Source organism: Actinomadura sp. CNU-125, assembly GCF_001942465.1.
Taxonomy (GTDB): Bacteria; Actinomycetota; Actinomycetes; order Streptosporangiales; family Streptosporangiaceae; genus Spirillospora.
Genome location: NZ_MKJY01000592.1, coordinates 1 through 55,497, shown reverse-complemented (window position 1 = coordinate 55,497; position 55,497 = coordinate 1). Strand labels below are relative to the sequence as shown.

Here is a 55,497-nt window from a genome sequence, read left to right as displayed (position 1 = left end):
GTGGAGGCGACGCTCGCCGGGGACCGTCCCGTCATCATGATGCTCATCCTGCTGACCAGCGGCATGGTCATCCTGGTCAACCTGCTCACCGACCTGGCCCAGATGTGGCTCGTCCCCAAGGCGCGTACCACGTGAGCGCCGCACCGCCCCGGCGGGCGCCGGTCCTGCGCGCGGTCGTCCGCAATCCGCTCGCGCTGGCCGGTTCCGTCCTGTTCGCCCTGATGTTCGCCGCACTGACGGCCGCGTTCGTCATCGGCTGGGTGGACCCCGCCGCGCCGACGGAGGCGAACCTGCACGAGCTCAACGCTCCCCCGGGCACTCCCGGGCATCTCCTGGGCACCGACAGCGGCGGGCGGGACGTCCTGGTCCGGCTGGTGGCGGCGACGAAGCCGACCATGCTGAGCGCCGCGATAGCGCTCACCGTCGCGGTGGCGCTCGGGGTGCCGTCCGGGCTGGTCGCCGGCTACTACGCCGGACGGGTCGACATCGCGTTCGAGTGGGTGGCCGGGCTGGCGATGTCGCTGCCGTCGCTGATGGTGCTGATGGCCATCATCGCGGGCCCGGGCCCCTCGATGTGGATCAGCATGACCGCGCTGGGCTGCATGATGGCGCCGGCGATCTTCCGGCTCGTCCGGGCACAGGTGCACGCCGTCCGGCGCGAGCTGTACATCGACGCGGCCAAGGTTTCCGGGGTCGGCGACGCGCGCATCATCGCCCGGCACGTCCTGCGCGTGGTCCGGGCCCCGGTGGTCCTGATGATCGGCATCATGTCCGGCGTCGCCATCACCGTGCAGACCGGCCTCGACTTCATCGGCCTGGGCGACCCCGCCACGGTCACCTGGGGACGGATGATCGGCGAGGGGTTCGACGCACTGGACACCGACCGGCTGCTGTTCGTGTGGCCGGGGCTGGCGATGGCCTCAACCGCGATGTCGTTCTTCCTCCTCGGAAACGGAATCCGGGACGCCCTGCAAGGTGTGGACGCCGCGACGCGCACGACGAAGCGGCGCCGATCCCGGAACTCCGGCCGTGCCCGGCCTACCGGCGCCCACGCGGCGGAACGTCCCGCTCCGGACGGGCCGCTCACCGCGCGCGACCTCACCATCGGCTATCCGGACGGCTCCGGCGAGCCCGCGGAGGTGGTCAGCGGCGTGACGCTCGGGCTGCGCGCGGGAAGCACCCTCGGACTCGTGGGAGAGTCCGGCTGCGGCAAGACCCAGACGGCCTTCGCGCTTCTGAACCTGCTGCCGCGCCGGGCCGAGCTTCTGTCGGGCGAGATCTGGCTGGACGGCACGGACGTCCTGCGGCTACCGCCGGACGCGCGCGAACGGCTCGTCCGCGAAGCGATCGCCTACGTGCCGCAGGAGCCGATGAGCAACCTGGACCCCGCGTTCACGATCGGCTTCCAGCTCATCGAGCCGCTCCGGGCCCGCGGGCTCGGACGGGCCGCGGCGCGGGCCCGCGCCGCCGAGACGCTCGCCCGGATGGGAATCGAGGACCCGGACCGGGTGCTGCGGTCCTATCCGCACCAGATCTCGGGCGGGACGGCCCAGCGCGTGCTCATCGCCGGCGCCGTCACGACCGAGCCGAAGATCCTCATCGCCGACGAGCCCACCACCGCACTGGACGTGACGGTGCAGAGCGAGATCCTCGACCTGCTGCGCGGGCTCCAGGAGGAGTCGGGCATGTCGATCCTGCTGGTGACGCACGACCTCGGCGTCGTCGCCGAGATGTGCGACGACGTCGCCGTCATGCGCGCCGGGCGCGTGGTCGAGACGGCACCGGTGGACGTCTTCTTCCGGGCTCCGGTGCACGAGCACTCCCGCGCGCTGCTCGCCGCCGTGCCCGACGAGGACCGCGTGCGGGCCGACTACGACGCCGGGACGGTCCCGGCGGCACGGCCCGGCGCGCGGGGCGAACCGGCCCCGCGCACGTCGAACCGGAATGTCGGAGGTGTCGACCGTTGAGCCTGCTGGAGACCGACGAACTGGTGGTGCGCTATCCCGGACGCGGCCGCCGCGCCGCGCCGTTCACCGCCGTCGACCATGTGACGCTCGACGTCCGCGCGGGAGAGACCGTCGGGCTCGTCGGCGAGTCCGGCTCGGGCAAGACCACCGTGGGCCGCGCCGTCCTCGGCCTCGCGCCCGTCGCGTCCGGCCGCATCCGCTACGACGGCAGGGAGATCCAGCGGTGCACCCGGGCGCAGCGGCGCGCGCTGGCGGCACGGATACAGGTCGTCTTCCAGGACCCCTACACCTCCCTGAACCCGGCGATGAGCGTGGCGGACATCCTCACCGAGCCGCTGGTGGCGGCGGGCACCGGCAGGCGCGAAGCGCACCGCCGCGTCGCCGACCTGCTCGACCGGGTCGGCCTGCCCGGCGACGCGGCGAGCCGGTTCGCCCGCGAGTTCTCCGGCGGGCAGCGGCAGCGGGTGGCGATCGCGCGGGCCCTCGCCCCGGGCCCCGAGCTGGTGATCTGCGACGAGCCCGTCTCGGCGCTGGACCTGTCCACCCAGGACCGGATCCTGCGGCTGCTCCTCGACATCCAGCATCGGACCGGCATCGCCTATCTGTTCGTCTCCCACGACATCGCGGTGGTGCGCCACCTCAGTCACCGGGTGGCCGTCATGCGGCGGGGGAAGGTACTGGAGTTCGGGACCTGCCGGCAGGTGACGACCGAACCCGCCCACGCCTTCACCGAGGAGCTGCTGCTGGCCTCCCCGGTCGCGGACCCCGCCCGGCAGCGCGACCGGCGGGAACGGCGGCGGCGGGTTCGCCGCGCGATCGACGGTCACCGCGAATCCCCGTGAACGCCTTCGATGGCGAGAAACATCCCGCCGGGGTCCCCCGCCGGTTCCGTCCGGGTTCTGGGTCACCCCTGCGCGTTGGCTTCGTCGAGGTCGCGGACGGTCTGGGCGAAGGCTCGGAGGAGCAGGGTTTCGTTCGCGGTGCGCCAGACGAGAGCCCATCGGCAGGGCGGGGCGTCACGGACGGGGACGAAGACCAGGTTGGGCCACGGGTAGAAGCAGGCGGCCTCGGCCACGGTCGCGGCAATGCCTGCGGACCCATGGCACCCAAGGTCGCGTTGATCACCAGCCGTGCCCTGATGGAGGGCGTTCCCGTTCACCATGTTCGGCGGCCGGTGGGCCGAGCGGACCATGGACTTCGTCGAGATCGCCGCCGGGCAGATCGGGCGGATGACCACCGATGGACGGGCGACCGAGTTCGCGCTGCCCGACCGGGCCGCCCGTCCGCACGCCATCACGCCGGGCCCCGATGGCGAGCTGTGGTTCACCGAGTGGGGCGGGAACCGCGTCGGCTCCATCACCGCCGACGGCGTGATCCGGGTGCACTACCTGCCCACCCCCGGCTCGGAACCCCACGGCATCGCTCTCGGGCCCGGACGGCGCCCTGTGGGCGGCGCTGGAAACCGGCGCCCTCGCCCGCATCGCCCGCCGCTGAACCACCGGATCGCACGGAAGGCTCTCATGACACCACAGACGATCGTCGACGCGGGCACGGAATTCGACCGGCAGGTCCACAACCTGGTCGAACACGAATATCCGGCGATGGCCGACATGACCCCGGAGCGGTTCCACGCTCTCGTCGCACCCTTGCGGCCGGTCGCCGTGGACGCCGGGAACCTCGGTCACGAGCCCGGCGCCGGGCGGCTGTCCTTCCTGCTCGTGGTCCAACGCCAGGTCGTCCCGATCGAGCAGACGATGCCGCGCACCGCCCTGCACGGGAAGGACAAGCCCGGCTTCGTCGACCGTTCCTTCGAACCCGGATCCCTCGAACGTTTCGTCGCCACCGAGGAGACCGACCTCCCCGACGGGCCGGCTTACCTGCTGTTCGACATCGAACGCGGCGAGGAGTTCTGCGGCGCCGTCCCCAACGACGCCATGGACACCATCTCCGCCAGGGGACGGACCCTTCTCACCATCGAGGAGGGCGTTGCGATGATCACCCAGTTCCCGGAGGTCCTGGTCAAGAACAAATGCTTCTCCCTGGGCGGCTCACGCTGCGGTGACCGCCGCGTCCCGGCGATCTGGATCAGCCAGAAGGCCCCCAAACTCGGCTGGTGCTGGGAAGGCAACCCCCACACCTGGCTCGGCATGGCCTCCGCCGACCACCGCGGCGGCGTCCGAGCGGGGTAGGGGTCGGCACGCCGTGCTCGTCAGGGGCGGACGGGCGGGTTGAAGCGGGACGGGACGGGTTCGCTCCACCGCAGCGGGACGGCGTCGGGTGTCTCGACGACGTCGGTGACGGCGAACTCGACGAGCCGTTCGGCGCCCGGCACGGCGGCGGCGTGCGCGGGTTCCCAGTCGGTGCGCGCCGTCCCGGTGAGCTGCAGGACGGCGCCGGTGCGCCAGTCGGGGAACAGCAGTCCGGCACGGGGCTGGACCTCCAGGTTGCCCAGGGTGTTGAACATGGCGTTGCCGACGTAGTCGGGCCAGCGCAGCAGGGTCGGCGTCACCGCCTCCACGAAGCCCGGGGCGCCGCCGCGGTGGGAGGCGTCGGCGTCGCCTTCGCGATCGGAGGTGGCGATGAAGAAGGTGTCGGCGCCGGTGATCCACCGTTGCTGGTCGCCGGTCAGCGCGCGGGACCGGCGCGGTCGGCCGGGCGCGACCGGCTCCCGGTGCGGTCGGCGCTTCTGGATGTACTTGGGGCAGTTGGAGTACACCTGATCGAGCCGGACGCGCAGGCCGTGCGGGGTCGGGACGGCGCGTCCGTTCATCCGCATCCGCCGGTGGCGGGACGGCTCGATGGCGAGCAGGCCGACCGCGGCCGGTTCGGCGAGCGCCCGGTGCAGCGGGTCGTCCGGGCCCGTGCGGGCGTCGATCAGGACGGTGCGGGCGTCGTCGGCGCGCAGGAAGCCGGGCCGTCCGGTGAGCAGCGTGGCCCACATCCGTCCCCCGCCGTCGGCGGCGCCGAGTACGACCATCGGCTGCTGGAGCAGGAACTTCTGCGCCACTTCGGGGATCTCCGCCCGGATGGCGCGGCCGGAGAACCCGCCCTGCTCCCGCAGGCCGGCGCGCCGCTGGGCGGCCCGTTCGCCCTCGTGGTAGACGTCGACCGCCACAGCGGCCTCCTTTCGACGATCGGTTAGAAGAATCCGCAGGTCGGGGCGGTTCCGCTCGGCGCGGGCGCGGTGTCGGCCCCGGCGGGCGCGTAGATCTCCAGGCGGGTGCCGTCGGGGTCGGTGAAGAAGATCCCGCCGGAGGAGACGCCCTCACCGTGCGGGACGACTCCGTCGTGCGCGAACGCGGCGCCCAGGTCGCGCAGCACCCGTTCGGCGGCCTTCACCTCCTCGATCGTCTCGACCTGGAACGACAGGTGGTGCAGGCCCGCCGTCCGGGCGGAGAAGGCGGTGTCGCTCTGCTGCCACAGGGTGAGCACCACGCGCCCGTCCCGTCCGAGGAAGGCCCAGCGGCGGTCGTCCTCCTTGCCCTCGGCCTGCACCTCCAGCCCGAAGACGCGCTCGTAGAAGGGCAGCGACCGATCGACATCGGTCACGTTCAAGCCCACGTGCCCGGTCTGCAGGTTCTTGATGGCGATCGTCTCCATGGCACATACCTCGCTAATCCGGGCGATACCGCCCGGCTCGTCCTAACCGGCTATCGAAAGATAAGGGGTTAGGTCGCGATCGTCAACCGGCTAAGTTGCGATAGCCGGGTAGAATCGGGCCGTGGAGTCGGAGCACCGTCCTCAGCCGCGGGTCGCAGCGGACCCGCGCCCGCTCGTCGGCGAACCGCTGTGCCTCGATCTGCTCAATACGCGCTGGGTGGTCAACGGCGCCCGGCACGATCTGCTCGACACCACCGCCGGGCTGGACGTCTGGCTGCGCTCGACCGGGCTGGACGACCGCGCGACGGCCGGGCGGGCGATGCTCGACGCCGTCGTGGAGACCCGCGACATCCTTCGCGCGCTGGTGGAGCGGCGTTCGTCCCCCGAAGCGGCGGAGGCGCTCAACCGGGTCCTCGCGCACGGCGCGCTGCACCCGAGGCTCGGCCCCGGCGGCCCCGAGCACCGCCCCCGGACCGACGAGCCCGCCTGGCTGCCGTCCTGGCTCGCCGCCGCCGACTACCTGCGGCTCCTGAACGACGACCCCGGCCGCATCAAACCGTGCGCGCACCCCGACTGCGTCCTGTACTTCCACGACACCACGAAGAACGGCACCCGCCGCTGGTGCTCCATGGCCGTCTGCGGCAACCGCGCCAAGGCCGCACGCCACTACGAACGCAGCAAGACCACCCCGTAGACGCGCACCCTCCGCCCCTCATCACCGCGGCGAGCCACCGTCGGGGCACGTTTATCTCTCCCTGGTCATGGGAGACATCACCTATCCCGAGCCCGCGACGAGGTCCGCGACGACTTGTGGCGCCGGCGTGCGTCCACGGTCGGCCTCGGCCGGTGGTCCCGGGCGCCCGGCATCCTCTGGTCGAACGGAGCCGACATGGCAACGCCCACCGCCGAACGGTCCGGCGGGCTCGACCGCGACGTCATCGTCACCGGGCTCGTCATCGTGGCCGGGATGATCATGGTGGTGCTCGACACCACGATCGTCAACGTGGCACTGGAGTCGCTGGGCACCGAACTCGACGCGCCGCTGTCGACGATCCAGTGGGTGGTGACCGGCTACCTGCTCGCGGTCGCCCTGGTCATCCCGGTCACCGGCTGGGCCATGGACCGGTTCGGCCCCAAGGCGACCTGGATCACCGCCGTAAGCTTGTTCGCGATCGGCTCCGCGCTGTGCGCGGCCGCCTGGTCGATCGAGAGCCTGATCGCCTTCCGCGTGGTGCAGGGCCTCGGCGGCGGAATGCTGCTGCCCGGCGGGCAGGCGATCATCACCCGGGCCGCCGGGCCGGACCGGCTGGGACGCGCGATGAGCATCCTCGGCGTCCCCATGCTCCTCGGACCGGTGCTCGGTCCCGTGCTCGGCGGCCTGCTCGTCGAATACACCAGCTGGCACTGGATCTTCATCGTCAACGTCCCCGTCGGCATCCTCGCCGTCGCCCTCGCGGTGTGGAAACTGCCCGCCGGGGGCGCCCTCCCCCGATCCGGCCACCTCGACCTGCGCGGACTCATGCTGCTCTCCGGCAGTCTCGCCGCCCTGCTCTACGGGCTGTCCGAGGCGAGTTCGCACGGTGGGTTCGGCGAGTGGGGCGTGCTCGGATGGCTCCTCGGCGGCGCGGTCGGCCTCGCCCTGTACACCTGGCACAGCCTGGGCAAGGGAGCCGCGTCGATCATCGACGTCCGCCTGCTCACGAACCGGCGCTTCGCCTTCGGGACGGTGGCGGTCTTCCTCGTCGCGATCGGGCTGTTCGGCGGCATGCTGCTGCTCCCGCTCTACTACCAGACGGCGCGCGGCGAGGGCGCGCTGAGCGCCGGGCTGCTGCTCGCGCCGCAGGGCCTGGGCGCCATCGTCGCCATGGTGATCGGAGGCCGGCTCACCGACAAGATCGGCGCTGGCTACGTCGTGCCCGTCGGGATCGTGCTCGCGCTGCTCGGCACCTTCCCCCTCACCCAGGTGGGCATCGACACCTCCTACGCCTGGCTGAGCGGCGCCCTGTTCGTGCGCGGCATGGGCCTGGGGGCGGTGATGATGCCGACGATCGCCGCCTCCTACACCACGCTCGGCAAGGACGTGGTGTCGCGGGCGGCGCCCACGCTGTCGGCGATGCAGCAGGTCGGCGCGTCACTCGGCAGCGCCCTGCTGGTGACGGCGCTGACGCGGCGGTTCACCGACCGGCTCGCCGCCCGGGGCGTCCGCCCCCGGGGCGGCGGCGGTACCGACCAGATCGGCTCGATCCCGCCCGACGCCATGCCGGTGGTCGGCCCGCCGCTGGCCGACGCGTTCGGTTTCGCGTTCTGGATCGCCTTCGCGCTCACCGCGCTGATCATCGTGCCCGCGCTGTTCATGCCCCGGCACGCGGCCCGCGACCGCGACGGCCCGCCGGTGGCGGCCGGTGTCTAGCGCCGGTCTCCCGCCTCGCCGGACGTGAAGGCGTACGGCATTCGCTCCGCCTCGCGGGTCATGCGGGCGATGTCTTCTTCGGGCAGGGCCGAGTCGGACGTCGCGGTCATCGACCGCCGCTCGCCGGCGACCAGGTTCTCGGCCGTGACGTGGACGTTGCCGTTGGCGTCGACGTCGACGGTGACTTCGAGCCACGGCGCGTCCGGGGGGTCGGCGGGCGGGCCGGTGAGCCGGAGCGCGCCGAGCCGCCTGTTGGACGCGGCGGTCTCGACCTCGCCCTGGTAGACGCGCACCTCCACCGTCCCGGGCGGCCCGCCGGACGGCAGGGACGCGACGGTCTCCGATCGCCTGGTCGGGATGTGGGTGTTCCGCTCGACGATCTTCGTGAGGGTGCCGTCCGCGCCCTCGATGCCGAGACTCGACGGGGCGACGTCCAAGATGAGGCGGTCCTTGACCTGACCCGTGAGGATGCCCGCGTACAGGCTCGCGCCGACGGCCGCGCCCTCGTCGGGGTGGACGCTCCGGTCGGGTTCCCCGCCCCCGGTCAGGGTCTTGATCAGCTCGGCGACGGCCGGCATCCGCGTCGAGCCGCCCACGAGGACGACCTCGTCGACGTCGCTCACCGCCAGACCGGCGTCCGCCAGCACCTGGTGGAACGGCTTCGCCGCACGGTCCAGCAGGTCGGCGGTCATCCGCTGGAACTCGGCGCGGGTGAGCCGCTCTTCGAGGTGCAGCGGGCCCGCGGCGCGGGCGATGTGGGGCAGGCCGATCCAGGTCTCCGGCGCGGAGGACAACTCGATCTTCGCTTTCTCCGCGGCCTCGCGGAGCCGCGCGGACGCGGTGGGGTCTTTCGCCAGATCCACGCCGTGGGCCTTCTCGAACCCGTCCACCAGCCGGGCGACGATCCGGTCGTCCCAGTCGTCGCCGCCGAGGCGGCCGTCGCCGGAGGTCGCGAGGATCTCGGCCACGCCGTCGCCGACGTGCTGCAGCGACACGTCCAGCGTGCCGCCGCCCAGGTCGAAGACCATGACCGTGGCGTCGTCCGGGCGGAGCGCGAGCCCGAGGGCGACGGCGGACGGTGCGGAGACCACCCGCAGGACGTTCAGGCCCGCGATCCGCGCGGCCTCCGTGACGGCCCGGCGTTCGCGCTCGGAACGCGCGGCCGGGACGGTGAGGACCACGTCGGTGACCGGTTCCCCGAGGTGGGCCTCGGCGTCGTTCCTGAGCTTCCGCAGGATGAACGCGCCGATCTGCTGGGGGACGAAGTCTTCGCCGCCGATCCGTCTCGTCCGGGCGCTGCCCATCTCGCGGGCGACCGATCGGACGGTCCGTTCCGGATGCAGGATCGCCTGCTGTTCGGCGGCGCGGCCCACCAGCAGCGTGCCGTCCGGGGCGACGGCGACCACGGACGGTGTGCCGCGCAGCCCGTGCGCGTCCGCGATGACGGTCGGTTCGCCGCCCTCCAGCACGCAGACCGTCGACTTGCGGGTGCCCAGGTCGATCCCGATCGCCCGGCGCTTCGGCGTCCCGAAGGGGTGGGTGTACGCGCGAGTGTCGTGAGGGTCCGCACCCGTCCCAGCGGTCGCACCGGTTTCACCGGTCGCGCTCGCCTCGGTGAGCGCGGTCAGCAACCCGGTGGCCGTGGGCCGCAGCGCGGGATCGCGCCGCAGGCACTCGCGGACGATCTCCCGCAGTGGCCCGTCCAGCTCGCCCAGCCGCGGCTCCTCCTGCAGGATCCGGTGGACGAGCACGTGCGCGGCGCCCGCGCCGAACGGGCCCCGGCCGGTCGCCGCGTACACCAGCAGGCCGCCGAAGGAGAAGACGTCGCTGGGCCGCTCCACCCGGCCGCCCCGGCACTGCTCCGGCGACATGTACGCGGGCGTGCCGATCGGGTGCGTCCCCGTCAGCAGGGTCGCGTCGGGGGTCACGGCCAGCCCGAAGTCGATCACCTTGGGGCCGTCCGCGGCCAGGAGCACGTTGGACGGCTTGAGGTCCCGGTGGACCAGTCCCTCGGCGTGGATCGCCGCCAGCGCTTCGGCCAGCGAGGCGGCCACGTCGAGCAGGTCCGGTGCGGGCAGCGGGCCGTCCGCCCGCACCCGGTCCCGCAGCGACGCGCCTGCGACGTACGCGGTGGCGAGCCAGGGCGGGGAGCCGTCGGCGTCGGCGCTCATCACGGGGGCGGTGAAGATGCCCGGGACGCGCCGCATCGCCGCGATCTCGCGGGCGAAGCGGTGGCGGAAGGACGGGTCCGCGGCGTACTCCGAGCGGACGACCTTCACCGCGACCCGCCGTCCGCCGGGCGAACGGCCCAGGTAGACGCGGCCCATGCCGCCCTCGCCGAGCAGCCCCTCGATGCGGAAGTCCGCGATCGTCCGCGGATCCTCCGGCCGCAGCGGCTCCAACGGCCACCTCCCCCGCCTCGACTCGGCCAAAGCGTAACCGCGATCGTCTCGCGGGCCGCGTGTCCGCGGGGGAGGCCGGCGGCTCAGCCGATGAGGAGGCGGTAGGTGAGGAGGACGACCCCGCTCGGGAAGGTGACCGAGTCGACCAGGTCGAGGGTTCCGGCGCTCTCCGGGCGGAACAGCGGCTCGCCGGAGCCCTTGACGACCGGGCAGAGCCAGATCTTGTACTCGTCCAGGAGCCCGGCGGCGGCGAGGCCGTCGGTCAGGCGGCCGCTGCCCCAGACGAGGATGTCGCCGCCGTCCTGCTTCTTGAGGTCGCCCACCGCCCCGGCGAGGTCGTCGCCGTCGATGACCGTGGTGGGGTTCCAGGCGGACGTGTCCACCGGCTCGCTCGCGACGACGTACTTGGCCATCGAGTTGACGTGGTCCGCGTAGGGGTTGCCGCCCATGTTCGGCCACGCCTGCGCCATGCCCTCGTAGGTGACGCGGCCGAGCAGGAGCGCGTCTGCGGCGGTCGTCATGGTGAACGCCTGGGTCTGGGACTTCTCCTCGGAGTACTGCAGCGACCATTCGTGGGGGTTGTCGATGAAGCCGTCGAGGGTGGCGTACGTAGAAGCGACGATCTTGCGCATGATTTCCTCCGGTTCGGCCGGTGTCGCCGGGGTTGGCGTCATTAGACTCGCAATCCGAAGAATCCGCCGGTAGTGGCCGGGTTCAGCAGTTCCATGTGAAGGATTCACATGATCCGTGTGATGGTCGCCGAGGACGTCCGCATCCTGCGGGAGACGCTGACCACCGTCCTCGGGCTGGAGGACGACATCGAGGTGGTGGCCACGGTCGAGCGCGGCGACCGGATCGTCGCCGTGGCCGAGCGGGCCCGCCCGGACGTGGCGGTGCTCGACATCGACCTGCCCGGCATGGACGGCCTGGACGCCGCCGCCGAACTCCGCACGAGACTCCCGGACTGCCGGACGGTCGTCCTGACCGGGCTGGGCAAACCCGGACATCTGCGCCGCGGGCTCGCCGCGGGGATCTCCGGGTTCCTGCTCAAGCACGCGCCGGCCGACGACCTCATCGACGCGATCCGCAGGGCCGTCGCGGGGGAACGGGTGGTCGACCCGCAGCTGGCCCTCGCCGAGCTCGAACGGGCGGAGAATCCGCTCACCGCGCGCGAGACCGACGTGCTCCGGCTGTCGGCGACCGGCGCGGAGGCCGACGACATCGCCCGGTCCCTCTCACTGAGCCGGGGCACCGTCCGCAACTACCTGTCGTCGGCCGTCATGAAGCTGGACGCCAGGAACCGCATCGACGCCATCCGCATCGCGACCGACCAGGGCTGGCTGTAGCGGCACCGACACCGCCAGCCGGAAGCGGTCCCCCTCCTTCCCGGCGGTCAGCGTCCCGCCCTGGTCCCGCACCCTCCGCTCCAGGTTCTTCAACCCCACGCCCGGGGCGCCGCCCCGCCCCGACGCGCCGTCGTTGACGAGGTCCAGCCGGACGCTCCGCGCCGCCGCCTCGACGGCCAGCTCGCATCGTTCGGCCTCGCTGTGCCGCAGCACGTTGGTGGCCCCTTCGCGAAGGACGGTCGCGAGGAGCGTGTCGGTCTCCGCGGGCAGCCGCACCGGCGGAACCGTCCAGGACGCCTCGATCCCGGCGGCCGAGAGCGCCGCGCGGGTGGACTCGGCCTCCGCCGCCAGCGAGATCTCGCCGCGCCCGGCCACGACGGCGTCCATGTCCGCCAGGGCGCGGCGGGCGGCGGCCAGCCCTTCGGACAGTTCGACGCGGGCCCGATCGGGGTCGCGGTCCAGCAGCCGCAGCGCCAGCTCGCTCTTGAGCACCACCACCGACAGGCCGAGGCCGAGCAGATCGTGCAGGTCGGTCGCGAACCGCAGCCGCTCGCGCGCCACGGCCGCCCGGGCCAGCTCCGCCCGCGCCTCCCTGACCTGCAGGGCCAGCTCGCCCATGCGGACCAGCCCGTACACGACCAGGGCCCGCTCGCCGGACCACACGATCTCGTAGGTCATCCCGAGCACGGTCGGGTCACCGAGCTGCGCGTCCCAAATGACGAGCAGCGGATCCACGCAGATCAACGGGACCGCCGCGACCCACCGCGCCCACCCGCGCAGCACGACCAGCACGACGCCGGGCAGGAAGAGGACCACGTGCCACATCGCCAGGTCGAAGACGAGCAACGGGGCCAGCGCGGGCACGAAGATGACCAGCGTCCACAACGGACGGCCCGTGGGGGTGCAGGCACGGAGGTACAGCAGGACGAACGTCACGAGCGACGCGACGAACAGCATCGTCTCCGGCGCGCTCAGCTCGGCTTGCAGGAGACGCCGCGCCTCCACGGGCACGATCATGAGGCAGATCGTGGCGGCACCGAGCACGGCCACCACCGTGGACGTCAGGTCGTCGGCGACCGTCGCGCCCGCGAGGCGCTCGCGCCCGTATCCGTGCGCCACCGACCGCGTCTCGTTCAGCGCCGCCCGCGCCACGTCCAGCCGCCGCCTGATCGTCGCCGGGTCCCCGGTCCCGCCGTCCCGGACGACCCGCTCCAGGCTCACGCCCACCCGTTCGTTGAGCTGCTGCGCGAACACCAGCCGCTCGCGGGCCACCCCGGCCGCCGCGAGCCCGTCCCGGGTCCGCCGCATGTCGCTGACGAGGTCGGCCAGCCGGGCGACCCCGTACAGCGCGATCCCGACGAACGCCGCGTGCCCGACCGCCAGATAGGCCGCCTCCGCGACCGTCGGCCGGACCGGCAGCGCGGCGGCGAACTGGGCCGCGATCACCGCCGCGAACCCGCCCCACGCCGCCCACCGCCGTCGGAAGAGCAGGAGGAAGGCCGCCGCCAGGAACCCGGAGTTCCCGTACCAGGTGTCCGCGTACCAGACCATGCCCGCGGCCGTGAGGACCGCCTGGACGCCGAGCGTCCACGGCCAGCCCCGCACCCGCGCGTCCTCCGACCAGCGGATGCAGTTCCGCAGGTGGAGGAGCAGCAGCACGGTCAGCAGGACGAACGCCGCCGGTTTGCCTCCCGGCTCCGCGTTGACGATCCCGACGTATCCGCCGAACGCGAACCCGCAGCTCACCCCGACCGCGACCACGCGGGCCCAGCGAACGGCCGCCACCGGAGACGTGATGTCCATACGGGCCCTCCCAAGAAGGGGATCCCGCGCATCGTATAGACGAACGGTGAGGCCGAGGGGGCTTTGGCCGGGTACGGATCGGCCTTGGTGGCGCGGGCCGTCAGAAGCGGAACGCCTCGACGAACCGGTGGAGCGACTCGGGCTCGCCCTCCACCCGCACGCTGCCGTCGGCGAGTGCCTGCTCGGGGGTCTTGGCGCCGGTCATCATCGCGTGGATGCCCTGGTCGCTCCGCCTTTCGATGACGAGGTCCGGGGACGGGTGGGGGCCGATGCCGACCGTGAGGGCTCCGGCGGTGATCTGGATGCGGAGGGTGAACTCGCCCATGCGCACCTCGTAGCCGACGGTGGCGTCCCCGGCCGCCTCCGGGCGGTAGGTGGTGCGGAAGGCCATGGCGACCGATTCGGCGGTGACGGTCTCGCCGGGGCGGGGTTCGGTCATCGTGCGGGAGCCCCAGCGGCCGAGGGCGATCAGCGCCGGTTCCAGGTCGCGTCCGTAGTCGGTGAGCTCGTAGACGACCGCGCGCTCGGGGTGCGGGAGCGCGCGGCGGACGACCAGGCCCGCCTCCTCCAGTTGCTTGAGGCGGGTCGAGAGGATGTTGGTCGGGATGGCCGGCAGCCCCTTGCGCAGGTCGGTGTAGCGCTGGGGCCCCGACAGCAGGTTGCGGACGATCAGCAGCGTCCAGCGTTCGCCGATCATCTCCAACGCGCGGGCCAGGCCGCAGAACTGTCCGTACTCACGAGCCGCCATGCTGCACACCCTACATCGAACTTCACTTGACAAAGGGTGCTTGCAAAAGACAAGCTTCCTCCCGTTCAGCCATCCGGCCGGTTCGCCCGGTGAGGCGTGAGGGGGGATCGCATGACCGACGGCAGACGCACGACGGCCCTCGGCGGCGCGCCCTAGGCGCGGTAGTGGTCGAGGAACATCGCCACGCCGCCGGTGATGAGGCGGTCGGCGGTCTCCTCGTCGATGGGGGCGCCGTAGGTGGCGTGGACGAGGTGGGGATAGAGGGCCAGCGAGTAGAACTGGGTGATCGCCAGGTCGATGTCCGGGACGGCGAGGACGCCCTGGTCGATCTGGCGCCGCAGCGCCGCGGCGAAGATCGGGTGGAAGTGGCCGGGCCCGTTCTCCTGCCAGGCGCGGCCGAGCTCGGGGAAGCGGCGCTGTTCGTAGGTGACGAGCGCGCGGAGCCTGAGGACCTCAGGCCTGGTCATGTTCTGGAACCAGGCGCGGGCCGTGGCGACGAACATGTCGCGGACGTCGCCGTCGCACCGCAGGCACTCCTCGGCGTAGGCCAGCGACTCGCCGAGGGCGCACTTGAGGGCGTCGCCGATCACGGCCGTGAACAGCTCTTCCTTCCCGGCGAAGTGGTTGTAGACGGTCACCTTGGAGACGCCGGCCCGCACGGCGATGGCGTCCATGCCCGCCTCGTAGCCGTCCCGGAGGAAAACCTCCTGCGCGGCTTCGATGATCGCCGCCCGTTTCCGCTCCGCCCGCTCTCCCGTGGGAACCCGCCGTCCTTCGCTCACGGTCTCAGCATAACGGCCAACTGAACTGAACCGTTGCGTACACATGTACTGATCCGTATAGTGCAGTTCGCTCGCCGAAAGCGGGCTCACGCTGCGCTTTCGTATCGAACGTCGCCGGATACGACGAAGGGAACACACGATGATCTTTGTTGCGGGGGCCACCGGGAACGTGGGGTCGGAGGTCGTGCGCGCACTGGCCGCCGCGGGCGCGCCGGTCCGGGCACTGGTACGCGACCCGGCGAAGGCCCGGCTGCCGGAGGGCGTCGAGGCGGTGTCCGGGGACCTCGACCGGCCGGACACGCTGACGGACGCGTTGAAAGGTTCGCGTGCCGCGTTCCTGCTGCCCGGTTACGCCGACATGCCCGGATTGCTCGCCGAGGTCCGCCGGGCGGGCGTGGAACACGTCGTCCTGCTGTCGGGCGGTTCGGCCGGAAGCGGCGACATGACCAACGCGGTCACGCGCTACATGGCGCTGTCCGAGGCGGCCGTCCGGGAGTCGGGGGTGCCGTGGACGTTCCTGCGGCCGAGCGGCTTCATGTCCAACGCGCTGCGGTGGCTGCCGCAGATCCAGGAGGGGAACCGGATCCGGGTCACCTTCCCGGACGTGCCCGTGGCGTACGTGGATCCGTTCGACCTCGGCGCGGTCGCGGCGCGGGCGCTGCTCGGCGACGGGTACCGGGGCGAGATCCTCCGGCCGACCGGGCCGGAGGCGCTGCTGCCCGCCGACCAGGTCGCCGTCCTCGCCGGGGTGCTCGACCGGGACCTGCGCGCCGTCGGTCTATCGAACGCGGAGGCGCGCGCCGAGATGTCCGCCGCCATGCCGGCCGAGTACGTCGACGCGTTCTTCGACTTCTACGTCGACGGGGCGCTCGACGAGTCGATCGTCCGCCCGACCGTCCTGGAGGTCACCGGACGCGCGCCGCGCACCTTCGCGGAGTGGGCGGACGAGCACGCCGACGGCTTCCGCCGGTGACCGCGGCACCGAACCCGCGGCTGCGGCGCCTGCTCGCCGCGTCCGCCGCCGCGCTCGTCCTCGCCCCGCTGCCGGGGTGCTCCGACGCCGCCGAACCCGCGGCGGCCGTCCCGTCCCGGGAAGCGGCGCCGGAGCTGCTGCCGCCGGTGCGCGCCTACGTCGACGCCGTCGCCGCCGAGGATCCGGACGCGCTCGCCGGGGCGTTCGCCGAGGACGCCGTCCTGATCGACGTCGGCCGCCGGTTCGCCGGACGCGACGCCATCCGCGGCTGGGCGGACGCCGAGGTCATCGGCGGGACCCTCACCGTGACCGAGGTCGTCGAGAACCGGCCCGGCCATCAACGGCTGCTGGTGAATTTCGCACCCGGCGGCACCGGCGGCTTCGCGGCCCACTACGCCTTCACCGTCTCCGGCTCGGTCATCACCAAGGCCGAACTCACCTACGCCGACCAGCCGAAAGGAAACGACTCATGACCTCCCCCCAGAAGGTGACCTTCTCCAGCGAAGGCGTGTCCCTGACCGGGAATCTGTTCGTGCCCGACGGTGACGCCCCGGCGCCCGGCATCGTGGTCGCCGGGACCTGGACCAGCGTCAAGGAGCTGATGGCCGACCGGTACGCCGAACGCCTCGCCGACCGCGGCTACGCGGCGCTCTCGTTCGACTTCACCGGCTTCGGCGAGTCCGGCGGCGAGCCCCGCGACGTCGAATCGCCGGACCTGAAGATCCAAGACATCCGCAACGCCGTGACGTTCCTCGCGGGGCATCCGGCCGTGGACGGCGCGCGGCTCGGCGCGCTGGGGGTGTGCGCGGCGGCGATGTACATGAGCGCCGCCGCCGCCGACGACCCGCGCGTCCGGTCCCTCGCGCTGGTGGCGCCCTGGCTGCACGACGCGGAACTCTGCGCCGAGAACTACGGCGGCGACGCGGGCGTCGCCGACAAGATCTCCGCCGCGGAGAAGGCGCGCGCCCGCTACCGCGAGACGGGCGAGGTCGAGTACGTGCCGATGGTCAGCGGCAGCGATCCGCGCGCCGCCCTGCCCATGGAGGTCGACTTCTATCTCAACCCCGACCGCGGCGCGTCCCCGCCTGGCCCAACCGGTTCGCCGTCATGGCCTGGAAAGAGTGGCTGACCTTCGACTCCATCGCCCTGGCCCCCCGGATCACCGCGCCCGCCCTCCTCGTGCACAGCGAGGACGCCGCCATCCCCGACGGCGCGCGCCGCTTCCACGCCGGCCTGGCCGGCCCCAAGGACTTCGTGTGGACGGACGGGATCCAGTTCGACTTCTACGACCAGGAACCCCAGGTCACCTTCGCCGCGGACGCCGCCGCCGCCCACTTCGCCGCCACCCTGTGACCGCCCCCGACATCCCGAATCGACGAGAGGAACCCATGTCCGCCTTGGAGATCATCGAGACGTGCACGCGCATGGCATGGCACGCCGACCGGCGCGAGTGGGACCGGCTCGAAGCCGTGTTCGCCGACGAGGTCACGCTCGACTACACCAGCCTGAACGGCGGTGAGCCCGCCGTGCTGACCCCGCGCCGGATCGTCGAGGCGTGGTCGGCGACGCTCGGCGGCTTCGACGCCACCCAGCACCTGATCACCAACCACCTCGTCGACATCGACGGCGACCGCGCCGTCTGCACCGCCGCGTTCCAGGCCACCCACCGCCTGGCCGACCCGCACGGCTCCCCGCTGTGGACGCTCGGCGGCACCTACCGCTTCGACCTCGCCCGCACCACCGCCGGATGGCGGATCACCGGCGTCGTCATGACCGCCACCTGGGCGGACGGCAACCAGAACCTCCCCGCGCTCGCCGCCGCCCGCACCTGAGGCGCGACGCATCTCGACGGAGCCGTCCCGAACCGCGGTTCAGGGACGGCTCCGCTTCTGGCCGACCCGCGATTCGGGCGACTCGGCCACCACACCGTTGAGCGTGGCCACGAGCCCCGTCCTCTTCTTCCGGTACAGGGCCCGGCCGGGCAGCGTGCCGTTCGGCGGTGCCGTCGAGCGGAAGCGCGGACGCGGCCGAGAACGCGTCCGTTCCGTCCGTGGACACCCGGGGGCGAAGCGGACGGGCGCGTCGCGGCGGTGACCGGCCGCAGCCGGTGCCATCGACTCACCCCCGTGCATTATCTTGCATCTAAGGTATTGCCGGTTCGAGTGGGGTGCGCGTGCGTGACATCGTCGATGATCTGGGCGCCTGGCGGGCCGCCGGTCGGGATTTCGCGTTGGCCACGGTGGTGGGCACGTTCCGCAGCGCGCCGCGTCCGGCGGGCGCCGCGATGGCCGTGTCGGACGACGGCGTGGTCGCGGGCAGCGTGTCCGGCGGATGCGTCGAGGGCGCCGTGTACGAGCTGTGCCGGGAGGTCCTCGGCACCGGCACGCCCGCGCTGCAGCGGTACGGGGTCGCCGATGACGACGCGTTCGCCGCCGGCTTGACCTGCGGGGGGACCATCGACGTGCTGGTCGAGCCGGTCACCGCGGCGGGCTTCCCCGGTTTCGACGCGGTGCTCGCCGATGTCGTCGGCGGTGCGCCCGTGGCCGTCGCCACCCTCGTGGCGGGTCCCGGCCGGATCGGCGCGACTCGTGTCGTCCGGCCGGGCGGGGCGGCCGGATCGCTGGGACGCGGCGACGGTCTCGACGCCGCGGTGGACGACGACGCGCGCGGCATGCTCGTCCAGGGACGCACCGGCCTGCTGCGCTACGGCCCGGACGGCGAGCGGCGGCCCGACGACGTGACCGTCTTCGTCCGGTCCTTCCTGCCGCCGCCGCGGATGCTGGTGTTCGGCGCCATCGACTTCGCGGCGGCGGTCGCCCGGACGGGCAAGTTCCTCGGCTACCGCGTCACCGTCTGCGACGCCCGGCCGGTGTTCGCCACGCCCCGGCGGTTCCCGGACGCCGATGAGGTGGTCGTCGACTGGCCGCACCGGTACCTGCCGACCGTCGAGGTGGACGAGCGGACCGCGCTGTGCGTCCTCACGCACGACCCGAAGTTCGACGTCCCGCTGCTGGAGGCGGCCTGCGGACGCGCGCCGGTTACATCGGCGCGATGGGCTCGCGCCGTACGCACGAGGATCGGCTCGCCCGGCTCCGCGCGGCGGGGCTGACCGAGGAGGAGCTGAGCCGGCTCCGCTCCCCCAGCGGCCTGGACATCGGGGCCCGCACTCCGGAGGAGACGGCCGTCTCGATCGCCGCGGAGCTGATCCAGACGCGGTGGGGCGGCTCGGGTCGTCCGCTCGGCACCACCGAGGGGCCGATCCACGCGCCCCGAGGAAGCCGGTGACCTCCGGGGACGCGCCCGCGCCGCTTGCGTCATCAAAAGCTTAGATTTAAAATTCTTTGCACTAAGTGTCTTCGGGAGAACAGGACGGCTCGATGGGCTCAATCGCCATCAGCGGCGCGGGGATCGGCGGGCTGTCCGCCGCGATCGCGCTGCGCTCGCTCGGTCACGACGTCGTGGTGTACGAGCAGGCGCCCAAGTTCGCGCGGGTGGGCGCCGACATCAACCTGACGCCGAACGCCGTCCGGGCGCTCGACGGGCTGGGCGTCGGCGCCGCGCTCCGCGAGACCGCGGCCCGGCCGACGCACCGGATCAGCCGGACCTACGACACCGGCGCGGAGACCTCCCGCCTGCCGATGGGCGACACCGCCGAGCGCGAGTACGGCGCCCCGCAGCTCACGATGCACCGCGCGGACGTCATGACCGCGCTGGAGACCGCGCTGCCGGACGAGTGCGTACGCCTCGGCGCCCGCGTCACCGAGATCTCGCAGCACGACGACGGCGTCGTCCTGCGCCTGGCGGACGGCGGCGAGGCGCGGGCGGACGCGGTGATCGGCGCCGACGGCATCCACTCGGTGGTGCGGACCGCGCTGTTCGGGCCGGAGAAGCCGACGTTCACGGGCGTCGTCGCCTATCGCGCCGTCGTCCCGGTCGAGGAACTCGCCGGGGTCGCGAACCTGGACGCGTTCACCAAATGGTGGGGGCCGGACATCGACACGCAGATCGTGACGTTCCCCCTGAACCGCGGCCGCGACCTGTTCATCTTCGCCACGATCCCGCAGGAGGGGTGGCACGAGGAGTCCTGGACCCAGCCTGGGGACGTCGCGGAGCTGCGGGAGCTCTACGCCGACTTCGCCCCGGAGGCCAGGCGCCTGCTGGGCGCCTGCTCGAACGTGCTCAAGTCGGCCCTCTACGTCCGCGACCCGCTGCCTTCCTGGACGGTCGGACGGGCGACGCTGCTCGGCGACGCCTGCCATCCGATGATGCCGTTCATGGCGCAGGGCGCGGGCCAGGCGGTCGAGGACGCCGTGGTCCTCGCGCGGGCGATCGACGCGCACGCCGACCACGCTTCGGCCTTCGCGGCCTACGAGGCGGCCCGGCGCGAGCGCACCGCCCGCATCCAGGTCTCCTCGCGCGACAACGCGTGGCTCAAGGAGTCCGGCACGGGCGACTGGGTCTACGGCTACGACGCGTGGAGCGTTCCGGTCGCTTGACGTGCGGTTCCCCGCCTCCGCCCCGGCGACGTGCCGCGAGCACGCGCCAGGGCGGAAGCGGGAGCCGGAGCCGGAGGCGCTTCCTTCCGAACCCGCGCGTCGAGAGGGGCACGGCCACCGGTGACACCGGCGGCCGTGCCCCTCGTTCGTGCGCTTCGAGAGGGCGGCACGGCCCCACCCGGGCGGCCGCGCCCCTCGCGCCTCTCGCGTGCGTCGGCTCAGAGGGTGTCGAGGAAGGCGGCCACGGCCGCGTTGAACGCGGCGGGATTCTCCTGGTTGGCGAGGTGGCCCGCGGCGGGGACGGTCCGCAGGACGGCGCCGGGGATCTGTGCGGCGATCGGCTCGCTCTCGCGGGCGCCGGTGACCCGGTCGGCTTCGCCGTAGAGGACGAGCGTGGGGGCGCCGATCGCGCCGAGCGTCCCGTCGAGGTCCGTCGCGGCCATCGCGTCGGCGGCGTGGGCGTAGCCGGGGAGCCGGACGGCGACGCCATCGCCCGCGGCGGCCCGGACGGCCTCGGGTTCGGGGGCGTCGTGGCGCAGCAGCCTGCGCGCCCGTACCGCGGCGAACGCGTCGGCGCCGTGCTCGGCGAGTTCGGCCGCCCGTCCGCGCATCGCCGCCGCCTGCTCCGGCGACCGGCCCGACCCGCGGGTACTGTCGCCGAGGATCAGGGCGCGCACGAGGCGGGGGTGCCGCTGGGCGAGCCGCGCGGCGATCACTCCGCCGAAGGACATGCCGAGGACGACGGCCTCGCCGTGGCCGCGCGCGGCGATGAGCGCCGCCGCGATGTCGGCGTAGCCGTCAATGCCGGGCGCCGTGTCCGGGTCGGGCGAGTCGGCGTAGCCGGGAGCGTCCCAGGCGACGACGCGCATCCGGTCGGCGAACGCGGCGAGCTGGGGCGCGAACGACGCGGAGCTCGACCCGATCCCGTGCAGGCAGAGCAGCAGCGGGCCGTCACCGGCCTCCCGCGTGTGCAGGAGGGCGGCGGCGGCCCGGGCGTCGAGGAGGTCCGCCATCAATCGCGGGTGACGCCGTGCATCTCGGACGTCGTCGGGTACGACGGGATCGCGGGCTTCTTGGTGCCGATGATCACGCAGATGCGGGCGTCCTCGGACGAGACCGTCTTGAGGCTGCGCGGGACCCCGGCGGGCACGCACAGCAGGTCGTACTTGCCGAGCACGCGGCTGGCGGTCTTGGTGCCGTCCTCGACGTCGTGGACGGAGAACTCGACCTCGCCCTCCAGGACGAAGAACGCCTCTTCCACGTCGGGGTGGGTGTGCTCGGGGCCGACGCAGCCCGAGGGGAGGATCATGTTCGAGAAGGTGAAGTGGTCCGAGGGGATGATCGAGGCGTCGCCCTCGTGGTTCCCCGTCGCGCCGGAGCCGATGTAGCGGACCTGCGCGCGGCGGAACTTCTCGCCCGCCTTCGTCTGGAACTTCAGGGTGTCCCAGTCGACGTTGCGCGAGGCGCTGCTGGCGAAGCACTCGTCGATCAGGGCCTCCAGCTCGGGGGTGCCGGTCTGGGCCGTCGTGTCGGTCATGGCGCTTCCTCTCTGGGTCGGGTGATGCGGGGGTCTGGGGCTCAGCCGGCCGGGCGCGCCATCCGGGGTCGGGCACGCCGCCCATGTGCCGGCGGATCTCGGGCGACGGCGGTCCGGCGGTGCGGAACAGGTCGGACAGTTCGGGGATGCGCGGCCAGACGCGGGGCATCCAGGTGGCCTCGTCGATCTGCATGACCTCGGCCGTCATCTCGGGGACGAGCCCGGCCGGATCGACGTAGTAGGCGAAGGCGTTGTCGCCCGGGCCGTGCCGGCCGGGGCCCCACGCGGTCTCGTGCCCCGCGACCTTGAGGCGGCCGATGCTGCGCATCCAGGCGTCGAGGCTGCCGACTTCGTAGGCGACGTGGTTGGGCGCCGCCCATTCGGCCTGGTTGAAGGCGACGACGTGGTGGTCGGCGTTCGCCCGCAGGAACACCATCTGGTGCTCCGACCAGTCGCTGACGCGCAGCCCCAGGACCCGGGTGTACCAGGCGGTGAGGGCGTCGATGTCGGTGGTGTTGAGCACGATGTGCGCGACCTTGCGCGGGACGGGCACGTCCAGGGGGCGTTCGGCGACCGCGTGCACGTTCGCGCTGATCTCCAGGACCCGGTTCTCCGGGTCGAGGAAGCGGAAGCCGTACCCGGCGCCGGGACGGTCGATGGGGCCGGGCCGCTCCAGCACGGTGGCGCCCTCGGCCTCGGCCCAGACGGCCGCCGCGTCCACCTCGGCGGGGGTGGGCACCGCGAAGGCGATGTGGTCGAGGGCGTTGGTCCGCGCCGCGTGCAGTTCGAGCACGTGGTGCTCGGGCCCCGAGGCGCGCAGGTAGGCGGAGTCGGGGGTGCGCTCGACGAGTTCGAGCCCCCACGGGCCGGTGTAGAAGTCGACCGACTCCTCCAGTGCGGTGGTGCGCAGCGCGACGTGGCGCAGCGCCCGCAAGAGGGGAGTTGCGGGGGCGGTCATCGCGGTGTCCTCTCGTCGTTTGGTCGGGCCGGACGGGCGGCGCTCAGTTCGAGCCCGGGATCTTCACCGGCGGGGTGAACGGGCGCGGGATGGGGCCGAGGGCTTCGACGTCGACCTCGACGACGGCGGCGCCGCGGACCGAGAGCGCCGCGGCGAGCGCGGTCTCGATGTCGTCGGTGCTCTTGACCCGCCAGTGCGGCAGGCCGTGGGCGGCGGCGAGCAGACCGAAGTCGGGCGTGGCGAGGTCGACGCCGGACCGCCGTCCGACGTGGGCGTCCTGGGTGTTGCGCAGGACCCCGTAGCCGCCGTCGTTGAACAGCAGGACGACCGCCCACGGGTTCTCCTGCGCGAGCGTCCCGAGTTCGCCGAGGTGGACGGCGAAGCCGCCGTCGCCCGCGAGGATCAGCGTCGGCAGGTCGGGCCGGGCGATCGCCCCGCCGATGCCCATCGCGAGTCCCTGGCCGATGCCGCCGCCGCGCGGGAAGACGTTGACGGACGGGTCGTCCACGGCCAGGAGCCGGTTCCCCCACATGCTGGACGGGATGGTGACGTCGCGGGCGAGGACGGCGTCGCGCGGGAAGGCCGAGCGCACCGCGTCGCAGATCTCGGCCTGCCAGCCGATGGACTCCCGCAGGCCCTGGCGGGCGCCGCGCCGCGCGGCGGCGACCTCGGTGAGCCAGCCGTCGTCGGTGCCGGTGCGGTCCGGGAGGCGGTCGAGCAGGGCGCGCAGCACGCCGGCGGCGGGCCCGACGAGACCGGTCGACGCCGGGTAGACGCGGCCGATCGCGGCGGGGTCGACGTCGATCTGTACATGGTTCGCGGGCAGGACGAGGTCGTAGTCGCCGGTCTCGTTGCTGCGGAAGTGCGTCCCGATGCTCACGAGCAGGTCGGCGCGCTCGCGCACGGCGGCGACGGCCGGGTTGAGCGCGAAGTTGCCGATGCACGCGCCGTGCCCCTCGTCCACCACACCGCGCCCGGAGTTGCTGGTGAGGAGCCCGGCGCGCGTCCGGGTGAGCAGTTCGGCGACTTCTGGACGGGCGTCGAGCGCGCCGCCGCCCGCCCACAGCAGCGGACGTTCGGCGGCGGCGATCCGCGCGGCGGCCTCGTCCAGCGCCGCTTCGTCGAGCGCGGGGGCGGCGGCGTCCGGCGCGACGTCCAGCACGGGGATCTCGTGCGGACGGTACTGGAGGTCGATCGGCCATTCGACGCTGACCGGCCCGTACGGGACGGTCGCGGCCTGCGCGGCCGCGCGGGCGAGGATCGCCGGGGCGCCGTCGACGTCGCGGATCGTGTGCGCCGCCTTGCTGACGGCGGCGAGCATGCCCGCCTGGTCTTTGGTCTCGTGGATGAAGCCGCGGCCCAGGCCGAGGTAGCGGCTTTCGATCTGCCCGGTCACGTGCAGGACGCGCGAGCCGGTGGACAGTGCCTCGATGAGCGCCCCGGCGGCGTTGCCCGCGCCGGTGCCGGTGCTGGTCAGCGCGATGCCGACGGTGCCGCGGACGCGGCCGTGGGCGTCGGCCGCGTTGACCGCCGCCGCCTCGTGCCGGACCGGGACGAACCGCAGCTTCGCGGCGACGGCGTCGACGAGCGGCATGTTGTGGACGCTGACGACGCCGAAGGCGGTGTCGACGCCGAGCGCCTCCATCAGCGCGACGAGCAGGTCGCCGCCGTTGGTGGCGTCGAGCGCGCGACCGGGTGCGGGGTTCTCAGACATAACGGGCGACTCCTCCGGAGACCTCGATCTGGGTGCCGGTGATGTAGGAGGCGCGCGGCGACGCCAGGAAGACGATGGCGGCCGCGACCTCCTCGGCGGTGCCGAGCCGTCCGGCGGCGATCCGGCGGTCGGCGGCGATCCGGCCCGCCCACTCCTCGTAGGAGGCGGTGGCCTGCCCGGCCTCGCGCGCGTGCTCGTACCTGCGCCGCCACTGGCCGGTGTCGATCAGCCCGACGCAGACGGAGTTGACGCGGACGCCGTCGGCGGCGAACTCGGTCGCCATCGAGGTCGAGAGGTTGAGCAGCCCGGCGCGCGCCGCGGACGTCGCCACGAGGTGGCCTTCGGGCTGGCGGGCGAGGACGGCGTTGAGGTTGACGACCGCGGCGGCGTCGGAGGCGCGCAGCGCGTCCAGGGCGGCGCGGGTGGGGTGGATCACGCCGAAGAACTTCAGGTCGAGTTCCTCGCGCCAGTCGTCGTCGGCCGTCGTCTCGAAGGTCGACGTGCGGGAGCGTCCCGCGTTGTTGACCAGGACGTCGAGCCCGCCGAACGCGGCGGCGGACTCGCGCACGAAGGCGCCGATCTCCTCGGCGCGGGTCACGTCGGCGGTGCCGTGCCGCAGCCGCTCGCCGTACTCGGCGCGCAGCGGGGCGAGCGCGGTGCGGAGCCGCTCGGGGTCGCGGCCGCAGGTCGCGACGTTGGCGCCCTCGGCGAGCAGCGCCGCCACGGTGGCGAGCCCGATGCCCGAGCTCCCGCCGGTGACCAGGGCCGTCCGGCCGGCCAATCCCAGTTCCATGCGGGACACGCTACCATAAATCTTAGACCTAAGTATCTTTGCTTTGAGGATTTTGGGTCCGAAGGTTCTGTTGCCGAGCGAGCGTTCCGGGACGACGTCCGGGACGCGGGAGGAGCGTCGATGCAGGGGACGAAAGCGATCGCGGTTCTGGGGCACGGCGCGATCGGGTCGGTCGTGTGCGAGCGGCTGCTGGCCGGAGCCGTCCCCGGAGCCCGGCTGGACTGCGTGGTGACGCGACGCGCGGCGGGCGCCGCCGCACCGGACGTCGCCGTCCCGGTGGTGACCGCCGACGAGGCGATCGGACGGGCCGACGTGCTCGTCGAGTGCGCGGGGCACGCGGCCCTCGCCGCGCACGGCGAGGCGGCCCTGACCGCCGGGACGGACCTCGTGGTCTCCTCGGCCGGCGCCCTCGCCGACGGATCGCTGGGCGAACGCCTCCGCGCGGCGGGCCCGGGCCGCCTCTTCGTCACGGCGGGCGCCCTCGGCGGCCTCGACGTCCTGACCGCGGCGGCCTCCGCCGCGCCCTTCACGACGATCCGGCTGAGCACGACCAAGACCCCCGCCGCGCTCGTCCAGGACTGGATGGACGCCGCCCAGAAGGAGGAGCTGGCCCGCGCGGACGGCCCGGTCGTCGTCTTCAGCGGACCGGCGGAGGAGGCCGCCGCCCTGTTCCCCAGGTCGATGAACGTCGCCGCGACGCTCACGCTGGCGCTGCCCGGCGCCCCGGTCGAGGTGGAGCTGATCGCCGACCCCGCCGCCGCCCGGGTGACCCACGTCGTGACCGCCGCGGGCCCGATCGGCGACTACCGCTTCGAAGTGCGGAACCATCCGTCCCCCGCCAATCCCCGCACCAGCCGGGTGGTCCCCTACGCCGTCCTGCAGACCCTTCGCGGCGCCCTCTGACGAGACGGGCCCGGGGGCGCGTCTCTGAAGGACGGCGCCCCGGCGGGCTCCCGGAGGTCAGCCGCCACGGGCAGCGGACGGCCGCCGGTGTCGACGTAGACGCTCTTCTGACGCTGGTAGGCGCGGATGGCGTCCGCGCCTTCTCGCGGGTGGAGCCCGAGTCCTTCAGCCCGCCGAACGGGGTGGCGATGGAGAGCTGCTTGTAGGTGTTGATCCAGACCTGGCCCGCCTGGAGGGCGCGGGCCGTCCGCCACGCCTTGGGGAAGTCGCGGGTCCAGACCCCGGCGGCCAGGCCGTAGACGGAGTCGTTGGCCTGCGCGATGAGGTCCGCCTCGTCGTCGAAGGGGATGGCGACCAGGACGGGTCCGAAGATCTCCTCCTGCGCGACGCGGGCGTCGTTGCCCACGCCGGTGATGACCGTCGGGCGCAGGTAGGTCCCGGCGGACAGCTCCGGCGCGTCCGGACGCACGCCCCCCGCGACGACCGTGCCGCCTTCGGACCGTCCGAGCGCGATGTACTCCTCGACCGAGGCCCGGTGCCCGGCGGTGATGAGCGGCCCCATCTGGGTGCGTTCGTCCCGGGGATGGCCGACGCGCAGGGCGTCGGCGCGCTCGGCGAGCACGGCCACGACCTCGTCGAAGACCGGGCGCTGCACGAACAGGCGCGAACCGGCGATGCAGGACTGGCCCTGCGAGCTGAAGATGCCGTAGAGGACGCCGTTGACGGCGAGGTCGAGGTCGGCGTCGGCGAACACGATCGTCGGGGACTTGCCGCCGAGCTCCAGCGAGGTCGTCATGAGCTTGCGCGCGGCCGATCCGGCGAGCCGGCGGCCGGTGGACGCGCCGCCGGTGAACGACACGTGCCCCACGCCCGGATGGTCGACGATGCGCTGCCCGACGGTGCCGCCGGACCCCGGCAGCACGCTGACCAGGCCGGGCGGGAAGCCCGCTTCCAGCAGGATCTCGCCGATTTCCAGGGAGACGACCGGGGCCCAGCCCGCGGGCTTCAGGACGACGGCGTTGCCGCCCGCCAGCGCCGGGGCGAGCTTCTGCGCGTCGGAGGCGATCGGCGAGTTCCACGGGGTGATCGCCCCGACCACGCCGATCGGCTCGTGCACCGACATGGTCAGGTACGGGCCGCGCGGAACGGTGAGCCGCTCGTCCGAGCTCTCCAGCACCGCCGCCACGTAGCGGAAGGTGCCGACCGCGCTGGCTACCAGGGCCCGGGTCTCGGTGATCGGCTTGCCGTTGTCGCGGGACTGCAGCAGCGCCAGGTCGTCGCGCCGGGCCTCGATGAGGTCGGCGGCGCGCGCCAGCAGCCGGGCCCGCACGTGCGGCAGCATCCGCCGCCACGCCGGTCCGGCCTGCGCGTCCGCGGCGCGCTCGACCGCGAGGTCGACGTCCTGGACGGACGCGGCCGCGACCGTCGCGACGGTCGAGCCGTCCGCAGGGTCGGTGCTGGTCAGCGGTTCGCCGCGGCCCTCCTGGAGGACGCCGCCGACGATGATGGGTCGCAGTTGTTCGGTCATCGTCGTCCTCTACGACTCGGTCGGCAGGAAGCCGGTCTGCCGCCAGAACACGACCTTGCGTTCGATGACGTCCACGGCCAGGTAGACGAGGAACGCCATCGCCGACAGCAGGATCACGAAGGCGAACACCCGGTCGAGCGCGAAGCCGACGGACGCCGTCTTCACCATGACGCCCAGGCCCTCGCCGCCGCCGAGGAACTCCGCGACGATCGCGCCGATCACGGCCAGCACCGCGGCGGACTTCAGCCCGGCGAAGATGAACGGGAGCGCGTTCATCAGCTTGAACTTGACGAACCGCTGCCAGCGGGACGCGCGCAGCGACTTGAACAGCTTGTCCTCGTCCTCGTCGATCCCGGCGAGGCCCGCGGCGGTGTCGACCATCACGGGGAAGAAGGCGATGACCGCGGCCATGACGACCTTCGGCGCCATGTCGAAGCCGAACCAGGCGACGAACAGCGGCGCCAGGGCCACCTTCGGCGCCGCGTACAGGGCGATCATCAGCGGCTGGAGGACGCGGCGGCCGATCACCGTCTCGGCGATCAGGACGCCGAGCACCACGCCCGCGACGGCGGCGATGAGCAGGCCGTAGAGCGTCTCCTGCGCGGAAATGAGGAAGTTGTCGAACACCGGGCCGCCGGTGAACAGGTCCGTGGTGACGTCCCAGAGGGCGGTCGCGGTGCTCCACGGCGTCGGCAGGATGTACTCGTTCACCCAGCCGGCCGAGATGACGCCCTGCCAGACGGCGACGAGGACGATGAGCGCGGTGGTGAGCAGCACCGGGGTGGGGACGCGCTCCATCAGGGGTCTGCCGGTCCTGGCGGGCGGCGCCTTCCCGGCGGTGGCCCCGGCGGGTCCGGCTGCTTCGCCGGGCCGGTGGGCGGTGGCGGGCTGCGTCATGTCAGTGCTCCTCGGTGCTCGCCGCCGCGTCGTACCCGATCTTCAGCAGATCGCGTGCCTCGCGGACGTAGTTCTGGAACGGGGCCGCGGTCATCACCTCGGGGTCGCGGGGCCTTTCCAGGTCCACCTCGACGATGCCCGCGATGCGGCCCGGACGCGCGCTCATCACGACCACCCGGTCGGCGAGGAAGACGGCCTCGCTGATCGAGTGCGTGACGAACACGGCCGTCCGTCCGGAGAGGGCGCAGATGCGGGCGAGCTCGACGTTCATGTGCTCGCGGGTGAACTCGTCGAGCGCGCCGAACGGCTCGTCGAGCAGGAGCACCGACGGCTCCTGGATGAGCATCCGGCAGATCGCGGCGCGCTGCTGCATCCCGCCCGACAGCTCGTTCGGCCGCTTGTCGGCGAACGCGCTCAGGCCGACGAGTTCGAGCAGCTCGTCGGCCCGTCCGGCGGCCGCGCGGGCGGCCTTGCGGCCCTGCGCGATCTCGATCGGGAGAAGCACGTTCTCCCGGACGGTGCGCCAGGCCAGCAGGACGGCCTTTTGGAACATCATCCCGACCTCGTCCGGCACGCCGACGACGTCGCCGCCGCCGACCCGGACGACGCCCGACGTCTGCGGCAGCAGGCCCCCGATGAGGTTGAGCAGGGTGCTCTTGCCGCAGCCGGACGGGCCGAGGAGCGCCACGAACTCGCCCGGCGCGATGTCCAGGGACACCGGCCCGAGTGCGTGGACGGTCTCGCCGTCGCGGGTGAAGGTCCGCACGACGTCCTGGACGTGCACGGACGCCCCCGTCGCGGTGGTGTCGAGCGCGGAGCCCGAACGCTCCGCGGTGCTCTGGTGCTGTGGCATTCTTCCCTCTCGCTTGCCCGCTCTCGCCTGCCCGCTCCCGCTGCTCCGACCGGCGTCGGCGCGTTTACTCGGCGGCCGTGTTCCAGGCGTCGACGTGGTCGTTGGTCACGGCCTTCGCGCCGTCGGCCGACTCGATCAGCCCGAGGTCGGCCAGCCGCTCGGCGAAGGCGGTGAAGGCGGCCGTGTCGATGTGGCCGTACTTGTTCTGCGCGCCTCCGGGAGCTTCAGCAGCTCGCTGACCCGGTCGTAGATGACCTTGGCGAAGGCGGGGTCCTGGGTTTCCTCGGGCGCGTGCTTGCCGCAGAGCTCGATGACGCCCGCGGGGTCGGCCAGGCCCTTCTGCGTGCCGCGCGCGAGCGCCCGGCCGAACTTCTCGATGGTCTCGGTGTTCTTCTCGGCCCACTTGTCGGTGGCCACGAGGAAGTTGTCGACGAGCTCCGGCTCGTTCTCCCCGTGCAGGGCGGTGACCTTGAGGTCCCCGGCCTTGATGACCTCCTCGTCGAAGAACGACGCGGAGTAGGCGTCCACCGTGCCCTTCTTGAGCGCGGTCGCCGCCGAGGACCCGTCGCCCACGGCGAGCTGCGTGTAGTCGGCGTCCTTCTTCAGCCCGGCCTGCGACAGCAGCCACTCCTGGTAGATGACGTCGCCGCCGCCGGGGGCGCTGATGCCGACGGTCTTGCCCTTCAGCCCGGCGAGGTCGGTGATGCCGGAGTCGGCGGGGGTGACGACCGAGAACGTGCTCCGCTGGTAGAGCGCGTAGAACGCCTGGACCTGCGCGCCGGTGCTCGCCGCCGACAGGTAGGAGTTGGGGGCGGCCGCGGCGAGCTGCGCCTTGCCGGTCAGCGTCGCCTGGACGGCGCCGCCCGAGCCGTCGGTGTTCTCGAACTTCGCCGTGATGCCCTCCTCGTCGAAGTAGCCCTGGTCCTGCGCGACGTACAGCGGATACCAGGACAGGCAGCTGGCGAAGGGCAGCGCGACCGTCACCTCGCCGGGCGCGGGGGCGCTGCCGCCGCACGCGGAGGCGAACATGGCCGTGGTCGCCGCGAGGGCGGCCAGGAGCTTCTTCGACATGGCGTTCCTATCTCGGAGCTTTAAGTCTTAGTTCAATGAGTATTAGACCTAAGATTTGTCGTGCCTAGCTTCCCGGGGTAACGATTCCGTTAACTCGCACGTCGGAGGGGGTTCAGTCCCGGGTCAGGCGGAGGCCCGCCGTGCGGCGGCCGAGCAGGAACGCCAGGAGGAGACCGAGCAGCGCCGCCGCCGGGGCGGCCTTGCGCAGCAGCACCGGGCCCGCGACCGAACCGAGGTCCAGCGGAGCGGCCGCCGGAGCGGGCGTCCGTCCGGGGGCTTCGGCGGGCGCGGCGGCGGTGGCCGTCGCCGGGGCGTCCTCGGCGGCGCTCCGGGTGAGCAGGTCCTGGACGTTGGCGGCGAACGCCGCGACGATCCGGTCGCCCACCTCGGCGATCACGCCGCGGCCGAACTGCGCGGCCCGTCCGGAGATGTCCACCCTGGTGTCCACGACGACGCGGGTGGCGTCGCCCTCCGCGCCGAGCCGGCACACCACGTCCCCGGACACCGCCCCGGCGCCCTTGGTCTCGGACGCCTCGACGTGCAGCGCGACCGTGGCCGCGTCCCCCGGCAGGAAGCGCCCCTTGCCCTTGTAGGACATGCTGATCGCGCCGACCTTCACGGAGATCCGGCCGGTGAACTCTTCGCCGTCGAAGCCGTCCAGGACCGCGCCCGGCATGCACGGCGCGAGCCGGGTGACGTCGTGCAGGACGTCCGCGGCCTCCTGGAGCGGAACGGGGACGGTGAAGGAGTGCTGGAGCTCCATGGCTTACCTTTCGTCGGGCGAGGCGCCGGACGACGCCCCGCGGATGAGGTCCCTGACCCGGCTCGGGGTGAGCGGGCCGCGGGTGACGTGGACGCGGTCCGGCCCCAGCGCGTCCTCGACGGCGTTGGCGAGCACGGCGCCCGGGGCGATCGCGCCGCCCTCGCCGAGCCCCTTCACCCCGAGCGGGTTGAGCGTCGAGCGCGTCTCGATGTGGTCCAGGACGTACGGGGGCGCCTCGGCGGCCGTGGGGACCAGGTAGTCCATGTAGGTGACCGAGCGCGGCTGCCGTCCGGGCCGTACTCCATCTCCTCGTAGAGCGCGCCGCCGATGCCCTGCATGACGCCGCCCGTGACCTGGCCGTCGGCGACCATCGGGTTCACCACGCGGCCGCAGTCGTGCACGACGACGTAGGAGAGGATCTCGGTCTTGCCGGTCCGCTCGTCCACCTCCACCACCGCGCCGTGCGCGGCGCTGGCGACCGTCACGGTCGGCGGCTTGAAGTAGGTCGTCTCGCTGATCACCGCGCCGGGCCCGGTGCTGGTCCCGGGCACGAGCAGCGGCGCGCGCCGGGCGGCCAGCGCGGCGATGTCGATCCCCGCCTCCGGCTTGTCGACCGGCCGGACGACGCCGTCCACGATCTCCATGTCCGCCGGGTCCGTGCCGAGCGCTTCGGACGCGTCCGCCAGCAGCCGGTCGCGCACCGTCAGGCCCGCGAGGTGGATGGCGTTGCCCGCCGTGACCATGCTGCGGCTCGCGATGGTGCCGACGCCGTGGCCGATCGCGGCGGTGTCCCCCTCGATGAGGTCGATCCGGTCGAGCGGGACGCCGATCGCGTCCGCCGCGACCTGCGCGAACACCGTCTGGTGCGCCTGCCCCTGCGAGCTGGCGCCGGTGGCCACGCGGACCCTGCCGTCCGGCATGACGGTCACCGACCCGCTCTCGAACGGGCCGAGCCCGGTGCCCTCGATGTACATCGCGAGGCCGACGCCGAGGCGCTTTCCCGGCGCGACGTCCCCGGACGCCTGCCGGGCGCGGATCTCGTCGATCCGCAGGTGCCCGACGAGCCGGCGCAGCAGTTCGGGGAAGTTCCCCGAGTCGTAGGTCTGCATGGTGCCGTCGCGGTACATGAGCCCGGTCCGGTGCGGCATCTCCCCGGGGCCGACCAGGTTGCGCGCCCGCAGCTCGTGCGGCTCGATCCCCACCGCGCGGGCCAGCCGGTCGAGCGCCCGCTCCATCGCGAACACCGCCTCGGGCCGCCCGGCGCCCCGGTAGGGCGTCGTCATCATCGTGGTGGTGAGGACGCCGCGGACCCGCAGGTCCAGCACCGGGACGACGTACGGGCCGATGACGTGCGTCAGCGTGTTGTACGGGACGACCAGGCCGGTGAGGTTCGCGTTCCCCAGGTTGATCACCACGTCGTCGCGCAGCCCGAGCAGGCGCCCGTCCGCGTCGGCGGCCAGGGTGATGTCGTGGACCTGTTCCCGCGCGTGCGAGGAGGAGGTCAGGTTCTCGGTGCGGTCCTCGACCCAGCGGACGGACCGGCCGAGGCGGTGCGCGGCGTAGGGCACCAGGACGTCCTCGACGTACTGGACGCCCTTCTGGCCGAAGCCGCCGCCGATGTCGGGGGCGGTGACCCGGACGCTCCCGGAGTCCAGCCCGAGGGTGCCCGCGATGACCTCGCGGAGCCGGTGCGGCGTCTGGGTGGAGGCGAACACGGTCAGCCCGCCGCCGCGCGGGTCGAGCACGACGGCGACGCCGCGCGTCTCCATCGGCGACGCCACGTACCGGTGCGACTTGTACCGCTCGGTGACGACGTGGGCGGCGCCCGCGAGCGCGGCCGCCATGTCGCCGACCTTCCCCTCGACGGAGACGGCCAGGTTGTCGTCCGTGCCGGGCACGACGATCGGCGCGTCGGCGTCCAGGGCGCGGAGCGGGTCCACGAGCGGCGGCAGCAGCGTGTAGTCGACCTCGACGAGTTCGAGCGCGTCCTCGGCGACGTACCGGTCCACCGCGACGATCATCGCGACGGCCTGCCCCACGCAGGTGACGCGGCCGTCGGCGAGCAGCGGCACCGGCTGGAGCCGGGACAGCGGCTTGATCGCCTCCCGCACCTGCTCGGGGACCCGCATCTCCGCCTCCAGGAACAGTTCCGAGACGGTGTCGCGGACGTCGTCCCAGGTGTAGGCGGCGATGACGCCGGGGAGGGCGCGGGCGGCGGTGAGGTCGATCCGGGTGATCTCCGCGTGCGCGTGCGGGCTGCGCACGAAGGCCGCTTCGAGGGCGTCGGGCAGGACCAGGTCGGCCAGGTACCGTCCCCGGCCGCGCAGGAGGGCGTCGTCCTCCTTGCGCAGGACGGGCGTTCCGATCAGGCCCTCTCGGACGGCGGCGGCTGCGCTCATCGGCCGGCTCCCTCGTGCGCGTCGTCGGTGTCGGGTCGTGCGGTCTCGGCGGCGGGGGTCGCGGCGGGGGCGGGGCAGCCGAGCGCGCGGTGCGCGGCGGCGGTGATGTTGCGGTAGCCGGTGCACCGGCACAGGTGGCCCGACAGCGCCTCGCCGATCTCCGCGGCGTCGGGCCGGACGTCCTGTTCGTGCAGCGCGACGAGGCTCATGACGATCCCCGGCGTGCAGAAGCCGCACTGGAGGCCGTGGCAGTCGCGCATCGCCTCCTGCACCGGGTGCAGGGACTCCTCGGACGGCGCCACCGACTCGATCGTCCGGATCCGGTGGCCGTCGGCCTGGACGGCGAGGATCAGGCAGGCGCGGACCGGCCGGTCGTCGAGCAGGACCGTGCAGGCGCCGCAGACGCCGTGCTCGCAGCCGCCGTGGGTGCCGGTCAGGCCGAGGCGCCCGCGCAGCGCGTCGGTGAGGAGCATGCGGTCGGGGACGTCGAGGCGGTGCTCCCGGCCGTTGACGTGCAGGGTGATCTCAGGCATCGGCGGGGCTCCCGGCGGGGGTGCGGGCGAACGCGTCGGCGAGCGTCGTGCGGACCAGGTGGGCGGCGACCTCGCGGCGGTAGTCGGCGGAGGCGTGGCTGTCGGCGGCTGGGTCGAGCGTCTCGGCCGTCAGCCGGGCGGCGGCGTCCAGGACGTCCGGGGTCGGCGCGGCGCCGGTGACCGACTCCTCGACCGCGGGGAGCCGCACCGGGGTGGAGGCCACGCCGAACAGCGCGATCCGGGCCCGCTCGACCGTCCCGCCCGGCGCGGCGCGCAGCAGCGCGGTGCCGCCGACGAGCGCGAAGTCGCCGCTGCGCCGGGCGACCTCCTCGAAGGCCCAGCCGGTGCCCGGCTCCGGAAGGGGGAACTGGACGGCGGTGACGATCTCGTCGGGGGCGAGCGCGGTGTCGAACGTCCCGGTGAAGAAGGAGGCCGCGGGGTGCACGGCGGTTCCGCGCGTCCCGTAGGTGAGGATGCGGGCGTCCAGCGCGAGGGCGAGCGCGGGCAGCTCGGCCGAGGGGTCGTGGTGGGCGATGCTCCCGCAGACGGTGCCGCGGTTGCGGATCTGGGAGTGCCCGATGCGGCCGATCGCCGCGGCCAGCACGGGGAGGTGGGCGCGGACCAGGGGGTGGACGGCCACGGCGGCCTGGCGGGCGCCGCGCCGACCTCCAGGTGGCCGTCGACGACGTCGACGTAGTCGAGGGCGCCGAGGGAGCCGATGTCGACGAGCATGTCCGGCCGGGCGAGCCGCATGTTGAGCATGGGGACGAGCGACTGCCCGCCGGCCAGGACCTTGGCGTCCGGCTCGGCCGAGAGCAGGTCGGCGGCCTCCGCCAGCGAGCGGGCCCGGCGGTAGGTGAACGGCGCGGGCTTCACGACGCCCGCCGCGCGTGTGTGGTCATGAGGCGACCTCCCCTTCGTGGACTCCGGCGCCGCACCCCGGCCCCGTAAAGTAAGAGACTTCTTATCGACTTCTATAGCTTAGAGCAAAGATACTTAGCTCTACGACAAGCGCGGCTCACGGCCCGCTGGGAGGCGCGGATGGAATCGGCACCGGACTACCACCGGGACGAGGTCGACGAGATCGTCGACCAGTGGACCCGGCAGCGCCCCGACGTGTCCGCCGAGACGATCGGGGTGTTCGGCCGGATCACCCGCCTCGACATCGCTCAGCGCGCGGTCGTGCGCACGGTCCACGAGCGGCACGGGCTGACCCCCGGGGCCTTCGACGTCCTGGCCAACCTGCGCCGCTCCGGCGAACCGCACCGCAAGACGGCCGGCGAGCTGGCCGAGTCGTCCCTGCTCACCTCCGGCGGCATCACCTTCCGGCTCGACCGGATGGAGGCCGACGGGCTGATCCGCCGCACCCGCCTGCCGGGCGACCGCCGCGTCGTGTACGCCGAACTCACCGAACTCGGCCTCGCCAAGATCGACGAGGTGTTCGCCGAGCACGTGGCCGCCGAACGGCGGATGCTGGGCCTCCTGGACGCCGACGAGCTGGCGCGGCTGACCTCGCTGCTCCGCAAGCTCGGCGCGTCCATCGCGCACGGCGCGGCACCCGCCGAGCCCGCCGAGCACGCCGACTGACGCACCCGCCCGCGGGCCCACCCGTCCCGACGATCGCCCCTCACCCCCTTCCGCCCGCCTCGGGGACGAGTCCGCCCAGCTCAACGCGGGTACGGCACGTCCCTTCCGGCCGGATACAGTCTGCGAACTCAAGTACACTTGAGTGCAAGGGGCGGGGCGGAGAAGAGGGCGCGAGCGTGGAACGCCTGTATTCGATCAGCGAGGTGGCGGAGCTGTTCGGCCTGTCGGTGCCGACCCTGCGCTACTACGAGGAGATCGGCATCGTCCGCTCCACGGCCCGCCGGGGAAGGGTCCGCCAGTACGACCGCGCCGCCCTCGAACGCCTCGCCTACGCGCAGCTCTGGCACGAGGACGGCATGATGACCCTCGCCGAAACCCTCGCCACTATGAACGCCCGCGACGTCCGGGACCGCCACGCGCGGATCACCGTCCAGCGGGACGCCACCCTGGAGCGCCTGCGCGCGCTCCAACGAGCCGTCGCGGTTCTGGACCACCTGCTCGACTGCCCCCAGAACGACCCGCTCGACTGCCCCGTCACCGGCGCCTACATCCGCGCCCGCGTCGACGCGCCCTCGCGGGCGTCCCCTTCACCGACGACTTCCTCCTCCGGCGGCCCCCCGGATCCGACCCGTGACCGGCCGCGGCCCTTCCAGGTCGCGCCCCGGGACGCGCTTCCTGCGTCCCGGGGCCGCGGTGACGGGCGGGCTCAGGGGGTCGTGAACGCGAAGGCGCCGGAGCCGTCCTGTCCGACGGCCCACACGGTGCCCGTTTCGGGAACGGTGGTGAGGGCGTTGAGGAACGTCCCGTAGGAGGGGGCGAACGCCTCCCGCGTCCACTCGCCGTCCCGGTAGCGGTGGAGGTACCGGCCGCCGCCCGTCACCCAGACGGTGCCGGACGCGTCGACGGCGAGATCTTGGAACTGACCGCGCGTCGGGTATTCGTCCGGGAACGGGACGTCGGTCCAGGCGGTGCCGTCCCAGTGGAGGACGTCCGTCGCGGTCGTGGCCCAGACGTCGTCCTCCGCCACCGGGACGATCCCGCTGAAGCCGGTGACCGACGGGGCCGGTGGGATGCTCGTCCAGGACGTCCCGTCGAAGCGGGCCGCGGCCCGCTCCACGGCGGGCCCCAGCCCGACGGCCCACATCTCGGTGCCGTCCCACGACGGCCGCAGGTCGGAGACCGTGGCCATCCCGTCGGGGAGGCCGACCTCGGTCCAGGTGCCGCCGGTGCGCCGGAACATCCGGCGCGTGTTCACGTCCCCTTCGCTGTTGTACCCGGCGACCCAGGTCTCCCCCGCCGCCGTGCCGGCCGCTTCGAGCTGCAGGCCGGACGGCAGGTCGACCTTCTGGAAGGCGGTCCCGTCGAACCGCGCCAGGAAGTCGGGGTTGTTCCCGAGCCTGATCCGGGCGATCCACGTCTCGCCCGCCGCCGACGCGATCAGGTCGATCGGCCCCTCGCCCGTCCAGCCGTTGATCGGGTACTCGGTCCAGGACGTCCCCGTCCGGTGCCGCACGACGGGGTTCCCCTCGCTCTGGGCGACGCAGCCGATGATGACCACCACCACGCAGTACGCCCCCTGGTGCCCGCCGACCCACACGCCGCCCGCACCGTCCGCGGCCACCTCGCTCAGCCCCGATTCCGGCCAGAGGAAGGGCAGTTCCACCGTGTTCCAGTCGGTCTCGGCGGCTTGTGCCGTCCCGGGGATTGCGGCCACCGCGACGGAGGCCGCCAGCGCGAGGGCCGTGAGAGATCGCTTCATGAAGGCACTATGACCGCGAACCGGTCAACTTTGCCAGCCTTAACTGGCAGCTTTGCGGGCGAGGTGAGGTGGTCTGCGTTTTCTGGGGGAAGGAACGCCGCGAGCACGTTCACGGCGCCGGGAGGAATCGTGGCTCGTTTCGTAACCCGCTTCCGCTGGCGCGCGTCCACGACCGCCGACGGCGACGCCGAGGGCGACGGCGCGGCGGAGGTGAAACGGCTCCGCCCGTTCCGGCGCCGGGAGCTGCTGCACCGCTCGCTGTTCACCATCGCCCACGACGGCCCGGACGGCCCCGGGCACATCTGGACGGTGGACGTCTCCATGAAGGACGTCGGCTGGGTCGCGGAGCTGTACCTGGACGGCGTCCGGCGGGAGAAGCGCGACGTGCCCGCCGCGTTCGCCGTCCCGGGCGGGACGATCGAGGTCGGGGCGTCGATGTACGGGGTCACCCGCATGCACCTGGTCCTCGACGACGGCGGGGAGCGGCGCCTCGCCCCGGTGGCCGGGACCGCCGAGGCCCTGCGCGGCCGGCTGGCCCGGCGGCATCCGCGGCTGAGCCGGACGGTCGGCGCCCTCGCGATCGCGATCCTGATCGTCAACCTCGTCCTGGCCGTCCCGCAGGCCGTCGAGATCGTCACCGGCCTTCCGCCGATCGCCGACACCGTCGGATCGTTCACCTCGCCGATCCCGGTGCCCGCGTGGCTCACCGGCGTCCTGATCTTCGCCGGGATCCTCGCCGCCATCGAACGGGTCCTGATGCGGCGGCACAACCGGGTGCTCGACATCGAGACGATCTGGTCGAACTTCTGACGCGGCCGGTCCGGCGGCCCGGCGCCCGGCGGCTAGCGCGGGGACGGGCAGGGGTCGTCGATCGCGGCCCGCCACAGGTCCGGGCAGTCCGGGTGTTCGACGGGTTCGGGCCATTCCCGGGGGACGGGCGGGCAGGGGCCGAGCGGCGGGTTGCGCCAGCGGAGTCCGGTCGGGTGCGCCGTGGTGGCCAGGTCGTCCCAGCCCTCGTGCTCGCAGAGGGAGCGGGGCGGCCGCAGGCAGAGCCCGCCGGTGAGCATGTGGTGGTACCACCAGCCGACCGCCCACAGGTTGCGCGGCGCCGCCTCGGCGGCCATCTTCGGCATGTCGCTCCCGTACCGCTCGACGTCGATGCCGCGCCCCGCGCAGTCCCGCATGATGTCCAGGGCGGGACGGTCCGCGCCCGCCCACGCGCGCCGCCAGGTCCCCCACGCCCAGCACTCCCCCTTCCCGTCGAAGTAGGGCCCCGAGACCTCCGGAGCGATCATGGGGTGGGTCCAGCCGGTCACGCTGACGACCCGTTCGTCGGCCGCGTAGTGCCGCAGCGCCGCGCCGAGGTAGGCGTACGTGCCCGGACGGCAGACGATGTCCTCTTCGAGGAAGATCGCGGACTCGTGGCGGGCGAGGACATGGCCGACCCCGGCCCGGACGGACCGGCCGAGACCGAGGTTCGCGTCGCGTTCGACGATCTCGACCGGGCACCAGTCGACGCCGCGCAGCACCTCCCGGACGGCCCGCACCCCGGCGCGGTCGGCGGCGTCCCGCGGGCCGTCGCTGAACGCGACGAGCAGCGGGATCCGCTCGTGCCGCAGCGCCTCGACCGTCCGGGCCAGCACGTCCGGACGGCGCCAGGCGAAGACGGCGACGGGGATCACTCGGCCGCACCCGGCACGGCGGCGCCCGGCACGGTAGCGCCCGGCACGGCGGCGTCCAGCCCGGCGCGCCGTTCGAGGTGGCGCAGCAGCACGTCCACGGTGGCCTTCTTGTGGACGCGGCAGGTGCGGGTCTCGGCGACGTCGAACCGTCCGTGCTCGAAGTACTTGTTCGACGGCGATCCGCCCCCGCAGAACCGCCAGTAGTCGCACGTCTCCCGGCAGATCCGGACGCCCGCGGCGATCTCCGCGCGACCCGCTCGAACACCGGGTCGGCGAGCATCCGGTCGACCGGTCCGTCCAGGACGCTGCCCATCGTGAGGTCCGCGGTCGCCAGCTCCGGGCAGAAGGTCGTCAGGCCGCCCTTGTGGTCGATGTTGATGATCCGGAACGGGATGTTGGTGTTGTTGACGGGGTCGTCGCCGCCGAAGGCGAGGGCGGCCGTGTTCGTCCAGACCTCGCGGATCTTCACCGCGCCGCGGTGGTGGGCGGCCCGGTCGAGCAGCCGTTCCAGGAACCGTTCGTAGCGTCCCGTCGACGACCGCGGGCCGAAGGACGAGACGGTGTTGGCCCCTTCGACCTCGTCGATGTTGTAGCCCACGTCGTCGATCCCCGCTTCGACGAAGAAGTCGTAGTACGCCTCGGGGTGGTCGAGCGTGAAGTCGGTCAGCACCGAAATGGCGCCGAAGCCGACGCCTCCCTCCTGGAGGAGGCGGATTCCGCGCATGACGTCGGCGTGCGTGCCGCGCCCCTTCCGGTCGACGCGCATCCGGTCGTGGATGAACGCGGGCCCGTCCACGCTGACGCCGACGCGGACCCCGTGCCGCCGGATGAGCTCCACCCAGCGGTCGCTCATCAGCGTCGCGTTCGTCTGGAATCCGTGGCTGATGTCGCGGCCGTACCGGTCGGCCGTCTCGGCGGCGACCGCGAACGCGTTCTCGTAGAAGCGGGGCGGGACCGACAGCGGCTCGCCGAGGTGCCAGAGGAAGGCGACCGGATCCTCGACGAGCTCGCTGGACAGGACGCTGTCGAAGGCCGCCCGCTGCACCTCGGGGGTCATGCGCGCGCTGATGCCCCGTTCGGTGAGATAGCAGTAGGAACAGTCGATGTTGCAGAACGTCGTGGGCTGCAGGACCACCAGCGTCCGGTAGTCGAGGCGCTGCGATACGGACTTCTCGGTCATCAGTTCACCGCCTGTCTATTCGCGGCCTGTCAGTAGGACTGGGGCCACTGGTTCCACTGCGTCCAGTCGGACCAGTCGACGACGGTTTCCCGCCCGGTCGCGGCGACGTCGCGCGGCAGGAGCTCGTCGATGAGCCCGCGCCCGGCGGGGTCGTCGGTGAGCGCCGTCCGCAGGTCGCGGACCCGCTCCGGCATGCCGGCCGGAGCCGCGGTCGAGACTGCCATGGGTACCTCCGTGTTCGATGGGTGCTTCCGGCGGACGGGCGCGGCCCGGCCCGCCGAGGACGCCCGCCGTGCGGGCCGGTCGACAGTAGAATGCGCTTTGCATTCCCCTTTGTCGGAGAGGGTGACAGGCGCATGACGGGCCTCCCCGGTATTCCCCCGCCGCCCCCGCTGCCCGCGCTCCGCCATGCGGGCAGTTCACCAGCGAACGGCGCATTCGCCGCCGTCCGGCGAATTCGAGCGAAGACTTTCGCGGACGTCCGCGCCGAACTGCGCCGATCCGGATACGCCGGTCATCGCGGGGAGAACTCCGGCGAACCCGCGAACGGCCCCGCGAACGGCCCCGCGCACGCCCCCGCGACGGCCGCCCGATGACGCCGACGGCCCGTCCCCGCCGGGGCGACGCCGACCTCCCGCCCGGACCCGCCAGAGACCTGGTCGCCCTGTTCCGGACGCTCCGCGCCCGGCAGATCCGCGCACCATCGGCCAGATCGCGGCCGCGAGCGGGCTGGCGGCGAGCCACGTCAGCGAGGTGCTGCGCGGCTGGAAAGCGCCCAGCCCGAACGCCGCCGAGGCGATCGTCCGGGCGCTCGGCGCGGACCCGCCGACGGCGCTGAAGGCGCGCGGCCTCGCCGAGGCGCTCACCGAACTCAACCGGCACACCCGGGCGAGGGAGCGCGGGAACGGCGCCATGGGCGGACGGTTCGACGTGCCGCCCCCGCCGAGCCACTTCTGCGGCCGGGCGGCGGAACTGGACCGGGCGGAGTCGGCGATCGCCGGCTCGAAGGACCCGCACCGGGCCGCCGTCGTCCAGATCTACGGGCCGGGCGGCATGGGGAAGACGGCGGTCGCCTGCCGGCTCGCGCACGGCCTGCACGCCAGGTACCCGGACGGCTGCCTGTTCGTCGACTTCGGCGCCATGGACGACCCGTCGGCGGTGTACGCGCGGCTGCTGGCGCGGCTCGGCACCGACGCCGCCCGGATCCCGGCGGATCCGGCGGAGGCGCGGGCGCTGTACCTGTCGGTGCTGCGCCGCCGCTCCGTCCTCGTCGTCGCGGACGGCGTCACCGACGCCGAGCAGGTCGGCGCGCTCGTCCCCGCCTCGCCGACGTGCGCGGTGATCGCCACCGGCAGGCGGCACCTGGACGCCCTGGCGACTGCCTGCGCGATCCGGCTCGGGCCGCTGGCGGTGACCGACGCCGAGGCGCTGCTCGCCGCGGTCGCGGAACGGTCCGGCGCGGTGCCCGGCCCCGAGCTGGCCCGCATCGCGGCGTCGTGCGGCGGGAACCCGCGGTCGCTGCGGACGGCGGCCGCGCGGCTGCGGCGGTCCCGGCACGGCATCGCGGAAGGCGCGGCGGAAACGGCCGGGCGCGGGGCCGGGACGCCGCAGAGCGGGCAGATCCCCGACAGCATCCGGTACGAGTACCCGCTCCGGAGCGGCCCGGCGGCGGACGGCGCCCGCGGTCGGCGGGTCGTGGGCGTCGTCACCGGCGACATCCGCCGCGTCCGCGACGCCGACGTGTGGGTCAACTCCGAGAACACCGACATGAAGATGGCGCGGGTCGAGGAGTACACGATCTCCTCGATCGTCCGCTACGAAGGCGCCCGCCGGGACGCCGCCGGACGGGTCGTCGAGGACCTCATCGCCGACGAGCTCGCGCGCCGGGTGCCGGACGGCGGCCCCGTCGCGCCCGGCACCGCGATCACGACGGGCCCCGGCGGGCTCGCCGCGTCGAACAACGTGCGCGCGGTCGTCCACGTCGCCGCCGTCTACGGCGAGCCGGGCGCGGGCTACCGGCAGGTCCGCGAGGTGGGACGGTGCGTGACGAACGCGCTCGCCGCGGCCGAGCGGGCACCGGACCCCGATCCGGGCCCCGGCGGAAACCGGGACGTCACGGTGCTGTTCCCCATGCTCGGGACCGGGCAGGGTGGCGGGAGCGTCGAGCGGACCGCGGCCGTCCTGGTCGGCGCCGCCGCCGACTACCTGGCGGCGGAAACCGGGTCGCGGATATCGGCCGTGTGGTTCCTCGCGCACACCTACGGGGAACTCGCGGCGTTCCAGGACGTGATCGAGGACGATCCGCGTTTCGCGGTGGAGTGATCGGGTGCGTGGGTGATCGGGTGATCGGATCCGGCGGGATGCGGGTGTCGAGCGTCCAGTTCGTGGGGCTTGTGCCGAGGCGCTCGCCGGAGTCGCGCCACCACCCGTTCGAGGCCGCCGCCTTCCTGCGCGACAACAGGATCGCGGACGTGCGCGGCGGCGATCCGGGCGCGATGCGCGCCGTCGCGGCCGTCCTGGGCCAGTCCGTCCGGAACCTGCTGCACGGCAAGGAACCCGCGGTCGACCTGCCCAAGGCGGCGCGGTTCCTGTGCGACTTCGACGTCCTGGCGGCCCGGACGACGACGGCCGACCGGGATCTCGGCCCGGTGCTCGCGGACCTGGACGGCACCGCCCGCGGCCTGGCCGGGCTCGACGACGCCCGCGCGGCGGAGGTGCGCGCGCTCGCGGTCGCGCTCCGCCGCTCGTCCGGGATCCTGCGCCTCGCCCCCGGCCAGCTGCCCGAGCAACTGCTGTTCCGGCTCGGCGGACGGGACGGACCGCTCCTCGGGCGGCTCGTGCGCAGGGCCGCGGCCTACAAGTCCGGCGGCTGGCTGAAGCCGCTGACGACCACGGCCGGGGGCTGGCGGGAGACGGTCACCTACCTGCGGGGCAGCGCGTCCGCCGTCGGCTTCGACCCGGCGGGACGGCTGGTGGTCGTCGACGACCGGCGGTGGCTGGAGGTCCTGGACCTCTCCGGCGCCGAGCCGCCCCTGCTCTACCGGACGGGCGACGGCGAACCCACCGGCCTGGCCTGCGACGACACGATCGCGGCGGTCCCGACGCGGGAGGGCCCGATCCGGCTCGTGGAGTTCGCGAGCGGACGCCGCGACCCGCTGGTGCCCGACTCGGGCGCGACCCTCACCGTCGCCTTCGCCGGGCCCGGACGGCTCGCGTCCGGCGGCACGGACGGGCTCGTCCGGCTGTGGGACGTGGCGCGCGGCGTGGAACTCGACCGGTTCGACGCGGGCGAGGTCGTGCACGTCCTGCTGCCGATCGACGCCGACACGCTGCTCGTCGGCACCGACCCGGACGCCGGAACCCGCACCACGATCCAGCGCTGGAACCTGCGGACCCGGCGGCGCGAGGGGATCTTCGCCGACCATTACTGGCCGGTGACCGCGCTCGCCCTCGACGCCGATGCGGGCCTGGTCGTCGCGGCGGCCAACGACGAGCTGTCCGCCTGGCGTTTGCGCGATCTGAGCTGCGCCTGGCGCGTCACCACCGAGCACGTGACGTTCCACTCCCTCGCCCGGCTGGGCGACCGGATCCTGGCGGGCGACAACGGCGGGGCGCTGCGGCTGCTCGCGCTCGGCGACGGCACGGAGCTCGGGCGCGTCCCCCCGCAGCGGCGGCCTGGTCCCGGCGATCGCCGTGGACGCCGCCCGCGGCCGGTTCGTCACCGGCTCCTACGACCAGACCGTCCGGCTCTGGGACGCCGCGGCGCTCGCGGAGCCGGGCACGCCCCGGCACCGGGAGCGGGTGAGCGCGCTGGCGCCCGCGCCGGGCGGCGACCTGCTGCTCAGCGGGTCCCACGACGGGCGGGTGCTGCGCTGGGACGCGCGGACGTGCGCCCCGCGCGGCGAGATCGGCCGGCACGGGCACTGGGTGAGCGGGGTCGTGGCGCTCCCCGGCGGCCGCGCCGTCTCGTCCGGCTGGGACGGCACGCTGCGCATCTGGGACCTGTACCGGAGCGAACCCATCGCCACGATCGCGACCGGGGACGACCACATCGCCCGCCTGGCCTGCACGCCCGACGGCGGCCTCGCCGTCACGGCGAGCACCGACTCGGTGATCCGCGTCTGGGACCTGGCGAGCGGGGACCAGCGAACCTCGATCACCGCGCCGGACGGACGGGTGGTGGCGGTCGACGTGCACGGGGACGTCGTGCGCTGGGTCGTCGAGTCCGGGCGGCTGTTCTCCTGGCGGCCGGGAAGCAACGAAAGCCCGGCCGTGCACGACCTCCTGGGTGCGGACGGCGTCCCGGCGGACGCCGGGTGGAAGGTCACGGCGTGCCGGATCGGCGCCCCCGGCGGCACCGTCCTCGCCGGGCTGTCCGACGGCCGAATACTCGGCGCCGGGACGGACGGGCGCACCGAGATCTTCGCGGGGGACGGCTGCGGCCCGGCCGCGATCGCGTGCGATCCGTCCGGCGGGCTCGTCCTGGCCGCGTACGGCGTCCCGCGCGCCGCGTCCGACAACACCGCACGCCTGTGGACGGGCCGGGAGCGTGAGTCTTCCGCCGTCCTGGTCGGCGACCTCCCCTGGACGGCCGCCGCGGTCGCACCCGACGGCCGCCTCCTCTACCTCGGGGACGAGGCGGGCGCGGTGCACGTCGTCGAGCCCGTCCCGCCCGGGGTCAATCGTCCAGATCGAGGCCCAGGCTCGCGATGAGCCGGTGGCCGACCATCGAGCCGATCTCCGCCATGTCGACGCCCGCGGCGCGGATGGTGTCGTTGCGCAGCAGGAAGTCGCAGAACCCCTGGTGGTAGAACCCGTACGTGGTGGCGCCGAGCCCGGACTCGATGTGCAGGAACTGGGCCCAGTCGGCCAGCAGCCGCACCACCCTCAGCTCGCTCACCTGCACCACTCCGGCGAGCAGCGACGCGGGGACCGGCTCGCGGATCGCCGCGAGCGCGTAGACGGTGCGCAGGCTGAGGGCCGCGGCGCTGCCCTTGGCGAGCATCTGCTCCAGGTGGCGCTCGTAGTACTGCGACAGGCCCGCGGGCAGGCTCGACAGGTCGTCCGGGTCCATGCGCCCGTACTCGATGTCGCGGAGGACGTACACGAGGTACATGAAGTTGAGTTCGCTGCGGTCGAGGAGGGACGCGACGGCCCGCTCCCGCCCCCGCTCCGGGTCCCCGGCGAGCCGCGCCGCCAGCTCCGGCCTGACCAGCGAGTCACGGATGAACCGCTCCATGTCGCGGCGGCTCTCGTCCGGGCGGTCCATCAGGTCGATGACGGCGGACGGGCCGTCGATCCGCAGCGGCGCCGTCCGTGACCGCCTGCTCACGAGCATGTACAGCCCGGCCTGCAGCACCGTCGGGAGGAAGAGCGCGTTGACGCCCGGACTGGCGTGCTCCACCTCGTCCAGCGCGTCGATCACGATCACGAGCTTGTCGTCGCGGGGCAGCCGGTCGGCGGTCTCCTCCAGGAGGGTGCCGAGGTAGCGTCCGTCGAGGTCGTCGCCGGTGCCGGGCGGCGGGAGCCGGACGCCGAAGCGCTCGGCGAGCTGGGCGTGCAGGCCCGCGAGGAACGCCGCCGTACCGTTGATCCGCTGGGCGGCGATGTTGAAGTGGGCCGGCCAGCCGTTGCGGACGACCTCCTCGGCCAGCAGCGACGTCTTCCCGACGCCCGGAAGCCCCTCGACGACGAGATGCCCGCTCGGATGGTCGTCCAGGAACGCCCCGAACTCGGCGAACGCGGATTCGCGCCCGACGAACCCGGCCGTCTTCTCCCGGAGGTAGGCCGCCTGGGGCGTCCTCGGCCGCGCCGGTTCGGCGGATTCGGCCGGGTCGGCGGACGGTTCCCCGGGACCGGTCGCGGAGCCGTGACCGTGCGCGAGCAGGGCGGCGCCGAACGCCGCGGCGGCTTCGGCGGCCCGGCGCTGCCAGCCGGCCCGGTCGGCCGCCTCCTTGCGCCCGTCCGCGCGGTCGCTGATGCCCCGGATCACCAGCGCCGGGACGTCGTTGAGGTGCGCGGCCTGGGCGATGCCCGCGTCCTCCATGTCGATCGCGGCGGCGTCGTTGTTGTGCAGGCGCAACTGGCCGAACAGCGCCGAGTCGCGGCTGTCGAGCACGACCTCGCCCGCCGCTATCGGCCGGAAGTGGACGCCCGCGCCCGTGTCCGCGTCGCCCGCGCCGTCGTCGCCCGCGCCGTCGCCGGGCCCGTCCCGCCAGCCGCCGTACAGATCGACGGACCGGGCCAGTTCCTCCAGCCGGTAGGGGGCGGCCCAGGTCTGCGGCCTGGCGAGGAAGTCCTCCGCGGCGGTGCCGCCCTGGTAGGCGTCCACGCGGGTGGCCACGACGATGTCGCCGAGGCGCAGGTCGTCGTGCAGCGCCCCGGCCACCCCGGCGCACAGCACCAGATCCGGGCGGAACAGGCCGATGACGCGCTCGGCGATCACTCCGGCCCGGACGTTGCCCCGGCCGACCTGGACGAGCGCCACCTCGCACTCGGCGGCCCGCAGCCGCCCGACCTCGAACCGCGTACCCGTCCGGTGCTCACGTTCGCGCAGGTCGGCGAGGTGCGCGCGCATCGCCCGGTACTCCACGGGGAGCGCGGTCAGCACCAGCGCCCGCAGCCGCCGCCGGTCCGGTCCGGCCGGTGTCCGTCCCATCGCATCCGCCGATCTCCGTCGGCTCGCGTGCCGCTCCCGCGAGACCACCCGTTCAACGTCGAGCACAGCCTCCCGTGCCGCGACCCCCTGCGCACAGGGGAATCGGCAAACCCGGCAAAGATCGGGAAGAACATCCTGCGGGCGGGTGTTGGTAGGTACTTGGAAGGCACTTGACCAGGGAAAAGATCAATTTTCGTCCGGTTTGCTTTCCTTGACATGGTTGGTACCTTCAACCTGAATCCCGCAGTACGTTCGAGTGCTGCGGTCGGCCGTGACAGGGATACGGCCGCCGGTCGCGGAGCGGATCACGCACGCGACGCGCGCCATCTACGCGCGCCCCCTTGAAGAGCGCAGTCGCTCAGAGAAATCCGACAAGCCAGCGCCGCATGCGCGGCGCCAAGGCCGAGTCCGCCCGGGCCCGTCGGGGCCGAGCGGAGCCGGGGACCCACGTTCCACGGGGTGAATCGGTGCGCTTCCAGCACGCCGTAGGGCTCTTCCATGCCCGAATCCGACAGCTAACCCGGTAGGCCCAATGGGAGACAAGGAGATTCCCTGTATGACCGGTCGTTTCGATCGACTCACCGAGTCCGCCAAGCGCCTCAACCCCCAGTCCGCCGTGAAGCGGCTGGCCTCCGAACACGCGATCAAGCGCATGTCCCCCGAGGACCGGGCCGTCGGCATCGCCGTCGGCGCGGTGCTGGCCGGCGCCGTCGGCCTGTCGGTCTTCCAGCCGATCGGCGACGCGGGCGCCGCCACCACGCAGGCGTCCGGGACGCACGCCGCGAAGGCGGCCGCCGTGTCGCACAACTCCGAGTCGGCCACGGGCGCGATGACCGCCGCCGAGGCCAAGGCCGCGGGCTGGAAGGTCGCGCCGCACGACGTCGAGGCGTCCGAGGTGATCGACCTGGCCAAGGAGCAGGTCGGCATCGAGGAAGAGGGCGCGGGCGACATGACCAAGTTCCACGACTGGTACGTCTCCACGCCGCACGCCGAGGCGACCGCGGCCCGTGACGGAGGCTTCTCGGTCGACGCCTACAAGGGCGCCCAGTGGTGCGACATGTTCGTGTCCTGGCTCGGCTCCCAGACCGGCGTCAAGAACATGGGCTGGGACGCCTACACCGTGCAGCACGCGAGCTGGTTCAAGGACAACGGGCAGTGGGGCGACGAGGCCAAGCCCGGCGCGGTCGTCTTCTACGACTGGGGCGCGGGTTCGGACGGCTCCATCGGCGACATCGACCACGTCGGGATCGTCGACAAGGACAACGGCGACGGGACCATCAGCACCATCGAGGGCAACGTCGACAACTCCGTCCAGGAGAAGACCCGCGACAAGAGCGAGGTCGTCGGCTACGGCTACCCCGACTACGCCGCCTGATCAACGAACGTTCATCCGCGAAGGCGTCCGGCCGATTGTGCCGGGCGCCTTCGCGCGTCTAAGCGAGGGTGACGCGCATCCCGCCGTCCGCCAGAACGTCGAGGACCAGGGCGAACAGGTCGTCGGGCTCGCCCTCGGGGGTCAGCGTCCGGGACAGGTGCCCGCGCGCGGTCTCGGCGTCCCGCCACAGCAGGGTCGCGGGGGCGGTGTACCCGAACGTCCCGCGCAGGCAGTCGTCCAGGGCGTCCGGGCAGCCGCCGAAGTAGCCGCCCGGCCCGTTCACCGCCTCGCCGAGCGCCAGGTAAAGGCCGGGCCGGTCGGTGACGTACCGGCCGTCCAGCTCGTAGGCATGCCCGGCCGGACGGTCGCGGCGGTCGCTCCGGTGGCGCCGGCCGGCCCGCTCGCGGACCGTGTCGAGCCAGGCTCCGCGGAGCCGGGTGTCGAGGGCCGCCCACGCGTTCGGGACGTCCGGCGGCCCCGCGAACCACCGCTCCCAGACGGGCCGAACGTACTCGGGGACGGGTCTGAAGTGCCCTTCCTCGAACTCCAGATCGATCGGTTCGATCCCGTCCGGGGACGGGCGCCATGCGCCGACCTTCGCCCACAACGACCGGTCGGTGAGCGGTTCGCCCAGGTCGTCCCGTATCTCCAGGACGGCCACGCCGAGGTCCAGCGCCCGCCGCGTGCCCTTCGACAGCGCGTCCCGCAGCCGGTCGCCGGGCCGCAGCCCCCGCAGGACGAGCGGGGGCGCGACCGGCTCGGGGGCAGGATGCGGGCGAACTCGGCGCACGAGCCCAGCCACCGGTGCCCGTCGTGGACTCGGACGCGCTCCCGGTACCCCTCGGGCGGACCTTCGTAGTCGTCCAGGCCGGTGAGCAGCAGATCGCCCGTCGCCGCGTGCCGTCCCGCGCTTTCGGCGTCCTCCAGCAGCCAGGGGCCGAACGCCTCGTCCTCCGGCACCAGCCACACCCGGTCGCCGAGCCAGCCGTGCACGTCGCCGGTCTCCGGCTCCCAGCCGAACAGCTCGTACGTCCCGCGAGGGGGCTCGCCGAAGAGGCCGTCCACCGCGGCGCACACGCCCAGGACGTGTTCGTTCTCCTCCTCGATCAGCGTGTACCGGCCGCGCCCGCGACGATCCCCGTCCTCTTTCACGCGGGCATCATGCCCGCGTCCCCGCCCTCGCGGCGACGCGTTTTCCGCGCGACGCGGCTCCGGCGAACAGTCCGGTAGAGGCGTTCTACCTGCCGTAACACCTGTCAGATGCCGTGTTCGCCTGTACGGAAGTGAGCGGCGGACAACCTGACAACACTGATCTTCTTGTGGATCGATGATCGACGGGCGACGGTGGATTCCGCCATGGGCTTCGCTCCCAGCTCCCGCGATCAGGGGAATCCATGAAGCTGTCCTCATCCGCCGCCGCACTCGTGACGGCGGCCCTGCTCACCATTCCGGCCGGAGCGTCCGGGACGCCGACGGCGCACGCGGCCGGCACCGCCGCCCGCGACGCCGCCGCGCTTCCGAACGTGAACATGGAAGCCACCGTCAAGGCGGCCCAGATCGACCCGCGGCGGGCCGACGACACCCGCACTCCGGGCGCCGAGAAGAGCGTGCTGCTCGTCGAACGCGCACTGCGCGACCGGAAGCTGCTCGACGCGAAGTGGGTCGACGGGTACTTCGGCACGTCGACGGTCGCCGCCTACGCGAAATACCAGAAGTCGCTCGGTTACACCGGCCTCGACGCGAGCGGGCTGCCGGGCAGGACGTCGCTCACCAAGCTCGGGGACGGCCGTTTCACGGTCACCCGCGTCATCGGACCGGGGTCCCGCGTGTCCACCGGCGGCGTCGTGGTCAACACCCGCACCCAACGCATGCTGGCCGAGGCGGAGCGGCTGCTCGGCCGCGGACTCGTCCTGGAACAGGGCTCCTACAACCCCGGCGGCGACCCCACGTCCGCGGGCACCCACGACGGCGGCGGCGTCGTCGACATCTCGGTGCGGGGGATGACCCCGGCCGCCCCGCACCGCGACCGCCCGCGCGCTCCGCCGGGTCGGCTTCGCGGCGTGGGTGCGCAGCCCCGGCCAGGGCGACTGGCCGTGGCACATCCACGCCGCCGCCATCAACGACACCGACCTGTCCAGCCAGGCCCAGCACCAGACCGGTGACTACTACCTCGGCCTGAACGGGCTCGCCGACCGCGGGGCGGACGACGGCCCGAAGGTGACGATCCGCACCTGGGAGGAGTACCGGCGCCGCTGACCCGTCCGAAACCCGGACCGTGCGAACCGATCGTGCGACCGATCCGCGCGAAACAGAACCGTGCGAACAGAAGGAGAACAGCATGAGCAAGCGCAAGGGAATCTTCACCGCGACGACCGCCGCGATAGCGCTCGGCGGGGCCGTGACCGTCCTCGCGTCGCCCGCGTCGGCGGCGGCCCGCAACGGCGTGTGCGAGAGCGGCGAGTTCTGCTACTACTACAACAGCAACAACCAGGGCTCCGTCTCGGACTTCACCGGATCGGTCGCCAATTACGGCACCGAACAGCCTTCGTGCTACGACTTCAAGGGCGCGGGCAACGGCAAGGGCAAATGCATCAAGAACGAAGCCGCCTCAGTCTGGAACCGCAGCAGCAAAACCGTCCGCGTCTACTACAACAGCAACTACGGCGGCACCTACCAAGACTTCAAGGCGGGCGCCAAAGGCAACCTGAACTCCAGCCTCAAGAACCAGAACGCCTCGCACCAGTTCTCGCCGTCGTCGCGGACGAACATGTCGTACGGCCTGTACAAGGCGAGCGGCGGCCGGATCACCTGCGGCTTCGACGGTTACACGAGCACGCCCGGACGGCACGAGGGCATCGACATCGCGCGCGGTGTCGGCTCGGACGTCCGCGCCCTGGTCGGAGGCAAGATCATCTACATCGCGCGCGGGCACACCGGCAGCTCGGGGCTCTCCACGATCTCCGTCTACAACGCGTCGCTGAACAAGACGGTTATCTACCTGCACTCCGCGCCGCGGTCGTCGCTGAGCGTGGGGCAGTCCGTGAGCCGCGGCCAGATCATCGCCGACGAGTCGTGGCGCGGGGTGTCGTCCAGCTCGGGCGCGCACACGCACGTCGAGATGCGCCCCGGACGCCGGACGCACGCCGCCAAGAGCGTCAACGACCCGACCCTCGACAACCCGAACCCGACCTCCTTCTGGCACGCCCGCGGCTACAACATCCGATAGCGCGCGGCCTCCGACAGAAGGGGAAGGCACTGTGTCGACACCACGTGCGCGGCTGTTCGCACGCCTCCTCGCGGTGACCGCCGCGGCGGCGGTCACCGGGGCGGTCCTCGCCCCGGTGCCGCCCGCCGCGGCGGCGGGCCGCAACGGCGTGTGCGAGAGCGGCGAGTTCTGCTACTACTTCAACAGCGGCAACCAGGGATCGCTCTCGGACTTCACCGGGTCGGTCGCCGACTACGGCACCGAACAGCCCTCGTGCTACGACTTCAAGGGCGCGGGCAACGGCAAAGGCAAATGCATCAAGAACGAAGCCGCCTCAGTCTGGAACCGCAGCAGCAAAACCGTCCGCGTCTACTACAACAGCAACTACGGCGGCACCTACCAAGACTTCAAGGCGGGCGCCAAAGGCAACCTGAACTCCAGCCTCAAGAACCAGAACGCCTCGCACCGATTCCTCGGTTCCACGCCGCCGACCGGCTGCAAGACCGACGGCACGAACAGCAAACTGCCCACGACGATCCTGGTCTACCGGGTGTCGCTCAACCGCGTGGACCGGGTGCCGTTCAAGACCTACGTCAAGAACGTCCTGCCCAACGAGTGGGTGCCGAGCTGGCCGCGGGAGTCCCTGCGGGCCGGGGCGATGGCCGTCAAGAGCTTCGGCTGGTACTGGGCGCTGCACTCGACGCGCAAGACGTCGGGCGGTGACTGCTTCGACGTCTACGACAACACGTCGAGCCAGGTGTACAAGCCCGGCTCGGCGAAGGCGTCGACGAACGCCGCCGTGGACGCGACGTGGGGCACGCGGATGACCCGGGGCGGGAAGATCCTGCAAGCCCACTACTGCGCGACGACGACGGCGTGCGGCGGGTGGGTCACCGGCGACTGGATGTCGCAGTACGGCTCCCGCGACAAGGCCAACGCGGGCTGGAGCCACTCACGAATTCTGCACGCCTACTACAGCGGGATCGCTCTCTCCTGACCCCGCGGCCCGTCCGGAATCAGTTCCCCGCCGTGTCGTCCGCGGCGGGGAACAACGGGCTTTCGACGACGACCTGGAAGTTGACCGGCCTGCTTCCGGGAAACGCGACCTTCCCCGACGGATCCACCATCTTGAACCGCACGAAGCACAGGCCCGGATTTCGCGGAGTGGTGATGTCGGTCCGGATGTCGACCATTTCGCCCGGACGTGTGTCTTCGATCGGCACGTCGGAAATCGTCTGGCACTGGTCGGCTCGCTGCGGGAGGTCGAGGCGGCGCAGCGAATACCCCTTCCACGGCACCGTCCCGGCGTTCTTGAGGCGCCACACCTTGGTCACCGTCTCGCCGGGGCCGACCCGCGTGCAGTCGGGCAGCGTGATGTCGGCGATGAACGCGGCGGCGTCGCCCCGGTGGTTCGGCGGAGCCGGTGGCGGGTTGGTCTGGCGCACCGGGCAGTCGGCCGGGGACAGCGCCGCCTTCGACAGCCCGCCGGGCGGCTTCGCGCCGGGCCCGGCGGGTTCGGAACCACGGTCGACGGCGACACGACGCCGGCGACGTCCCCGCCCCGACGGCCGCCGTCGCGAGCGCCGCCGCGGCCGAACGGGGCAACCGGAACCGCCCCGCGGGCCGCGCTCCCCGCACGGGACGGCCCGCGCGGCCGCCCGTGATGCCGTCCGGCGGCAACGCCGGTACGGGGACCGCGCCCTCGCCGGACGACGCGGACCGCTCGGACGGCTCGGCTGGCTCGGACGGCTCGATGGCCACGTGGACGGCGTCGTGGCCGGCGGCGCCTTCGGCGGCGCCCGGCGCGGTGACCGCGAGTTCGCCCGGCGGACGGGCCGCGACGGCGCTCGCGGCGGTCGCGCGGTCGCCGACCGGACCGCCCGGTTCGCCGTCTCCCAGCGTTCGCGGTACTCGCCCGGGTCCGCGCCGCACGCCTTGACGAACTCGACCGTCGTTCCCCAGCTCGGAAGTCGGTTACCCTTCGCGGCTTCATGTAACGTCGTGTGCGAAATCGCCCCTGACCGGCCGGACATCTGCCGGAAAGGCGGGTTGCCGACCGAGTTGCGTAGTTCTCTCAGAGCCGCCGCGAAATCCGCGATCGCCTCCGCCTGTGCACGCATCTCGTCCACCGGGTGAAGCTAACAGCGCCCGTGGTCGTCACTCAAGCCCGAATCGGTATGGGGGAGGTCGGCTACAGGTCAGAACGGTTTCCTCTATATGAAACATCGGTGGACGCAAAGAATCCGCACCCCATGCCGAAATCTAGAATGATCAAGGAATGCGCAGGCGGCGACGGGGAGGGTCACTGGCGGAGGTGGGAGGCGCCGCCGATGTACCAGACCTGGCCGTTGATCCATTCGGCCTCGTCGGAGAGCAGGAAGGCCGCGACCGAGGCCAGGTCGCTCGGCTTCCCGAGGCGGGTGGTCCTGGCGGCGGCCATGAAGGCTTGCTGGAGTTCCAGGTCGTTCTGCTGTTCCTGCGTTTCGCCCATGACCAGCCCCGGCATGACGCCGTTGCTGCGGATGCCCGCCCCGCCCCAGTTGACGGCGATGTGCCGGGTCAGCTGGTTGACCGCGGCCTTGGACGCGTTGTAGGCGACGTGGGACGGGTCGGTGCCCAGCGAACCGCCGGACGAGGTGATGACGATGCTGCCGCCGCCCTTCTCCAGCAGGTGGGGCAGGACGGCACGGCTGGTGCGGACGTAGCCGAGCAGGTTGACGTCCAGGGTGCGCCGCCACACGTCCATGTCGGTGTCGAGCAGGGAGGTGTCGCGTCCGATGTTGTCCGGGGACAGGTCCGCGCCGACGTTGTGGAGGCCGTCCACGGCGCCGAACTCGGCGATCGTCCGGCCGACCAGTTCCCGCACCGACTCGTCGTCGGACAGGTCGAACTCGACGGCGACGGCCCGGCCGCCCGAGCGTCCGATCCGTTCGGCGGTGGCCTCGGCGCCCTGGATGTTGATGTCGCCGACGGTCACGAAAGCGCCCTCGGCGGCGAGCCGCTCGGCCGTGCCCGCGCCGATCCCGGTGGCGCCGCCCGCCACGATGAAGGTCTTGCCGCGCAGTCCGCGCATGGTCGCTCCGGTTTCTCCGTGTTCTCTAGTCGCGCGAGATCTTGTCGAGGGGGTTGGACCGTTCGAGCATTCCGAAGGTCTCCTCGCCGTCCCAGCGGTAACGCACACCGGCCTGGTGGACGGCCGGGAAGTCGGAGATCTCCTGCTTGAGGGCCCGCACCGAGTAGGTGTCGTCGCCGTGGTGGACGTCGTGGGTGGAGAACACCGTCTCGCCCTCGATCTCGACGGTCCCGGCTTCGGTCTCCAGGACCAGCGACACGTCCTCGCCCAGGGCGCGGAGCCTCGTCAGCCAGGGGGCTCGCACCACGCGCGCGGGGACGAGGTCGCCGTCGCCGGTGAAGACGAAGCCCTCGTTGAAGGTCGGCTGCCCGTCGGGGCGCGGCGGGTAGGCGATGTAGCCGAACGCGCGTCCGCTCGGGAACACCGCCGACTGCCAGCAGTGGCCCCAGAAGTCGGCGAGCTTGCGGACGCCCTGGCGGCGGATGCGCAGGCCGCTGCCGGT

General features: G+C 72.9%; 53 protein-coding genes, 5 pseudogenes and 1 riboswitch (1 of these 59 only partly in view). Of the genes and pseudogenes, 24 read left to right on the top strand and 34 right to left on the bottom strand.

The window, feature by feature from the left end:
• The 3 genes in view from BJF79_RS48030 to BJF79_RS48020 are tightly spaced (each overlapping or abutting the next) and all read left to right on the top strand, a layout consistent with a single transcriptional unit that may run on beyond the window.
• Window positions 1–135: the 3' end of an ABC transporter permease gene (locus BJF79_RS48030; protein WP_075907261.1), read on the top strand. It extends 807 nt beyond the left edge of the window; 135 of the gene's 942 nt are visible here — the last part of the coding sequence; its start codon lies off the left edge, out of view; the stop codon is at window positions 133–135.
• A complete protein-coding gene (locus BJF79_RS48025) occupies window positions 132–1,967 on the top strand; it encodes a dipeptide/oligopeptide/nickel ABC transporter permease/ATP-binding protein (RefSeq protein ID WP_083734794.1) in 1,836 nt (611 codons plus the stop codon). Before BJF79_RS48030 ends, BJF79_RS48025 begins: the two co-directional genes overlap by 4 nt.
• The gene (locus BJF79_RS48020; protein WP_075907259.1) at window positions 1,964–2,809 is read left to right on the top strand and encodes an ABC transporter ATP-binding protein; all 846 of its coding nucleotides are present in this window, start codon (window positions 1,964–1,966) and stop codon (window positions 2,807–2,809) included. Before BJF79_RS48025 ends, BJF79_RS48020 begins: the two co-directional genes overlap by 4 nt.
• A 62-nt stretch (window positions 2,810–2,871) precedes the next feature.
• Here BJF79_RS48020 and BJF79_RS54900 read toward each other — a convergent pair whose 3' ends face one another.
• Window positions 2,872–3,042, bottom strand: coding sequence for a hypothetical protein (locus BJF79_RS54900; RefSeq protein ID WP_262403644.1), 171 nt, complete (start codon window positions 3,040–3,042; stop codon window positions 2,872–2,874).
• A 115-nt stretch (window positions 3,043–3,157) separates the two neighbouring features.
• On the opposite strand from BJF79_RS54900, the gene BJF79_RS48015 reads away from it, so the two are divergent.
• Entirely contained in the window at window positions 3,158–4,156 is a 999-nt protein-coding gene (locus BJF79_RS48015) for a DUF5701 family protein (RefSeq protein WP_262403643.1), read from the top strand.
• A 20-nt stretch (window positions 4,157–4,176) separates the two neighbouring features.
• Here the strand turns inward: BJF79_RS48015 and BJF79_RS48010 are convergent, their stop codons facing one another.
• Window positions 4,177–5,082, bottom strand: a complete 906-nt coding sequence (locus BJF79_RS48010; protein ID WP_075907258.1) for a pyridoxamine 5'-phosphate oxidase family protein — start codon at window positions 5,080–5,082, stop codon at window positions 4,177–4,179.
• A 23-nt stretch (window positions 5,083–5,105) separates the two neighbouring features.
• Window positions 5,106–5,567, bottom strand: a complete 462-nt coding sequence (locus tag BJF79_RS48005) for a VOC family protein (protein WP_075907257.1) — start codon at window positions 5,565–5,567, stop codon at window positions 5,106–5,108.
• Between the two features lie 121 nt (window positions 5,568–5,688).
• Here BJF79_RS48005 and BJF79_RS48000 point away from each other — a divergent pair, with 121 nt between their 5' ends.
• On the top strand, window positions 5,689–6,261 hold the full coding sequence (locus BJF79_RS48000) for a CGNR zinc finger domain-containing protein (protein ID WP_075907256.1): 573 nt from the start codon (window positions 5,689–5,691) through the stop codon (window positions 6,259–6,261).
• A gap of 195 nt (window positions 6,262–6,456) precedes the next feature.
• Window positions 6,457–7,977, top strand: a complete 1,521-nt coding sequence (locus BJF79_RS47995) for an MDR family MFS transporter (RefSeq protein ID WP_075907286.1) — start codon at window positions 6,457–6,459, stop codon at window positions 7,975–7,977.
• On the opposite strand, the gene BJF79_RS47990 is transcribed toward BJF79_RS47995, so the two are convergent.
• Both BJF79_RS47990 and BJF79_RS47985 read right to left on the bottom strand, forming a co-directional pair.
• A complete protein-coding gene (locus BJF79_RS47990; protein ID WP_075907255.1) occupies window positions 7,974–10,379 on the bottom strand; it encodes an Hsp70 family protein in 2,406 nt (801 codons plus the stop codon). The two genes, BJF79_RS47995 and BJF79_RS47990, sit on opposite strands and share 4 nt — an antisense overlap.
• An 83-nt stretch (window positions 10,380–10,462) precedes the next feature.
• Window positions 10,463–11,011: a dihydrofolate reductase family protein gene (locus BJF79_RS47985; protein ID WP_075907254.1), complete on the bottom strand. Its 549-nt coding sequence runs from the start codon at window positions 11,009–11,011 to the stop codon at window positions 10,463–10,465.
• 108 nt (window positions 11,012–11,119) lie between these two features.
• On the opposite strand from BJF79_RS47985, the gene BJF79_RS47980 reads away from it, so the two are divergent.
• Window positions 11,120–11,725, top strand: a complete 606-nt coding sequence (locus BJF79_RS47980) for a DNA-binding response regulator (RefSeq protein WP_075907253.1) — start codon at window positions 11,120–11,122, stop codon at window positions 11,723–11,725.
• On the opposite strand, the gene BJF79_RS47975 is transcribed toward BJF79_RS47980, so the two are convergent.
• The 3 genes from BJF79_RS47975 to BJF79_RS47965 all read right to left on the bottom strand — a co-directional run bounded on the left by BJF79_RS47975 (window position 11,615) and on the right by BJF79_RS47965 (window position 15,058).
• The gene (locus BJF79_RS47975; RefSeq protein WP_075907252.1) at window positions 11,615–13,528 is read right to left on the bottom strand and encodes a sensor histidine kinase; all 1,914 of its coding nucleotides are present in this window, start codon (window positions 13,526–13,528) and stop codon (window positions 11,615–11,617) included. The genes BJF79_RS47980 and BJF79_RS47975 overlap by 111 nt on opposite strands.
• Before the next feature lie 100 nt (window positions 13,529–13,628).
• A complete protein-coding gene (locus tag BJF79_RS47970) occupies window positions 13,629–14,276 on the bottom strand; it encodes a winged helix-turn-helix transcriptional regulator (protein WP_075907251.1) in 648 nt (215 codons plus the stop codon).
• Between the two features lie 152 nt (window positions 14,277–14,428).
• Window positions 14,429–15,058: a TetR/AcrR family transcriptional regulator gene (locus BJF79_RS47965; protein WP_262403642.1), complete on the bottom strand. Its 630-nt coding sequence runs from the start codon at window positions 15,056–15,058 to the stop codon at window positions 14,429–14,431.
• Window positions 15,059–15,197: 139 nt separating this feature from the next.
• On the opposite strand from BJF79_RS47965, the gene BJF79_RS47960 reads away from it, so the two are divergent.
• The 5 genes from BJF79_RS47960 to BJF79_RS47945 are packed head-to-tail and all read left to right on the top strand — an operon-like array spanning window position 15,198 to window position 17,863.
• Window positions 15,198–16,031, top strand: coding sequence for an NAD(P)H-binding protein (locus tag BJF79_RS47960; RefSeq protein ID WP_075907249.1), 834 nt, complete (start codon window positions 15,198–15,200; stop codon window positions 16,029–16,031).
• Window positions 16,028–16,504 carry a nuclear transport factor 2 family protein gene (locus BJF79_RS47955; protein WP_262403641.1) on the top strand — a complete coding sequence of 159 codons (477 nt, stop codon included), beginning with the start codon at window positions 16,028–16,030 and terminating at the stop codon, window positions 16,502–16,504. Before BJF79_RS47960 ends, BJF79_RS47955 begins: the two co-directional genes overlap by 4 nt.
• Complete coding sequence (locus tag BJF79_RS47950) at window positions 16,501–17,160, top strand: alpha/beta hydrolase (RefSeq protein WP_262403640.1); 660 nt, start codon at window positions 16,501–16,503, stop codon at window positions 17,158–17,160. Before BJF79_RS47955 ends, BJF79_RS47950 begins: the two co-directional genes overlap by 4 nt.
• Entirely contained in the window at window positions 17,139–17,384 is a 246-nt protein-coding gene (locus BJF79_RS64850) for a hypothetical protein (RefSeq protein WP_262403639.1), read from the top strand. The genes BJF79_RS47950 and BJF79_RS64850 overlap by 22 nt, the downstream gene beginning before the upstream one ends.
• A gap of 35 nt (window positions 17,385–17,419) precedes the next feature.
• Entirely contained in the window at window positions 17,420–17,863 is a 444-nt protein-coding gene (locus BJF79_RS47945) for a nuclear transport factor 2 family protein (RefSeq protein ID WP_075907248.1), read from the top strand.
• Window positions 17,864–17,902: 39 nt separating this feature from the next.
• Here the strand turns inward: BJF79_RS47945 and BJF79_RS54895 are convergent, their stop codons facing one another.
• Window positions 17,903–18,145, bottom strand: a complete 243-nt coding sequence (locus BJF79_RS54895; protein WP_143220998.1) for a hypothetical protein — start codon at window positions 18,143–18,145, stop codon at window positions 17,903–17,905.
• A 59-nt stretch (window positions 18,146–18,204) separates the two neighbouring features.
• Here BJF79_RS54895 and BJF79_RS47940 point away from each other — a divergent pair.
• Together BJF79_RS47940 and BJF79_RS47935 are read left to right on the top strand one after the other, a co-directional pair.
• Window positions 18,205–19,316 (top strand): annotated as a pseudogene (locus tag BJF79_RS47940) (XdhC family protein).
• Window positions 19,317–19,408: 92 nt separating this feature from the next.
• Complete coding sequence (locus BJF79_RS47935; RefSeq protein WP_075907247.1) at window positions 19,409–20,527, top strand: FAD-dependent monooxygenase; 1,119 nt, start codon at window positions 19,409–19,411, stop codon at window positions 20,525–20,527.
• 218 nt (window positions 20,528–20,745) lie between these two features.
• Here the strand turns inward: BJF79_RS47935 and BJF79_RS47930 are convergent, their stop codons facing one another.
• The 5 genes and pseudogenes from BJF79_RS47930 to BJF79_RS47910 all read right to left on the bottom strand — a co-directional run bounded on the left by BJF79_RS47930 (window position 20,746) and on the right by BJF79_RS47910 (window position 25,529).
• Window positions 20,746–21,540, bottom strand: a complete 795-nt coding sequence (locus BJF79_RS47930) for an alpha/beta fold hydrolase (RefSeq protein ID WP_083734801.1) — start codon at window positions 21,538–21,540, stop codon at window positions 20,746–20,748.
• Entirely contained in the window at window positions 21,540–22,064 is a 525-nt protein-coding gene (locus BJF79_RS47925) for a cupin domain-containing protein (protein WP_075907284.1), read from the bottom strand. The genes BJF79_RS47930 and BJF79_RS47925 overlap by 1 nt, the downstream gene beginning before the upstream one ends.
• Window positions 22,065–22,341: 277 nt before the next feature.
• A pseudogene (locus tag BJF79_RS47920) lies at window positions 22,342–23,022 on the bottom strand (VOC family protein); the annotation flags it as partial.
• Window positions 23,023–23,065: 43 nt separating this feature from the next.
• Window positions 23,066–24,736 carry a thiamine pyrophosphate-binding protein gene (locus BJF79_RS47915; protein ID WP_075907246.1) on the bottom strand — a complete coding sequence of 557 codons (1,671 nt, stop codon included), beginning with the start codon at window positions 24,734–24,736 and terminating at the stop codon, window positions 23,066–23,068.
• Complete coding sequence (locus BJF79_RS47910; protein ID WP_075907245.1) at window positions 24,729–25,529, bottom strand: SDR family oxidoreductase; 801 nt, start codon at window positions 25,527–25,529, stop codon at window positions 24,729–24,731. The genes BJF79_RS47915 and BJF79_RS47910 overlap by 8 nt, the downstream gene beginning before the upstream one ends.
• Window positions 25,530–25,649: 120 nt before the next feature.
• On the opposite strand from BJF79_RS47910, the gene BJF79_RS47905 reads away from it, so the two are divergent.
• Complete coding sequence (locus BJF79_RS47905; protein WP_075907244.1) at window positions 25,650–26,432, top strand: aspartate dehydrogenase domain-containing protein; 783 nt, start codon at window positions 25,650–25,652, stop codon at window positions 26,430–26,432.
• Between the two features lie 196 nt (window positions 26,433–26,628).
• Here BJF79_RS47905 and BJF79_RS47900 read toward each other — a convergent pair.
• The 10 genes and pseudogenes from BJF79_RS47900 to BJF79_RS66250 form a co-directional block, all read right to left on the bottom strand.
• Window positions 26,629–27,960 (bottom strand): annotated as a pseudogene (locus tag BJF79_RS47900) (aldehyde dehydrogenase); the annotation flags it as partial.
• Window positions 27,961–27,969: 9 nt separating this feature from the next.
• A complete protein-coding gene (locus tag BJF79_RS47895) occupies window positions 27,970–28,857 on the bottom strand; it encodes an ABC transporter permease (protein ID WP_083734791.1) in 888 nt (295 codons plus the stop codon).
• Window position 28,858: 1 nt separating this feature from the next.
• The gene (locus BJF79_RS47890; protein ID WP_075907242.1) at window positions 28,859–29,710 is read right to left on the bottom strand and encodes an ABC transporter ATP-binding protein; all 852 of its coding nucleotides are present in this window, start codon (window positions 29,708–29,710) and stop codon (window positions 28,859–28,861) included.
• A 135-nt stretch (window positions 29,711–29,845) separates the two neighbouring features.
• Window positions 29,846–30,781 carry an ABC transporter substrate-binding protein gene (locus BJF79_RS47885; RefSeq protein ID WP_075907241.1) on the bottom strand — a complete coding sequence of 312 codons (936 nt, stop codon included), beginning with the start codon at window positions 30,779–30,781 and terminating at the stop codon, window positions 29,846–29,848.
• Window positions 30,782–30,893: 112 nt separating this feature from the next.
• On the bottom strand, window positions 30,894–31,544 hold the full coding sequence (locus BJF79_RS47880) for an SRPBCC family protein (protein ID WP_075907240.1): 651 nt from the start codon (window positions 31,542–31,544) through the stop codon (window positions 30,894–30,896).
• Window positions 31,545–31,547: 3 nt separating this feature from the next.
• Window positions 31,548–31,808: a hypothetical protein gene (locus BJF79_RS64845; RefSeq protein ID WP_262403638.1), complete on the bottom strand. Its 261-nt coding sequence runs from the start codon at window positions 31,806–31,808 to the stop codon at window positions 31,548–31,550.
• Window positions 31,718–33,943, bottom strand: a complete 2,226-nt coding sequence (locus tag BJF79_RS47875) for a xanthine dehydrogenase family protein molybdopterin-binding subunit (protein ID WP_262403637.1) — start codon at window positions 33,941–33,943, stop codon at window positions 31,718–31,720. Before BJF79_RS47875 ends, BJF79_RS64845 begins: the two co-directional genes overlap by 91 nt.
• Window positions 33,940–34,476 carry a (2Fe-2S)-binding protein gene (locus BJF79_RS47870; RefSeq protein ID WP_075907239.1) on the bottom strand — a complete coding sequence of 179 codons (537 nt, stop codon included), beginning with the start codon at window positions 34,474–34,476 and terminating at the stop codon, window positions 33,940–33,942. Before BJF79_RS47870 ends, BJF79_RS47875 begins: the two co-directional genes overlap by 4 nt.
• Window positions 34,469–35,116: an FAD binding domain-containing protein gene (locus tag BJF79_RS47865; RefSeq protein WP_262403636.1), complete on the bottom strand. Its 648-nt coding sequence runs from the start codon at window positions 35,114–35,116 to the stop codon at window positions 34,469–34,471. The genes BJF79_RS47870 and BJF79_RS47865 overlap by 8 nt, the downstream gene beginning before the upstream one ends.
• Window positions 35,117–35,142: 26 nt before the next feature.
• Window positions 35,143–35,352: pseudogene (locus BJF79_RS66250) on the bottom strand (FAD binding domain-containing protein); the annotation flags it as partial.
• A gap of 165 nt (window positions 35,353–35,517) precedes the next feature.
• On the opposite strand from BJF79_RS66250, the gene BJF79_RS47860 reads away from it, so the two are divergent.
• Window positions 35,518–36,063, top strand: a complete 546-nt coding sequence (locus BJF79_RS47860; RefSeq protein WP_075907238.1) for a MarR family winged helix-turn-helix transcriptional regulator — start codon at window positions 35,518–35,520, stop codon at window positions 36,061–36,063.
• Window positions 36,064–36,239: 176 nt separating this feature from the next.
• Window positions 36,240–36,872 (top strand): MerR family transcriptional regulator, encoded by a 633-nt coding sequence (locus BJF79_RS47855; protein ID WP_143220997.1) that lies wholly within the window; start codon window positions 36,240–36,242, stop codon window positions 36,870–36,872.
• On the opposite strand, the gene BJF79_RS47850 is transcribed toward BJF79_RS47855, so the two are convergent.
• Window positions 36,770–37,822: a hypothetical protein gene (locus tag BJF79_RS47850; RefSeq protein ID WP_075907237.1), complete on the bottom strand. Its 1,053-nt coding sequence runs from the start codon at window positions 37,820–37,822 to the stop codon at window positions 36,770–36,772. The genes BJF79_RS47855 and BJF79_RS47850 overlap by 103 nt on opposite strands.
• A gap of 129 nt (window positions 37,823–37,951) precedes the next feature.
• On the opposite strand from BJF79_RS47850, the gene BJF79_RS47845 reads away from it, so the two are divergent.
• Complete coding sequence (locus BJF79_RS47845) at window positions 37,952–38,632, top strand: hypothetical protein (protein WP_083734790.1); 681 nt, start codon at window positions 37,952–37,954, stop codon at window positions 38,630–38,632.
• A 32-nt stretch (window positions 38,633–38,664) separates the two neighbouring features.
• Here BJF79_RS47845 and BJF79_RS47840 read toward each other — a convergent pair whose 3' ends face one another.
• The 3 genes and pseudogenes from BJF79_RS47840 to BJF79_RS47825 form a co-directional block, all read right to left on the bottom strand.
• Window positions 38,665–39,504 carry a hypothetical protein gene (locus BJF79_RS47840; protein WP_075907236.1) on the bottom strand — a complete coding sequence of 280 codons (840 nt, stop codon included), beginning with the start codon at window positions 39,502–39,504 and terminating at the stop codon, window positions 38,665–38,667.
• A gap of 682 nt (window positions 39,505–40,186) precedes the next feature.
• Window positions 40,187–40,684, bottom strand: a pseudogene (locus BJF79_RS68095) (radical SAM protein); the annotation flags it as partial.
• 29 nt (window positions 40,685–40,713) lie between these two features.
• Window positions 40,714–40,908: a hypothetical protein gene (locus BJF79_RS47825; RefSeq protein ID WP_075907234.1), complete on the bottom strand. Its 195-nt coding sequence runs from the start codon at window positions 40,906–40,908 to the stop codon at window positions 40,714–40,716.
• Between the two features lie 529 nt (window positions 40,909–41,437).
• Between BJF79_RS47825 and BJF79_RS47820 the strand changes: the two genes are divergently transcribed.
• Window positions 41,438–43,006 carry an ATP-binding protein gene (locus BJF79_RS47820; protein ID WP_075907233.1) on the top strand — a complete coding sequence of 523 codons (1,569 nt, stop codon included), beginning with the start codon at window positions 41,438–41,440 and terminating at the stop codon, window positions 43,004–43,006.
• On the opposite strand, the gene BJF79_RS54890 is transcribed toward BJF79_RS47820, so the two are convergent.
• Window positions 42,943–44,406, bottom strand: a complete 1,464-nt coding sequence (locus BJF79_RS54890) for a hypothetical protein (protein ID WP_143220995.1) — start codon at window positions 44,404–44,406, stop codon at window positions 42,943–42,945. The genes BJF79_RS47820 and BJF79_RS54890 overlap by 64 nt on opposite strands.
• Here BJF79_RS54890 and BJF79_RS47805 point away from each other — a divergent pair.
• The gene (locus tag BJF79_RS47805) at window positions 44,378–45,397 is read left to right on the top strand and encodes a WD40 repeat domain-containing protein (RefSeq protein ID WP_075907230.1); all 1,020 of its coding nucleotides are present in this window, start codon (window positions 44,378–44,380) and stop codon (window positions 45,395–45,397) included. The two genes, BJF79_RS54890 and BJF79_RS47805, sit on opposite strands and share 29 nt — an antisense overlap.
• Here BJF79_RS47805 and BJF79_RS47800 read toward each other — a convergent pair.
• Window positions 45,363–47,342, bottom strand: a complete 1,980-nt coding sequence (locus BJF79_RS47800) for an AAA family ATPase (protein WP_075907229.1) — start codon at window positions 47,340–47,342, stop codon at window positions 45,363–45,365. The genes BJF79_RS47805 and BJF79_RS47800 overlap by 35 nt on opposite strands.
• Before the next feature lie 390 nt (window positions 47,343–47,732).
• Window positions 47,733–47,886: riboswitch (cyclic di-AMP (ydaO/yuaA leader) on the top strand.
• Between the two features lie 12 nt (window positions 47,887–47,898).
• On the opposite strand from BJF79_RS47800, the gene BJF79_RS47795 reads away from it, so the two are divergent.
• Window positions 47,899–48,717, top strand: coding sequence for a CHAP domain-containing protein (locus BJF79_RS47795; RefSeq protein ID WP_262403634.1), 819 nt, complete (start codon window positions 47,899–47,901; stop codon window positions 48,715–48,717).
• A 58-nt stretch (window positions 48,718–48,775) separates the two neighbouring features.
• On the opposite strand, the gene BJF79_RS64835 is transcribed toward BJF79_RS47795, so the two are convergent.
• Window positions 48,776–49,519 carry a barstar family protein gene (locus BJF79_RS64835; RefSeq protein WP_262403633.1) on the bottom strand — a complete coding sequence of 248 codons (744 nt, stop codon included), beginning with the start codon at window positions 49,517–49,519 and terminating at the stop codon, window positions 48,776–48,778.
• A gap of 592 nt (window positions 49,520–50,111) precedes the next feature.
• Between BJF79_RS64835 and BJF79_RS47785 the strand changes: the two genes are divergently transcribed.
• From BJF79_RS47785 to BJF79_RS52450, 3 genes are all read left to right on the top strand, one after another.
• The gene (locus BJF79_RS47785) at window positions 50,112–50,879 is read left to right on the top strand and encodes a peptidoglycan-binding protein (protein ID WP_262403632.1); all 768 of its coding nucleotides are present in this window, start codon (window positions 50,112–50,114) and stop codon (window positions 50,877–50,879) included.
• A gap of 176 nt (window positions 50,880–51,055) precedes the next feature.
• Complete coding sequence (locus tag BJF79_RS47780) at window positions 51,056–51,943, top strand: peptidase inhibitor family I36 protein (RefSeq protein ID WP_075907228.1); 888 nt, start codon at window positions 51,056–51,058, stop codon at window positions 51,941–51,943.
• A 31-nt stretch (window positions 51,944–51,974) separates the two neighbouring features.
• Window positions 51,975–52,919 (top strand): SpoIID/LytB domain-containing protein, encoded by a 945-nt coding sequence (locus BJF79_RS52450; RefSeq protein WP_083734789.1) that lies wholly within the window; start codon window positions 51,975–51,977, stop codon window positions 52,917–52,919.
• Window positions 52,920–52,938: 19 nt separating this feature from the next.
• Here the strand turns inward: BJF79_RS52450 and BJF79_RS56835 are convergent, their stop codons facing one another.
• The 3 genes from BJF79_RS56835 to BJF79_RS47755 form a co-directional block, all read right to left on the bottom strand.
• A complete protein-coding gene (locus tag BJF79_RS56835) occupies window positions 52,939–53,367 on the bottom strand; it encodes an NBR1-Ig-like domain-containing protein (protein ID WP_075903998.1) in 429 nt (142 codons plus the stop codon).
• An 857-nt stretch (window positions 53,368–54,224) separates the two neighbouring features.
• Window positions 54,225–54,995 carry an SDR family NAD(P)-dependent oxidoreductase gene (locus BJF79_RS47760; RefSeq protein WP_075904000.1) on the bottom strand — a complete coding sequence of 257 codons (771 nt, stop codon included), beginning with the start codon at window positions 54,993–54,995 and terminating at the stop codon, window positions 54,225–54,227.
• A 25-nt stretch (window positions 54,996–55,020) separates the two neighbouring features.
• Window positions 55,021–55,497: hypothetical protein (locus BJF79_RS47755; RefSeq protein ID WP_262403050.1), on the bottom strand; the 477-nt coding region annotated here is incomplete at its 5' end.

Excerpts from the sequence above, each read along its gene's own strand:
- BJF79_RS47945 (WP_075907248.1), top strand. The coding sequence starts at position 17,420 with ATGTCCGCCTTGGAGATCATCGAGACGTGCACGCGCATGGCATGGCAC.
- BJF79_RS47975 (WP_075907252.1), bottom strand. The coding sequence starts at position 13,528 with ATGGACATCACGTCTCCGGTGGCGGCCGTTCGCTGGGCCCGCGTGGTC.
- BJF79_RS47895 (WP_083734791.1), bottom strand. The coding sequence starts at position 28,857 with ATGACGCAGCCCGCCACCGCCCACCGGCCCGGCGAAGCAGCCGGACCC.
- BJF79_RS47950 (WP_262403640.1), top strand. The coding sequence starts at position 16,501 with ATGACCTCCCCCCAGAAGGTGACCTTCTCCAGCGAAGGCGTGTCCCTG.
- BJF79_RS54895 (WP_143220998.1), bottom strand. The coding sequence starts at position 18,145 with ATGGCACCGGCTGCGGCCGGTCACCGCCGCGACGCGCCCGTCCGCTTC.
- BJF79_RS48015 (WP_262403643.1), top strand. The coding sequence starts at position 3,158 with ATGGACTTCGTCGAGATCGCCGCCGGGCAGATCGGGCGGATGACCACC.
- BJF79_RS47825 (WP_075907234.1), bottom strand. The coding sequence starts at position 40,908 with ATGGCAGTCTCGACCGCGGCTCCGGCCGGCATGCCGGAGCGGGTCCGC.
- BJF79_RS48005 (WP_075907257.1), bottom strand. The coding sequence starts at position 5,567 with ATGGAGACGATCGCCATCAAGAACCTGCAGACCGGGCACGTGGGCTTG.
- BJF79_RS47795 (WP_262403634.1), top strand. The coding sequence starts at position 47,899 with ATGACCGGTCGTTTCGATCGACTCACCGAGTCCGCCAAGCGCCTCAAC.
- BJF79_RS47785 (WP_262403632.1), top strand. The coding sequence starts at position 50,112 with ATGAAGCTGTCCTCATCCGCCGCCGCACTCGTGACGGCGGCCCTGCTC.
- BJF79_RS47760 (WP_075904000.1), bottom strand. The coding sequence starts at position 54,995 with ATGCGCGGACTGCGCGGCAAGACCTTCATCGTGGCGGGCGGCGCCACC.
- BJF79_RS47960 (WP_075907249.1), top strand. The coding sequence starts at position 15,198 with ATGATCTTTGTTGCGGGGGCCACCGGGAACGTGGGGTCGGAGGTCGTG.
- BJF79_RS47935 (WP_075907247.1), top strand. The coding sequence starts at position 19,409 with ATGGGCTCAATCGCCATCAGCGGCGCGGGGATCGGCGGGCTGTCCGCC.
- BJF79_RS47800 (WP_075907229.1), bottom strand. The coding sequence starts at position 47,342 with ATGGGACGGACACCGGCCGGACCGGACCGGCGGCGGCTGCGGGCGCTG.
- BJF79_RS64845 (WP_262403638.1), bottom strand. The coding sequence starts at position 31,808 with ATGGACTACCTGGTCCCCACGGCCGCCGAGGCGCCCCCGTACGTCCTG.
- BJF79_RS47925 (WP_075907284.1), bottom strand. The coding sequence starts at position 22,064 with ATGACCGACACGACGGCCCAGACCGGCACCCCCGAGCTGGAGGCCCTG.
- BJF79_RS47890 (WP_075907242.1), bottom strand. The coding sequence starts at position 29,710 with ATGCCACAGCACCAGAGCACCGCGGAGCGTTCGGGCTCCGCGCTCGAC.
- BJF79_RS47995 (WP_075907286.1), top strand. The coding sequence starts at position 6,457 with ATGGCAACGCCCACCGCCGAACGGTCCGGCGGGCTCGACCGCGACGTC.
- BJF79_RS47860 (WP_075907238.1), top strand. The coding sequence starts at position 35,518 with ATGGAATCGGCACCGGACTACCACCGGGACGAGGTCGACGAGATCGTC.
- BJF79_RS47880 (WP_075907240.1), bottom strand. The coding sequence starts at position 31,544 with ATGGAGCTCCAGCACTCCTTCACCGTCCCCGTTCCGCTCCAGGAGGCC.
- BJF79_RS47980 (WP_075907253.1), top strand. The coding sequence starts at position 11,120 with ATGATCCGTGTGATGGTCGCCGAGGACGTCCGCATCCTGCGGGAGACG.
- BJF79_RS47930 (WP_083734801.1), bottom strand. The coding sequence starts at position 21,540 with ATGGCGGACCTCCTCGACGCCCGGGCCGCCGCCGCCCTCCTGCACACG.
- BJF79_RS47885 (WP_075907241.1), bottom strand. The coding sequence starts at position 30,781 with ATGTCGAAGAAGCTCCTGGCCGCCCTCGCGGCGACCACGGCCATGTTC.
- BJF79_RS47985 (WP_075907254.1), bottom strand. The coding sequence starts at position 11,011 with ATGCGCAAGATCGTCGCTTCTACGTACGCCACCCTCGACGGCTTCATC.
- BJF79_RS47780 (WP_075907228.1), top strand. The coding sequence starts at position 51,056 with ATGAGCAAGCGCAAGGGAATCTTCACCGCGACGACCGCCGCGATAGCG.
- BJF79_RS47905 (WP_075907244.1), top strand. The coding sequence starts at position 25,650 with ATGCAGGGGACGAAAGCGATCGCGGTTCTGGGGCACGGCGCGATCGGG.
- BJF79_RS47870 (WP_075907239.1), bottom strand. The coding sequence starts at position 34,476 with ATGCCTGAGATCACCCTGCACGTCAACGGCCGGGAGCACCGCCTCGAC.
- BJF79_RS47910 (WP_075907245.1), bottom strand. The coding sequence starts at position 25,529 with ATGGAACTGGGATTGGCCGGCCGGACGGCCCTGGTCACCGGCGGGAGC.
- BJF79_RS64850 (WP_262403639.1), top strand. The coding sequence starts at position 17,139 with ATGGCCTGGAAAGAGTGGCTGACCTTCGACTCCATCGCCCTGGCCCCC.
- BJF79_RS47970 (WP_075907251.1), bottom strand. The coding sequence starts at position 14,276 with ATGGCGGCTCGTGAGTACGGACAGTTCTGCGGCCTGGCCCGCGCGTTG.
- BJF79_RS47915 (WP_075907246.1), bottom strand. The coding sequence starts at position 24,736 with ATGTCTGAGAACCCCGCACCCGGTCGCGCGCTCGACGCCACCAACGGC.
- BJF79_RS47850 (WP_075907237.1), bottom strand. The coding sequence starts at position 37,822 with ATGAAGCGATCTCTCACGGCCCTCGCGCTGGCGGCCTCCGTCGCGGTG.
- BJF79_RS47875 (WP_262403637.1), bottom strand. The coding sequence starts at position 33,943 with ATGAGCGCAGCCGCCGCCGTCCGAGAGGGCCTGATCGGAACGCCCGTC.